Annotated in this window: 43 protein-coding genes (2 of these 43 running past the window's edge); 23 read left to right on the top strand and 20 right to left on the bottom strand. The window is 45.0% G+C overall.

The annotated features are described in order from the left end of the window. The 5 genes from EP13_RS06650 to asd all read right to left on the bottom strand — a co-directional run. Positions 1-233, bottom strand: partial view of a patatin-like phospholipase family protein gene (locus EP13_RS06650; RefSeq protein WP_081869461.1) — the 5' end (the start) only. Its footprint begins 826 nt before the window's first position; only the first 233 of its 1,059 coding nucleotides appear in the window; the start codon lies at positions 231-233; its stop codon lies off the left edge, out of view. 143 nt (positions 234-376) lie between these two features. Next, positions 377-3,262, bottom strand: a complete 2,886-nt coding sequence (locus tag EP13_RS06655) for a M16 family metallopeptidase (RefSeq protein WP_044056622.1) — start codon at positions 3,260-3,262, stop codon at positions 377-379. A 151-nt stretch (positions 3,263-3,413) separates the two neighbouring features. After that, on the bottom strand, positions 3,414-5,948 hold the full coding sequence (locus EP13_RS06660; RefSeq protein WP_231497934.1) for an ATP-binding protein: 2,535 nt from the start codon (positions 5,946-5,948) through the stop codon (positions 3,414-3,416). A gap of 195 nt (positions 5,949-6,143) precedes the next feature. Continuing rightward, positions 6,144-7,883, bottom strand: a complete 1,740-nt coding sequence (locus EP13_RS06665; protein WP_044056623.1) for a COG3904 family protein — start codon at positions 7,881-7,883, stop codon at positions 6,144-6,146. An 86-nt stretch (positions 7,884-7,969) separates the two neighbouring features. Beyond that, positions 7,970-9,091 carry an aspartate-semialdehyde dehydrogenase gene (gene asd, locus EP13_RS06670; RefSeq protein ID WP_044056624.1) on the bottom strand — a complete coding sequence of 374 codons (1,122 nt, stop codon included), beginning with the start codon at positions 9,089-9,091 and terminating at the stop codon, positions 7,970-7,972. A gap of 304 nt (positions 9,092-9,395) precedes the next feature. On the opposite strand from asd, the gene EP13_RS06675 reads away from it, so the two are divergent. From EP13_RS06675 to EP13_RS06690, 4 genes are all read left to right on the top strand, one after another. Then, a complete protein-coding gene (locus EP13_RS06675; protein ID WP_052364313.1) occupies positions 9,396-10,412 on the top strand; it encodes an LLM class oxidoreductase in 1,017 nt (338 codons plus the stop codon). After that, a complete protein-coding gene (locus EP13_RS06680) occupies positions 10,409-11,251 on the top strand; it encodes an SDR family NAD(P)-dependent oxidoreductase (protein ID WP_044056625.1) in 843 nt (280 codons plus the stop codon). The genes EP13_RS06675 and EP13_RS06680 overlap by 4 nt, the downstream gene beginning before the upstream one ends. Positions 11,252-11,543: 292 nt before the next feature. Next, a complete protein-coding gene (locus tag EP13_RS06685; protein WP_044056626.1) occupies positions 11,544-13,610 on the top strand; it encodes a catalase in 2,067 nt (688 codons plus the stop codon). A gap of 225 nt (positions 13,611-13,835) precedes the next feature. Continuing rightward, the gene (locus tag EP13_RS06690) at positions 13,836-14,396 is read left to right on the top strand and encodes a cytochrome b (protein WP_044056627.1); all 561 of its coding nucleotides are present in this window, start codon (positions 13,836-13,838) and stop codon (positions 14,394-14,396) included. 98 nt (positions 14,397-14,494) lie between these two features. On the opposite strand, the gene EP13_RS06695 is transcribed toward EP13_RS06690, so the two are convergent. Next, positions 14,495-15,400: a LysR family transcriptional regulator gene (locus EP13_RS06695; RefSeq protein ID WP_044056628.1), complete on the bottom strand. Its 906-nt coding sequence runs from the start codon at positions 15,398-15,400 to the stop codon at positions 14,495-14,497. A 108-nt stretch (positions 15,401-15,508) separates the two neighbouring features. Here EP13_RS06695 and EP13_RS06700 point away from each other — a divergent pair, with 108 nt between their 5' ends. Further along, entirely contained in the window at positions 15,509-16,498 is a 990-nt protein-coding gene (locus tag EP13_RS06700) for a zinc-dependent alcohol dehydrogenase family protein (RefSeq protein ID WP_044056629.1), read from the top strand. 164 nt (positions 16,499-16,662) lie between these two features. Continuing rightward, entirely contained in the window at positions 16,663-17,085 is a 423-nt protein-coding gene (locus EP13_RS06705) for a CBS domain-containing protein (protein WP_044056630.1), read from the top strand. Positions 17,086-17,110: 25 nt separating this feature from the next. On the opposite strand, the gene EP13_RS06710 is transcribed toward EP13_RS06705, so the two are convergent. Together EP13_RS06710 and EP13_RS06715 are read right to left on the bottom strand one after the other, a co-directional pair. Next, on the bottom strand, positions 17,111-20,152 hold the full coding sequence (locus EP13_RS06710; RefSeq protein ID WP_044056631.1) for an efflux RND transporter permease subunit: 3,042 nt from the start codon (positions 20,150-20,152) through the stop codon (positions 17,111-17,113). A gap of 3 nt (positions 20,153-20,155) precedes the next feature. Next, on the bottom strand, positions 20,156-21,229 hold the full coding sequence (locus EP13_RS06715) for an efflux RND transporter periplasmic adaptor subunit (protein ID WP_044056632.1): 1,074 nt from the start codon (positions 21,227-21,229) through the stop codon (positions 20,156-20,158). 155 nt (positions 21,230-21,384) lie between these two features. Here EP13_RS06715 and EP13_RS06720 point away from each other — a divergent pair, with 155 nt between their 5' ends. Further along, complete coding sequence (locus tag EP13_RS06720; RefSeq protein WP_231497935.1) at positions 21,385-22,002, top strand: TetR/AcrR family transcriptional regulator; 618 nt, start codon at positions 21,385-21,387, stop codon at positions 22,000-22,002. Between the two features lie 119 nt (positions 22,003-22,121). Here the strand turns inward: EP13_RS06720 and EP13_RS06725 are convergent, their stop codons facing one another. From EP13_RS06725 to EP13_RS06750, 6 genes are all read right to left on the bottom strand, one after another. Beyond that, complete coding sequence (locus tag EP13_RS06725) at positions 22,122-25,280, bottom strand: efflux RND transporter permease subunit (RefSeq protein ID WP_044056634.1); 3,159 nt, start codon at positions 25,278-25,280, stop codon at positions 22,122-22,124. Between the two features lie 10 nt (positions 25,281-25,290). Then, the gene (locus EP13_RS06730) at positions 25,291-26,445 is read right to left on the bottom strand and encodes an efflux RND transporter periplasmic adaptor subunit (protein ID WP_044056635.1); all 1,155 of its coding nucleotides are present in this window, start codon (positions 26,443-26,445) and stop codon (positions 25,291-25,293) included. A 131-nt stretch (positions 26,446-26,576) separates the two neighbouring features. Continuing rightward, a complete protein-coding gene (locus EP13_RS06735; RefSeq protein ID WP_044056636.1) occupies positions 26,577-27,668 on the bottom strand; it encodes a GGDEF domain-containing protein in 1,092 nt (363 codons plus the stop codon). Between the two features lie 7 nt (positions 27,669-27,675). After that, a complete protein-coding gene (locus EP13_RS06740) occupies positions 27,676-28,290 on the bottom strand; it encodes a PqiC family protein (RefSeq protein WP_156026737.1) in 615 nt (204 codons plus the stop codon). A gap of 12 nt (positions 28,291-28,302) precedes the next feature. Beyond that, a complete protein-coding gene (gene pqiB / locus EP13_RS06745) occupies positions 28,303-29,937 on the bottom strand; it encodes an intermembrane transport protein PqiB (protein WP_044056637.1) in 1,635 nt (544 codons plus the stop codon). Then, positions 29,934-31,076 (bottom strand): paraquat-inducible protein A, encoded by a 1,143-nt coding sequence (locus tag EP13_RS06750; protein ID WP_156026738.1) that lies wholly within the window; start codon positions 31,074-31,076, stop codon positions 29,934-29,936. The genes pqiB and EP13_RS06750 overlap by 4 nt, the downstream gene beginning before the upstream one ends. Positions 31,077-31,221: 145 nt before the next feature. Here EP13_RS06750 and EP13_RS06755 point away from each other — a divergent pair, with 145 nt between their 5' ends. From EP13_RS06755 to EP13_RS06770, 4 genes are all read left to right on the top strand, one after another. After that, a complete protein-coding gene (locus EP13_RS06755) occupies positions 31,222-32,340 on the top strand; it encodes a hypothetical protein (protein WP_044056638.1) in 1,119 nt (372 codons plus the stop codon). A gap of 115 nt (positions 32,341-32,455) precedes the next feature. Beyond that, entirely contained in the window at positions 32,456-36,910 is a 4,455-nt protein-coding gene (locus EP13_RS06760; protein ID WP_044056639.1) for a Calx-beta domain-containing protein, read from the top strand. Positions 36,911-37,333: 423 nt separating this feature from the next. Next, positions 37,334-37,612, top strand: a complete 279-nt coding sequence (locus EP13_RS06765; protein ID WP_044056640.1) for a type II toxin-antitoxin system RelE/ParE family toxin — start codon at positions 37,334-37,336, stop codon at positions 37,610-37,612. Further along, positions 37,612-37,908, top strand: coding sequence for a HigA family addiction module antitoxin (locus tag EP13_RS06770; protein ID WP_044056641.1), 297 nt, complete (start codon positions 37,612-37,614; stop codon positions 37,906-37,908). Before EP13_RS06765 ends, EP13_RS06770 begins: the two co-directional genes overlap by 1 nt. A 316-nt stretch (positions 37,909-38,224) precedes the next feature. Here the strand turns inward: EP13_RS06770 and cadR are convergent, their stop codons facing one another. Further along, positions 38,225-38,647 carry a Cd(II)/Pb(II)-responsive transcriptional regulator gene (gene cadR, locus EP13_RS06775; protein ID WP_014951210.1) on the bottom strand — a complete coding sequence of 141 codons (423 nt, stop codon included), beginning with the start codon at positions 38,645-38,647 and terminating at the stop codon, positions 38,225-38,227. 79 nt (positions 38,648-38,726) lie between these two features. On the opposite strand from cadR, the gene EP13_RS06780 reads away from it, so the two are divergent. The 7 genes from EP13_RS06780 (at position 38,727) to EP13_RS06810 (ending at position 46,558) form a co-directional block, all read left to right on the top strand. After that, positions 38,727-39,353: a cation transporter gene (locus tag EP13_RS06780; RefSeq protein WP_044056642.1), complete on the top strand. Its 627-nt coding sequence runs from the start codon at positions 38,727-38,729 to the stop codon at positions 39,351-39,353. Next, on the top strand, positions 39,350-39,715 hold the full coding sequence (locus tag EP13_RS06785; protein ID WP_044056643.1) for a DUF3703 domain-containing protein: 366 nt from the start codon (positions 39,350-39,352) through the stop codon (positions 39,713-39,715). Before EP13_RS06780 ends, EP13_RS06785 begins: the two co-directional genes overlap by 4 nt. Further along, positions 39,702-40,601 (top strand): cation diffusion facilitator family transporter, encoded by a 900-nt coding sequence (locus tag EP13_RS06790; RefSeq protein ID WP_044056644.1) that lies wholly within the window; start codon positions 39,702-39,704, stop codon positions 40,599-40,601. Before EP13_RS06785 ends, EP13_RS06790 begins: the two co-directional genes overlap by 14 nt. 19 nt (positions 40,602-40,620) lie before the next feature. Continuing rightward, positions 40,621-40,998: a hypothetical protein gene (locus EP13_RS06795; RefSeq protein ID WP_044056645.1), complete on the top strand. Its 378-nt coding sequence runs from the start codon at positions 40,621-40,623 to the stop codon at positions 40,996-40,998. A 72-nt stretch (positions 40,999-41,070) separates the two neighbouring features. Next, a complete protein-coding gene (locus tag EP13_RS06800; RefSeq protein ID WP_044056646.1) occupies positions 41,071-42,468 on the top strand; it encodes a TolC family protein in 1,398 nt (465 codons plus the stop codon). Continuing rightward, complete coding sequence (locus EP13_RS06805; protein WP_044058805.1) at positions 42,461-43,390, top strand: efflux RND transporter periplasmic adaptor subunit; 930 nt, start codon at positions 42,461-42,463, stop codon at positions 43,388-43,390. Before EP13_RS06800 ends, EP13_RS06805 begins: the two co-directional genes overlap by 8 nt. Before the next feature lie 60 nt (positions 43,391-43,450). Next, entirely contained in the window at positions 43,451-46,558 is a 3,108-nt protein-coding gene (locus EP13_RS06810; protein WP_044058806.1) for an efflux RND transporter permease subunit, read from the top strand. A 485-nt stretch (positions 46,559-47,043) separates the two neighbouring features. Here the strand turns inward: EP13_RS06810 and asnS are convergent, their stop codons facing one another. Further along, positions 47,044-48,441 (bottom strand): asparagine--tRNA ligase, encoded by a 1,398-nt coding sequence (asnS, locus tag EP13_RS06815; protein WP_044056647.1) that lies wholly within the window; start codon positions 48,439-48,441, stop codon positions 47,044-47,046. Positions 48,442-48,721: 280 nt separating this feature from the next. On the opposite strand from asnS, the gene EP13_RS06820 reads away from it, so the two are divergent. Next, positions 48,722-49,117, top strand: a complete 396-nt coding sequence (locus tag EP13_RS06820; RefSeq protein WP_044056648.1) for a hypothetical protein — start codon at positions 48,722-48,724, stop codon at positions 49,115-49,117. Here the strand turns inward: EP13_RS06820 and EP13_RS06825 are convergent. Next, complete coding sequence (locus EP13_RS06825; protein ID WP_044056649.1) at positions 49,110-50,078, bottom strand: calcium/sodium antiporter; 969 nt, start codon at positions 50,076-50,078, stop codon at positions 49,110-49,112. The two genes, EP13_RS06820 and EP13_RS06825, sit on opposite strands and share 8 nt — an antisense overlap. Positions 50,079-50,283: 205 nt before the next feature. Between EP13_RS06825 and EP13_RS06830 the strand changes: the two genes are divergently transcribed. Both EP13_RS06830 and EP13_RS06835 read left to right on the top strand, forming a co-directional pair. Continuing rightward, positions 50,284-51,768: a RimK family protein gene (locus EP13_RS06830; protein ID WP_044056650.1), complete on the top strand. Its 1,485-nt coding sequence runs from the start codon at positions 50,284-50,286 to the stop codon at positions 51,766-51,768. Beyond that, on the top strand, positions 51,765-52,937 hold the full coding sequence (locus EP13_RS06835) for a GNAT family N-acetyltransferase/peptidase C39 family protein (RefSeq protein ID WP_081869462.1): 1,173 nt from the start codon (positions 51,765-51,767) through the stop codon (positions 52,935-52,937). Before EP13_RS06830 ends, EP13_RS06835 begins: the two co-directional genes overlap by 4 nt. 59 nt (positions 52,938-52,996) lie before the next feature. Here the strand turns inward: EP13_RS06835 and EP13_RS06840 are convergent, their stop codons facing one another. The 3 genes from EP13_RS06840 to bioA all read right to left on the bottom strand — a co-directional run bounded on the left by EP13_RS06840 (position 52,997) and on the right by bioA (position 55,319). Further along, entirely contained in the window at positions 52,997-53,278 is a 282-nt protein-coding gene (locus tag EP13_RS06840) for a hypothetical protein (protein ID WP_044056651.1), read from the bottom strand. Positions 53,279-53,447: 169 nt separating this feature from the next. Next, positions 53,448-53,963 (bottom strand): DUF2937 family protein, encoded by a 516-nt coding sequence (locus EP13_RS06845; RefSeq protein ID WP_044056652.1) that lies wholly within the window; start codon positions 53,961-53,963, stop codon positions 53,448-53,450. Positions 53,964-54,050: 87 nt separating this feature from the next. Further along, entirely contained in the window at positions 54,051-55,319 is a 1,269-nt protein-coding gene (gene bioA / locus EP13_RS06850; protein WP_044058808.1) for an adenosylmethionine--8-amino-7-oxononanoate transaminase, read from the bottom strand. Positions 55,320-55,417: 98 nt separating this feature from the next. Here bioA and bioB point away from each other — a divergent pair, with 98 nt between their 5' ends. Both bioB and EP13_RS06860 read left to right on the top strand, forming a co-directional pair. Further along, positions 55,418-56,527, top strand: coding sequence for a biotin synthase BioB (bioB, locus tag EP13_RS06855; RefSeq protein WP_044056653.1), 1,110 nt, complete (start codon positions 55,418-55,420; stop codon positions 56,525-56,527). After that, positions 56,527-57,671, top strand: partial view of an aminotransferase class I/II-fold pyridoxal phosphate-dependent enzyme gene (locus EP13_RS06860; protein WP_044056654.1) — the 5' portion only. The gene runs 85 nt beyond the window's last position; only the first 1,145 of its 1,230 coding nucleotides appear in the window; the start codon lies at positions 56,527-56,529; its stop codon lies off the right edge, out of view. Before bioB ends, EP13_RS06860 begins: the two co-directional genes overlap by 1 nt.

The raw sequence follows: 57,671 nt of genomic DNA on the forward strand, positions 1-57,671 counted from the left end.
TTAGCGTAGCCTTTCTGACGTGACAAAAAGCTGGTTAGGTTTTGAGAACCGGCCGATGTACCTATAAGTATGTCAAAAGGGTCGTATTGATGAGACAACCATGCATCTAATACGCCTGCTGTGAAAATACCGCGCTGACCACCCCCTTCTGCAATGAGCGCGGTTTTGACTGTATTTTCATTGGCGGCTATCTGTGTTGAAAGCTGCCTTGTAGACGTAGATGTTAACTGCACGAATTTTGCCTCATCGAACGTTCATGTGAATACGACAAGTATATAGAGCAGTGAATAGTGGGAAAAATTGAAAGAATGAATCGGTGTGATAGGGAAATGCAAACAGCGGAAAGTGGACTTTCCGCTGTTTGTCAGAAGGGTTTCTATTCTTTTGAGGACGACATGCTAGCGTTATCTGCATTCAAGAGGATAGGCTCGCCGAAGCCCAGTTTTGCTAGCCTGGGAAGCTGTGTTTTAGCATCGCCAACCACTAACCAAATCATCTTGTCAGGGTTTGCGTAAGTGGTCGCTAACTGCTGAATGTCTTCTATAGTTATGTCTTGTACAATATTTTGGCGGGTTTGAACAATATCTGCCTGCCAACCATAGCGGCTCATTTTCTGTAGTAGTGACAACTTCGCATTGGCAGTTTCAAACTGTCTGGCTGCACTTTTCAGGAAGAAACTTTTCGTATTGACTAAATCTTCTTCACTGAAGGTGTCAGGGTAGAGCGTCAAAATGTCTTTTACTAGGGCCGCAGACTCGAAGGTGACGTTGGTGCGTACGCTACTTCCAATGATAAAGGGGCCAGGGATATCCGAACCACTAAACGCCGAGCGAATACCGTAAGTGTAACCTTTACCTTCGCGTAACGACTGGGTCAAACGTGACGCAAAACCACCGCCTCCCAATTTGTAGTTCATTACTGTGGCAGGGTAGAAGTCTTCGTCGGTTTCGGCCATGGCGAGGTAGCCAAAACGCAGCACCGATTGTTTCGCGCCAGGCACATCATAAAAGTACACTTTGGATGTTTCAGGGGTATTAGCGACCTTAAGCTCAGGTAGGCTTACGGCTTTCTTAGGCCAGCCTTCTACCCAACCTTTCATTGTCTCTATCACCGTTTCTGAAGATACTGCGCCCACAACATGGACGTGGGTAAGGTTTGGAGCAATATATTTAGCGTAATAGGCTTTAAGGTCGTCCATGGTAATGTTCGATAACGTGCTTTCATTACCCATTGGGTTCAAAGAGAAGATATGATCTTTACCATAGAGCAAGGCTGCAAATGCGTTATCCGCTATATTGTTAGGGTTAGCTTTTTGTTGGGCTATGGTGCTTAGCGTGCTTTGCTTTGCCAGCGTAAACTCTTTTTCGTCCCATCTAGGGGAAAGCAACATTTCTTTGACGAGTGCAAGCGTAGATTGGTAGTTTTTAGACAAGGTATTGCCGTAAACCACAATAGATTCACGATTGGCTGAAATATCAATACTCGCGCCCAACATAGCCAGTGCGCTTTCTAACTCTTCAGGGGTTTTTGTCGCAGTACCTTTTTCTAGCACCATGGCAAGCAAGTTAGCCACACCGGCGGTTTCCATGCTTTCCGCACTTAAGCCACCGTCAATCTGCAGCGTAAATTCCACCAGTGGCAGTTCGTCATTTTCAATGCCATACAAGGTTAACCCGTTACTTAACTCGGTGTGCCATACTTCAGGAACAGGTGGGGTGGGCGTTTCACCATACGCTGGCTCTATACTGCGGTCAAAACTTGACGGGGTTTTGACATACTCTGTGTCTGCGGGCAGTTCAAAGGTTTCCCCCTCTGCATTTGCAACAATCGCTTCTTCTACCACGTTCGCCGGCGAAGCCCCCTCTAAAGCAAGTTCACCCTGTCCTTTGGGAACAAAGCTAGTAGAGACAAATGCCTTGTCTTTAATATACTGGCGGTAAACACGCATAACGTCGTCTTTGCTCACTGCAAGAAACTTCTTAATTTCTTCGTTCACGTAGCCTGGGTCGTCTGCAAAGATATTATACTGTGCTAAGTGGAAGGCCTTTCCTAACACGCTAGATAAGCGATTGTAAAACGAAGCTTCTATACCGGCTTTGATACGGGCTAAGTCTTCATCACTGATGCCGTTTTCTTCAAATTCAGTGAATGCCTCTTCAATGGCCAGCTTTACGTCATCAAGATCAGTACCTGGATAGGCGCGCGTAATAATGGAAATTTCGCCAGCAATTTCAGAGTTACTGCTGTACATGGAAATATTGGAGGTAAGGGCTTTATCATCTATTAATATTTTGTTTAATGGCGCTACTTTACCCTCAGAAAGATACTGGCTAAGAACATCCAACGCATAGGCGTCATTATGAAAAAGGTCGACGCCTGGCCAAACCATTCGTAATTCAGGCAGTTGCGCGAAGTTGTCCTCGTACATACGAAGCTTGCTGTCGGTAAGCACCGCGGGCTTGTCGACAAGTGGCTTGATTTCCTCACCGCGGGGAATCTCATCAAAATACTTATGTACCCAGGCTTTCGCTTGTTCTGCGTCAAAGTCGCCTGCGATAACTAAGGTCGCATTGTTCGGCACATACCACTTTTTATAAAAGTCTTTCACATCTTGAAGTGTGGCATTTTGTAAGTCTTCTAACGAGCCTATGACTTGCCAGTTATAGGGGTGATCCTCCGGGTACAAGTTTTTATCAACAACATAATTTGCATGGCCATAAGGGCGGTTGTCATAACTTTGGCGTTTTTCATTTTTGACCACTTGCTTTTCTTTCGATAAAACAGCGTCTGTCACGGTATTGATGAAAAAGCCGAGCTTGTCTGCTTCAGCCCAAATCATTTTTTCTAACGCGTCGTTTGGCACGGTTTGGAAGTAGTTGGTACGGTCTCTACTCGTAGAGCCGTTAGCGCCAGAACCGCCAATGCGTGAGCTCATTTTATCTAAGCCACCTTTACCCAAGTTTTCTGATTCTAAAAACAGCAAATGTTCGAATAAATGCGCAAAGCCTGTGCGCCCTTCTATTTCCCGAGCAGAACCAACATGAAACGTGAGCGCCACGGCCGTTACCGGGTCTGATTTGTCTTGGTGCAAAACCACTTCTAACCCGTTATCAAGGGTAATCTTTTCATAATTTAGAACAAATTCTTGTGCGGACTGTTCTGTAGAGTTGTTCGCGGATGGTTGTTCAGGTTTTGTGCAAGCACCGAGTAAGCTTGCGCCTATCAGTAAGGTTGAAAATTTTAATAGCGAAGATGTCGTCATTGTTGTCTTTATTAGATTGTCCCTATTGTTCAATATAACAGCGAGGAATAAAGATGCCTAGTTGCAATGTTGCACTTTGGTCTATAGCCGCATAGAGGTTTGTTACAAAGTGTAAAATAGAGAGGGAAATGCTCACATACACGGGCTGTGGTTATTGCAAAAAGCGCTGTAGCACGGTCATTAAATTTTCTTTTTGGATAGGTTTGCTTATGTGGGCATCCATACCTGCACTAAAACACGCGTCTATGTCTTGTTGCATGGCATTGGCGGTTAACGCCACTATCGGGTGCGTAACGCCCATTTGTTGTCGTAAAACCCGTGTAGCCTCGTAACCATCCATTTCGGGCATTTGAATATCCATCAAAATAATGTCAAACCCCTTGTCGGCGAAGGCATGAATAGCTTGGTTGCCATCTTTTACACGGGTTATTTGTAAGTTGGTTGCCGCTAACATAGCCTGGATAACTTCAACGTTAATATCGTTATCTTCAGCTAATAATACGTGGGTTTTCGAAAATTCGAGAACAGGAGCAGGCTTATCCACAGGTAAAGGTGTGTGTTGATTCGCTGTAAGTAAGGTAAGAGTGAAAGAGAAGCGCGAGCCCTTTCCAATATCACTTTCAACGGCTATTTGTGAATTCATGAGTTGCAACAGTTTGTTGCTTATATTCAGTCCTAGCCCTGAACCGCCATATTTTCTGGCGGTAGAGCTTTCTGCTTGTATAAACGGCTGAAACAGGTTTTCCTTTTGTGTTTCGCTAATGCCTATACCCTGGTCCTTAACCCAAATTTCCAACGTGCAGTCTTGCTCAGTTAACCTAATAACGTGTACGCCAATTTCAATATGGCCCTGGGTTGAAAACTTTATTGCGTTGCTAATTAAATTAGCAAGCACCTGTTTAACGCGTAGTTCATCGTAAATCAGTTGTTTAGGTAACGCTTTGTCAATATTGAAAACAATCGCTAACCCTTTGTTCGCAGCCTGAGCATGAAAAATGTCAGCGAGTTTTTTCAAGCTATGCCGTAGGTTATAGGGGCCGTAATCTAATGCCAATTTGCCCGCTTCAATTTTTGAAAAATCGAGCAAATCGTTAATCAATTGAAGCAGCATCTCAGATGAATTAACAATTTGGTTGGTGAGTTTTTTCGTGTCTTTATCTTGAAGTTTTTCGGTTAAGACCTGACCAAACCCAATGATGGCATTTAACGGGGTACGAATTTCATGGCTTATGTTTGAAATGAATTCGGTTTTTAAGCGATTATGAAGCTCTGCCTTTTCTTTGGCTAATGCGGTGAGTGCATTGCTTTGTTTGGCTTTTTTGAAAAGCACCAATATGGTCGCTAACGTCAGCAGGGTTAATACCACAAAAACAATGAGCCAGCGGGTATAGAGCTTTTGGGTTTGCTGTGCGGCTTCTTTGGCTTCAAGCATCGACAAGTAGGCTTGGTTTTGAGCTTCCAATTGCAGTGCGCGTTCTTTTTGCTGCGCAATTTGGTTAATTAAATCGGCACTTTCCAGTAATTCTAGCTCTTCATACTTTTTGGCTTCAACGTAGTCGTTGTGAAACTGAATGTATTCATAATAAGCCGTTTGAAAATCACCTTCTTTAGCGGTGATTTCAGCGGCTAACTTTTCTAAATCGGCACGCCATGTTGTTTTCTCATCGGTGCGATAATCGTTGTACATAGCCCGAGACATATCAAGGGCTTCTCTGGCTTCTTTTAATCGGTCTACTTTCAATAATGCCTTTGCTTTAAGTCGGTATATCTCGCTGTCGTAAAATGAGGCCGTTAGTGGGTGGGAGGTCACTTTATCTGCCATGGCGAGTGCTTTGTCGATATCGTCAGTTCTAAAGTAGGTAGACGCCATGCCGTACAAAGCGAGGTACTCTGAGTAACTCATGTCTATGTTCTTGTCGTTTTCGATGGTTTTTTCGAAGTAACTAATGGCTTTTTCGTACTGGCCTTGGTTTCTAAAAAGAATGCCAATAACGTACAAATTATCGCTGATCAACACCCAAAAGTGATGCTCTTGCGCAAGTGCCAGCGATTTTTTGTAGTAGTTATAGGCAATGTCATAAGATTGAATAGAATGGTTGTAATCAGCCAGCATATAATAATAAAGCGCGGTAAGTTTTGGCGAGGCAAGTTCTCGACTTAGCTCTTCTAAGGTATTAAGCAACTCCGCGCTGGAGGCAAAAACTTGTGCCTCATTGTAAGTTAAAATGAGATAAGCAAGGGCGTACGCTTTGGTTTCTTTGTCATTAAAATCGGCGTTAATTAATTCCCCAAAGTAGGTATAAGCACTGTCGTATTTGGCATTAATCCCATCTATTCGAGCCAAACCGAGTTTAATTTTCATGCCCGAGGGGGAGTTATCCGCTAGGCTGGAAAGTAAATCATAAATGGGTTTTGAAGGGGTGTGATGTAAACGTAATTTTAATGCGGTATACAGTGCTCCGAGGTGGCGTTTTTCCTCTAGAGAATAATCACTGGCATTTAGCTTTGCCTCGAGGGTTTCGGTAATTTCCCCAATGGGCATTGGGCGCTCATTCGATAATCGAGCCTCAAATTGCGCGAGTTCAGCGTGTACATTGGTTTTATCTGAGGCGTTAGCCTGGATAGGTAGTGCACAAAAATAGAATGATATTGTCAGTGTAAATAGTAAAACCCGATACATAGTCATGCGCTCATGATTCTTATTATATAAAGCGTTAAGTTAACGTTGATGTCTCACTAGGCCATATGAAAAGCTTAATAACACGGGTGTTTCTGTGTTCGTACGCCAGCAATGTTTTTGCTTACGTTTGATTATACGTCTTATATAACGAATAACCTATACACTCATTGCGCTTACCATAGCGCAAAACGTTAACTTAACCTAGAGCGTATTAATGGTTCTTAGCAGAGCGCTGCTCACTTCTGGCTTAAACGCCACAAAATGCTTGTTTAATGAAATCGACGCTAAGCACAATATTTCAGGATCTGCCAAATAATCAGCAGGCGCTTGAATAACCTCAAAATAGTCTGCATTTTCTTGCTTCATATTTTTCACCACCCGGTTAATGTAATTTTGTTTGTCTTCATCACTTAACAGCGCAGGTTTAGGAGAGAAGCTCCCTATTAAATCAGCCATTGCGTCGAGTTCTTGTTCTATAAGCGCCGAAGGTAGGGTGCCTTCGTTTCCATAGTGGTGTTGCAATGGAATGTCGCTGGGAAAGGCAAACGAGGCACAGGCAAGAGGGGAGTGAGTACGTAAGGCTACCATTTGTGCAATGATAGTCTGCCAGTAGTACAACACCGCTTCGTCACTTGCGTGAGCAAGGTAATGATTAATGCGCGTTTGTAGAAGTTGATTAATGGCAACAGACACCCTATTCATTGTGCCGCCTTCTCTCATTACTTGCCTATTAATAGCAATGACTTTTTCGTAAGTCTCAGAGTCAAATTTTTTCATGGCTTTCATGTAGCTGTGGGTAAGCAGCCCTTGCTCTATCGCTTCTTCTGAAATGTTTTCGTCGCTGCCAAAGCCACTAAATCCATACTCTGCACTGTTCACAACTTGGGTAATGATTTTCGCTTTACGTAAGTCGTTATGGTCAGGGATCCATAAATCTTCATTCGGTGTTGCCAACACTTTTTCTAAAAACCATTGGGGTACGCCAGCATTGATATATTGTGTTTTAAGCGAACTGCTAAGGGCTTCGTTGTTGTGGGTAGAAGTGCCACCTATACCAGCAGCGTGAAAGGCCAACTCGCCATTTTCGCCAATGAGGCGGTTCACACCTGCTAAGTAAACTACGGTACAGGCGGATGAACAGCGTTCTTTAACGTAGGTATCAAGTTTTCGTTGTTTAACAATACCCGCAAGCCTTATTGCACCTAGCATACGCCCCCCAATGCTGTGCAAGTGCAGAAGCTTAATATTAGGGTGGGCATCTAATTGTGCTTCAAGTTGCTTTTCACTGCCTACCTCAATGCCCCCGTATAACTCAAGCTCAGTTTCATTATTAAGTAACCTGAAATGAAGTTCTGGGTATTCTTGATGTTGGGTGATGAGGGAATATGACTCTTTGAGAACGGGGATACCCGTTGTCGATATATTGATGATATAACCAATAGTGCTGATGATGATTATGGCTTTGGCTACATTCGCCCACAACATAGAGCCGCCGCGGTATGGATGCCTGTTAGCTGAGCGATAAATGCCCACGGTTTGCCACGTGATTAACGGCAGTATCACGGCGTAAAGTGATAGCATAAATACACCCAAGCTTAACCGGCTGTTTGCGTGTTCTATTCTATTTTCTACCAATGCGCCAAAGGCTAAAATGAAAAGGTTGATAGCAATACCCACCAGCCAATAGCTTATCGGTAACGAAAACTGTCCCTTCCAATATTTGGCAATCCAGTTTGACGCTTGCTTCTCATCTTGATAGGGGGAGGGGGTGATAACGTGTGGTTCAATAGAGGTGTGTAACTGCTGCGAATATGCGCTTTGCTGTCGCTTTTTAATATTGTCTTGAATCCGTTTCTCGCGCTCAGGATAGGCGGCTTTATCTATGTGTGATAGGGCATCGTACAGTTCATCAAGGCTATATTTTTCGTAGTTGGGCTCCATGTTTGGAAAACATCCTTATTTATATACGCTATTTACCGCACGCGAAAACATGAAAAAGGCTCCAACTGGAGCCTTTATAAGAACAACTATTTACCAAGTATAATGCGTAGCATCCGGCGAAGAGGCTCGGCAGCACCCCATAACAGCTGATCGCCAACGGTAAAGGCAGAAATGTATTCCGGGCCCATCGTTAATTTACGAATACGCCCTACGGGAATGGACAAGGTCCCCGTGACTTTCGCTGGCGTTAGCTCTTCCATGGTGGCATTTCTATCGTTAGGTATGACTTTCACCCATTCGTTGTGTTCAGCAAGTAAGGTTTCAATTTCTTCAACCGAAAGGTCTTGCTTTAATTTCAAGGTAATGGCCTGACTATGACAACGCATGGCGCCTACACGCACACAAATACCGTCGATAGGTACGGGGCTCTCAGTTACGCCTAAAATTTTGTTTGCTTCCGCCTGTGCCTTCCATTCCTCACGACTTTGCCCAGAAGGTAACTGGGTATCAATATACGGAATAAGACTGCCGGCTAAAGGAACGCCAAACTGATCGCTTGGGTAGTCGTCGCTGCGAATAAATTCGGCAACTTGCTGGTCTATATCCAATATCGCCGTGGCAGGGTCATCGACTTTATCTTTTACAGCTGAGTGAATGGCACCCATTTGGCTGATGAGTTCACGCATATGCTTAGCACCTGAGCCAGAAGCCGCTTGGTAGGTCATGGGTGACGCCCATTCAACCAAGTCTTTTTCAAATAAGCCACCTAGCGCCATAAGCATAAGTGAAACCGTGCAATTGCCTCCAACAAAAGTGCGCACACCTTGTTCTATGCCATGCTTAATTTCGTTACCGTTAACAGGGTCAAGGACAATAATCGCATCATCAGCCATGCGCAGTGCCGACGCTGCATCAATCCAATAGCCCTTCCAACCAGCATCACGCAGTTTTGCGTAAACGGCTTTAGTGTAGTCACCACCTTGACAGGTAATAATAATATCTTGCTGACTAAGTGCTGCAATATCAAAGGCGTCTTCTAATACACCTGCCTGGGCTCCGGCAATATCAGGTGCAGGTAACCCTTTTTGCGAGGTGGTGAAAAATGTGGGTTCAATGTGGGCAAAATCTTGCTCTTCTTGCATTCGTTGCATTAACACAGAGCCAACCATACCGCGCCAGCCCACTAAACCTACTTTTTGTTGAGACATTAACTTAGAAACCTTCTTTCAACGTAAACCTATGTATGTTGGTGCAAACCTGAGAATCAAAAAAAGCGCACCAACGCTATGCCTGTCGCATTATTTTTATGCATGCAGTCTATAAATAAATTAATACGCTGGCTAGACGCTTTTTATAAATATTCCTTTGAGGATATAAGTGAATGTGAAAGTTGCTTGGATTATAAAGTATTCGTTGAAACTGCTTCTTTAATACGTCTTATTATGTTCCATTTAGTGTGTTGATAAACTGCTGGCATTGGTTCTTTGACAACAAACATGGTTTCTCTTGCCTATGACTTCATCTACAAACACAACAGGGTTCGCTGCATTTAATCGTGGGTTTTCTACTACATTTAATGAAAACGCGATGACATTAGGCTTAGTTGTGCCTATTGAGTCTTATCCGTATGGGCCAGTGCCTACCATGCAAGAGCACATTGAAAGGGTGCAGTTGGCAGAACAACTAGGGTTTAAAGCCGTTTGGTTGCGAGACGTGTTATTTAATGTGCCTTCATTTGGGGATGCAGGGCAGGTATTTGACCCCTTTGTTTATCTCGGTGCGTTGTCCGTTGCCAGTAAAGACATTGCGTTGGGGGTTGCCTCATTAGTCTTGCCCCAGCGCCACGCTGCACAGGTAGCGAAAGCCGCAGCAAGCGTTGATGTGTTAAGTGACGGACGCTTGTTACTAGGCGTTGCCTCTGGCGACAGGCCAGAAGAATATCCTGCAATTAATCGGGGTTTCGACGACAGGGGCGAGCGCTTTCGCGACAGCATTGAATATATTCGTCTGGCGTTAAAAGGGGTCGGACAGATTGAGAATAGCTTTGGTAAACTCGATGGTTCGCTAGATCTTCTACCGAAGCCCACAAAAGGGGGATTTCCCATGTTAATTACCGGTGGGTCTCAGCAAACTCCGAATTGGGGAGCCAAACATCTAGATGGCTTAATTACTTACCCGCGAAGCCCCAAAATTCAAGGGCACGTTATTGAAAGCTTCAGAAGCCGAGTGAGTGAGGTGTGTCGTTACAATAAGCCTGTAATGCAACCTTTGTACATTGACATAGAAGCACAGGATGACGCCCCCATTTCACCTATACATTTAGGTGTGAGATGTGGCGTGAACGCCCTTCTTTCTTATCTTAAATCACTGGAGGCCTGTGGCGTAAATCATGTGGCGTTTAACTTAAGGTTTAATCGAGCAAACGTTGAGGACACACTGGCGAAACTCGCCGAAGTTGTGTTGCCTCATTTTACTATTCACACTGAGTCAGGCCAGGCATTAACCAGTTGCCAAGGAGCAAACGCATGAAAACAATTTTAATCACAGGGGCAACCGATGGTATAGGCCTTGAAACTGCCAAGATGCTTGCACAAAAAGGGCACCATATTCTGTTGCATGGTCGAAGTGCTGACAAGCTACACAAGGTGAAGCAGATGCTAATGGATGAGTATGCTAAGCCCGAACAAGAAGGCCAGCTGGGTTCATTAAATGTGTCAACGCTGTGTGCGGATTTAAGTCGCTTCGCCGACTTGCGGGGACTCGTTAATGAGATAAAAAGTAGTGTGTCGCAGCTAGATGTTATTATCAATAACGCTGGGGTATTTGTCACGTCAAACCCCACCACAGGTGAGGGGTTAGATGTACGTTTCATGGTGAATACGCTGTCTCCTTATGTGCTTTCCACTGAGCTTCTCTCTTTAATGCCTGAAGATGGGCGTGTGATTAATGTATCGTCGGCTGCTCAAGCGCCAGTAGACGTTAACCTTGTGGGCGCACCGCCAAGCTTAAGCGATGGTTTAGCTTATGCCCAAAGTAAGCTAGCCCTTACCATGTTCACCCAATTTTTAGGTGAAAAATACAGTGAAACTGGGCCTAGCTTTATTAGCGTGAACCCTAAATCCTTACTAGGCAGTAAAATGGTAAAAGAAGCGTACGGCATTGCAGGTGGCAACCTTAAAGAGGGCGCTGAAATATTTGTCAAAGCCGCATTGCACGATGATTTTGCCAAGGTAAAAGGCGCTTATTTTGATAATGATGCGGGTCGGTTCGCTGCGCCTCACGTGTTTGGACGAAGCAAAGAAAATCAGGCTGCATTGATATCGAGTCTTCACGCCGTGTTAGATAAACACTACGTGGAAGCCACTTAACACAGAGTGTGATTGTTGTTGCTTATTTGTAGGGAAAAGGGCGTGCACAGGCACGCGTTTTTTCCGAAGGTCCTCTTATCCTGTCTGTTCTTATCGACTAACCTTGATAAAATCTCCGACTGTAAAATTTTCCGTTATATTGTAATTCTGCTATTCATACAATCTTTACACTTGAATAAGTTAATGATTTAAATGGTTTTTTAATGTGGAATTGTCCTTGCTGATATGTTGCAAACATAACATTCATTCATTGCGTTATGTGTGTTCTATTTTTGACCAACAAGGATTTATCATGGCTGAATCATTTAAGTACAATGGAAATAAAGGACAAGGCGGCGAGCTTCATCAAAAGGCGGGAGATGACTACCCTACAATGACGACGGCGCAAGGATGCCCGGTTCACGACGATCAAAATTCATTGAAGGCGGGCACTCGAGGTCCCACAACGATGGAAGATCACGTTATGCGAGAAAAGATCTTTCATTTCGACCATGAAAGAATTCCTGAACGGGTAGTGCATGCCAGAGGTTATGGGGCACATGGCTATTTCGAAACCTACGAGTCACTGTCTGACATTACTTGTGCTGATATTTTCCAAACCAAAGGTAAAAAAACACCGGTATTTACACGATTCTCCACGGTAGCAGGTAACCAAGGTTCACCAGATTTAGCCCGTGACGTGCGAGGCTTTGCGGTAAAATTTTATACGCAAGAAGGTAATTGGGATCTTGTCGGTAATAATATCCCGGTTTTCTTTATTCAAGACGCCATCAAATTTCCCGACCTTATTCATTCAGCCAAACAAGAACCTGACCGCGGCTTCCCGCAGGCACAAACCGCTCACGACAATTTTTGGGATTTCTGCAGCCTAAGCCCAGAGTCAACGCATATGTTGATGTGGGCAATGTCAGACCGCGCTATCCCACGTTCTTTCCGCTTTATGGAAGGATTCGGTGTGCACACCTTTAAGTTAATCAATGCCAAAGGCGAAATGAAGTACGTGAAGTTTCATTGGAAGCCAAAACAAGGTTTACAATCGGTAGTGTGGAATGAGGCACTGAAAATAAACGGTGCAGATCCTGATTTTCACCGCCGAGATTTGTGGAATGCTATTCTTGCAGGTGATTTCCCTGAGTGGGAATTGGGCATGCAGGTATTCGATCAAGAATTTGCAGATAACTTTGAGTTTGATGTGCTTGATGCCACCAAACTGATACCCGAAGAGCAAGTCCCCGTAAAAATCGTGGGTAAAATGGTACTTAACAAGGTGGTAGATAATTTCTTTGCAGAAACGGAGCAAGTGGCATTTTGTACCCAAAATATAGTGCCAGGCATTGATTTTACTAACGACCCATTACTGCAGGGGCGGAATTTTTCTTACCTGGACACCCAACTTAAGCGCTTAGGTAGTACTAACTTTACGCACTTGCCTATTAATGCGCCTAAATGCCCTATGCGACATTTCCAGCAAGATGGTCACATGGCTATGCATAATCCAAAGGGGCGAGCGAATTACGAGCCCAACTCTTGGGCAGGGGATGAAAATAACCCTCGAGCGTGCCCTGAACACGGTTTTAAATCTCATCATGAAGAGGTTATGGGTGAAAAGGTACGTCATCGTTCAGAAACCTTTGCTGATCACTATAGCCAGGCGCGCCAGTTCTACATTAGTCAAACGGAGACGGAGCAAATGCATATGCGTGATGCTTTCGCATTCGAGTTGTCGAAAGTCGAGCATTTGCCTATTCGTGAGCGTATGGTGTCCCACTTGTTAAATGTGGACAAATCACTGGCAGAAGGCGTTGCCGAAGCCCTTGGCTTAGCTGAAATGCCCGAACCTGCTGAAGCAGCGATGTCTACCCGTGACGACCTACCAGCTTCTGATGCGTTAAGTATTTTAAAAAATGCGCCTCAAACCTTTAAAGGCAGAAAATTAGGTATCTTAGTCAGTGACGATTTAGACGGCAGTATTTTGGAAAATGTCACCGCGGCATTAGACAGTGAAGGTGCCATGTATGAAGTTGTGGCGCCGCAAATTGGTGGTGTCACCTGTGATAAAGGTAAGAAGGTTGACGCGCAGCAAAAAGTGGATGGTGGCCCATCGGTACTTTATGACGCCGTCCTTCTGCTCGTCTCTGAAAAGGGTGCCAATATGCTTGCTGAAAAGCCTGAAGCAAAAGATTTCGTTTCGGACGCTTTTGCCCATAACAAGTTCATTGGCTACACCCAGTCGGCGCTGCCATTAATTAAAGCCACAGGGCTTGAGAGTAAAATGGACGATGGCTTTATTAATCTTGAAAACGTCAGCGCTGATGAGTTTGTCGGTTCATTGCGTAATATTCGTTTCTGGCAACGATGAGTCATCCGCCAGTAAACCCTTATTAGCTAGGGTTTACTGCCATCAGTGAGACAAGGAGCGCACTTTTTGTGCGCTCCTTTTAGTATGAGTAGAGCAGCAATCAACTGACGTAATTCAGTATAGAATGCGTAAAGATGTCAGTGACGAAAACTTATTGCTCACCTCATTGGTTAAAAGGCTATACTATTTACTCCTGTTTTAGGTTGTTAATAATCAGAGGGATACATGCAGTACGATTCAGCAACAAAGTTTTCACCCGTGACGCTTCTACTTCATTGGGTGGTTGGGTTAACCATAATAGGTATGCTCGCAACCGGCATTTATATGGCCGAAGAGGGCGTGTATTCGCTATTCCCTATTCATAAAGCAACGGGCTTTATTTTGCTGTTCGTGGCATTAGCACGTGTAGTCTGGCGTATGAAAAATGGTTGGCCTACACCGGCAGGTCAATATGCCAGTTGGGAGCACACTTTGGCGACGGTGGTGCACTGGGTATTGATTGTAAGTACCTTACTTATGCCCATTTCCGGATTAATGGGGTCCGTGCTTGGCGGCCATGGGTTGGACGTATTTGGTTTGGAAATTTTTGCGCCTAATTTTAGTGTCGAAGATCCTGAGAAAACCTTACCCATAAACTACGCGCTGTCTAAGCTAGGTTCGGCTATTCACTTTTATTTAGGTTATACCCTTATTGCAGCGTTAGTGCTGCATATTGCCGGTGCGCTTAAACATCACTTGGTGGACAAAGACGGTACGTTAAAGCGCATGCTAGGTAAGCAAATTTAGCCAGCGTGTGATAAATTTATCCAATGTATGAAAGGGTAAGTAAGGGGTAAAATGGGGCTTCATCCAGTTCTATTGATACCCCTTAATGTCTCCCCACTTCAGTCAAGAAGTGCCTTATCCCAATAAGGTGTGCCTTTAAATCGCTCAATAAGAAAGTCGATAAACAAGCGTACTTTAGGCGCAAGTAGACGATTACTAGGATAGACTGCCCAAAGCGCACTTTGGGAGGCTAAAGGGGTATCTTTTAGCACCTGAATTAATCGCCCATCTTTCAGGTAAGGGTAACTGCACCAGGTGGCGGTTAATGTTAGCCCGTTTCCCGCAATACATGCGTCTCGAACCGCTTCTCCATTGTCCATTCTCAAACGGTTCTTCGGCTTAATGCCTACTACGCCTTGGGGCGTTTTAAATTCCCAGGTTTCAAGCCCCGTTAAATTGACCGCAGCATGATTTTTAAGTTCGTGAATACTGCTAGGCTCGCCGTATTTTTTGATATAATCAGGTGAGGCTGCAATTACCCGTTTATCCTCGGCCAGTTTTCTGGCGTGCAGATTCGAGTCTTTAAGTTCAGCATTTCGAATGGCGACATCAAAACCGCCTTCAACCACATCTAAAATACTGTCGCTAAACCGAAAATCTATATTTAAGTCGGGGTAGCGCGATAAAAACTCGTCCATGGCGGGGACTAAATGCATACGTCCAAAAGATGCCGGCGCGGTCACCCTTAAGGTACCCTGTGGTGTATCTGCCCCCACACCCACCGCCGCCTGCGCAACTTCAATGCTGGTAAGCACCTCTTCCGCGTGGGGCAGGAAGACCTTTCCTTCGTCGGTTAATGAAACCTTGCGGGTGGTTCTATGGATAAGTCGCACGCCCAATGTCTCTTCTAATTTGTTGATATGCGCGCTAGCAACGGCGGGAGAAATATTCAGCTCACGACCCGCCACACTAATGTTGTGGGTGTTAGCAATGCGAGCAAATAACTTGAGATGGTCGATATTCATGTCAATTATCAATAAAACCTATAAACAGAATGTGTTTATACCCTAATTATCATGTGGCTGGCTAGTGTCTATGATAGTACCTGAACTTACTTCAACGAGGCGAACCCTATGAAAGCGACAATTATTGAAGATTTTGGCGGCACAGACGTATTTACATCCGCAGAACTTGAAAAACCGAATGTTAAGCCTGGGCATGTAGTGGTAAAGGTTGCAGCCACTAGTGTTAATACAATAGATATGATGATTCGACAAATGGGCACAGACTTACCTTTTGCACCTGCTTTACCAGGTGTGCTGGGCATGGATTTCGCCGGTGTTATTGACCAAGTTGGAGAAGGCGTAACACGCTTTAAGGTTGGCGATGAAGTATACGGTTGCGCCGGTGGCCTTGGTGACTTGCAGGGCGCGATGGCAGAATACATGCTAGCAGATGCACAGCTTATTGCTCACAAGCCTACGTCTCTTTCTATGCGTGAAGCGGCCGCCATTCCTTTAGTAGGGATTACAGCCTACGAAGGTTTAACCAGAGCACAGGCATCAGAAGGGCAATCAGTGCTGGTGCATGGTGGCGCGGGTGGCGTTGGGCATCTCGCGATTCAAATAGCGCGGTCTTTCGGTGCAAATGTTTATGCCACTGGAGGTTCTGAGGCACAGGCGGCGCTTATTGAAAAATTAGGCGCCACGTATATCGATTACCGAAATGAAGAAGTGTCAGACTACGTACAAGCCCATACACAAGGTAAAGGCTTTGATGTGGTATACGACACCGTGGGTGGGCCGAACTTACAAAACTCTTTTGCTGCCGCAAAGTTAAATGGCCAAGTATCTACCACGGTTTCCTTGCTAGAGACGGACTTATCCCCGGTTCATTTCAGTGGATTAAGTTTGCATGTTATCTTCATGCTTATTCCAATGATTCATAACCATAACCGCAGTGCCCACGGCGAAATACTCACTACACTTGCCCAGATGGCAGATGCAGGGAAATTAGCACCCGTGCTTGATAGTCAAGCATTTTCATTGTCAGAAGCGAGCCAAGCCCACGACCGCCTCGCTAGCGGTCAGGTAATGGGTAAGGTTGTTATTAGCGTACCATAACGGTTTCTTTCCCGTCGCGCAGCCCTTGTTGGCCAACGCGCCCTTCGCCTGCTTACTTAATGGTAAGCAGGCATTTTTGCGTGTGAAGACGATTCTTGCTAATTTTAATACGCGGTCACACGCATGAATCATTTATTTAGGTGCTTAAAGCAAAAGGAAGCTTCATGAGCTTAGCTGAAATTATGTCTACCCGCGTGGTGAGTGTTCACTTAGACGATAGTATTCAATCGCTAAGGGAGCTGTTCGATGCTACGGGGTTTCACCATTTATTAGTGGTGCAAAACAACCGTGTTGAAGGCATTATTTCAGACCGTGATCTGCTTAAAAATATCAGCCCGTTTGTAGATACTATCAGCGAAAAGCAAAGAGATAGAGCTACGTTAGATAGAAGGGCGCATCAAATCATGACGCGTGAAGTCATCACCTTGTCGCCACAGCATAAAATAGTGGATGCGATTCATCTGTTCAACAATCACAAAATATCTTGTATTCCTGTTGTTAATGCCGAAAAGCAGCCAGTAGGAATGGTGTCTTGGCGGGATGTTATGGCATTTATGGAACAGCGGGTGCAGGCGAAAAAAGCCTAACACACCGCGGTTCGTCATTCTTCTTTTAGGCCTTTCGGTAACTTACCTTAAACAATATGCTATATAGCACGGGTACCGCAATTAGCGTGAGTATTGTGGCAAACGTCAGGCCGCCCATGATGGTTACAGCCATATCGGCGAAAAACGCATCGAAGAGTAATGGCGCCATACCCAAAATGGTGGTAACAGCCGCAAGGGAAACCGGCCGCAAACGACTGAGCGTTGCTTCCACAATTGCCTTACGAATTTCTCGCCCTTCTTCAATTTGAAGGTCAATTTCTTCAATGAGTACTATGGCATTTTTAATTAACATGCCGAACAGGCTTAAGAAGCCGAGCAATGACATAAAGCCAAATGGCATATCTGTGGCGAGTAACCCTGCAACCACACCCACAATGGCCATGGGCACCACCAGCCAAATGATGAGTGGTTGACGAGCGTGACCAAACAACAACACAGAAATAATGAACATGACTAAGAAGCCTGCGGGTAATCCTGCGCCCAATGCTTTTTGCGCATCTGAAGAACTTTCAAATTCTCCTCCCCATTCCAGCGAATAGCCGGGTGGTAACTCGATGTCTTCAATAACGGGGCGAATTCGCGCAAAGGCTTTTGCAGCGGTCTCATTGTCGCCGGGTTCAGCTTCCACTGTAATTGTTCTTACTCTGTCTTTACGGTGTATACGTAACTCCTCGGTAATCACTTCTAGCCCGCTAGACACCTGCGCGAAAGGAACATATTGTCGCTGTTGAGACGACCAAACCTGGCTTTCTCTAATGGCTTGTAAATCAGCATCATCAGGTTGAGCCATTTTTGCGACAATGCTGTAGGCATAGTCGCCATCTTGTACGGTACCCAGGGATAAACCGTTACTGGCGTATTGTACTGTTTGGCTGAAGTCAGAGTGTGACACCCCCGCAATCCCTGCGTTGTAATTGTCATAATGGGTGTTAATCGCCACCCCTTTTTCACGCCAATTGTGACGTATGTCTTTAATCGCGCCATCGGCCATCATCAGGCCTTTCGTTTGCTCAGCGAGTTCGCGTAATACTTCGGTATCAGGACCAGAGAAACGCGCTTCTAATTTCGCGCCAGAGCCTGGACCAAACTGCATGCGTTCAAAGTAGAAGTTGGCGTCTAAATCAATATCATTGAGCGCATTTTGTAAATTGGACACAACCCCAGCAACGTTTTCTAACGCATTGACGCGTACCATAAAGAAGCCATAGTTTTCGTTGGCACTTTTGGGAGCATAGGTTAGCGTAAATCTATCTGCACCTTGCCCTATAAACGTGGTTACTGCGGTGACATTCTCTTGGTTGAGCAGCCGTTGCTCTGCCAACTTCGCCTTCGCTTCTGTGGCGCGAATATCTCTATCTTGCGGCCCCCAGTAGTGAACGAAGAAAATAGGAGCATTGGAAGGCGGGAAGAAACCTTGCTTAACCATACCGAAGCTACCATAGGCCACCACGGTAATTAGAGTGAGTACGGCAATGGTTACCCAGCGAAGCCTTAGTGCTTGTGTTAGTACGCCCGTAAACCAGCGTTGCATGGTGGTAGGTTTATCGTCGCCAACCTGTTGCATGCCTTTACGATAGAAGTAGGCGCCTAAAACCGGCACCAGCGTTACGGCTAGCACCCAACTCATTAAGAGTGACACCATGACCACGGCAAACAATGAATAGAGGAATTCACCCGTGGCATCATCAGACAAGCCTATGCCAGAAAACGCGGCGATACCAATAACGGTGGCTCCCAACAATGGCCACTGTGTTCGCTTTACAATAAAGCTTGCTGCCGACTTTGCGGTTCCGCCGGTGGCCATTCGAATCATCATGCCTTCAGCCACTACAATGGCATTGTCCACAAGCATACCCATGGCAATGACCATAGCACCTAGTGAAATCCGCTGTAGCTGAATATTCATTAACCACATGATTAAAATCGTGCCCATAACCGTGACCAGTAGCACCATGCCTACCACTACACCAGAGCGCCAGCCCATAAATAGGCACAGTGTTAGCGTAACCACCACCACCGACATTACGAGGTTACTAATAAATCCATCTACCGATTCATCCACCACAGAGGCTTGATCGTAAATCGGCGTAAGAGTGATACCCACGGGTAGGGTTTTCAAAAGGTGCTCAACCTTGGCATTCACCTGATTTCCAACATCCACAATATTGACGTCGTTTAACGCCGACACCGCTAAAGTGAGCGCGTCTTCTCCGTTGTAACGGATATACACAGGTTGAATATCTGCAGGCTCAAGTTTTAAGGTTGCCACATCGGCCACGCGAATTGAGCGGTTTGTCCCCGGGATCACCAACGATAAATTTGAAATTTCTTCAAGTTTGTCGGGCGCTCGCTCAACGATTAAACGTACATTTTTTTCGTCGACTTTAACTCGACCGCCGTTAAAGGGGCGTAAGTTATCGGCAAAAAGTGAGGTTAAATCAGGAAAGGAAATGCCAAGCCCGGCTAGTTGATAAGGGTCGATATAGGCAACAATTTGTTCAGTTTGTACCCCGGTTACCGTGACCTTTGCGACGCCCTCTGTGGTGAGTAGTTCACGGCGGATAATACGCGCAAACTCACGAAGTTCCCGCGTACTAAAATCTGGCGCGCTGAGCGCGTAATACAGCCCATATACATCGCCAAAATCATCGTACACCACAGGGTCTTGTGCGCCTGTGGGTAGCGCGCTAGAGGCATCTCTCAGTCGCTTGCGTAATTCGTCCCAAATTTGGGGCAGTTCATGACTGTCGAAGTTACTTTCAACCTCAACGGTAATTTCAGATAGGCCGGGAGAAGAAACGGAATTTAGCTTTTTTAATTGCGACATTTGCTGAATAGCAATTTCTAATGGTTCGGTAATCTCCCGCTCCACTTTTTCAGCGCCCGCGCCAGGGTAAGATGTGTATACTTTGACTTGCTTAATGGTAAAAGCAGGGTCTTCAAGCCGACCGATATTCGCCATAGCGATTAAACCGCCAAGCAATAATATGACCACCATAAGCCAAATATTTACTGGCTTATCAATAGAATAACGTGCGATATCCATAAATTACAGCTCTCCCTCGTAAGGTCGAACTTTCATGTTATTTCGCATTTGTGATGCGCCAGCTGCCACCACACTTTGACCTGCCGATAAGTCGCTGCTTATCACCGCCAAGGCATCTTCAATATGGTTTACCGTTACAGGGGTTTTACTGACTGTTCCTGTCTTTTCGTCGTACACCCAAACGCCAAACTGATTTGCTTCATCCTCTACCAAAGATTTTACCGGAACCACCAGGCTGTCGGGATAAGGCGTGCCTTCTAAACTCACTTTCACCACCGCACGAGCCCCTGGGGTCAGCGGGAGATCGTTACGAGGCTCCATGGAAAATACCACTTCGTACGTTTGGGAAACAGGGTCTGGCTGCGTACTGTGTTCTACGTAATTAATGGGGTACCACTGACTTGTGTCGGTGGCTAAGGTGGCACTGGCTTGCTTAATGCCTCTGCCGAGGTTGGCAGTAAGTAACCGTTCTGACACATTGATATTAAAGTAAATTTTTGAAACATCTTGCAGGCGGGCTATCGGCGTGCCGGCAGCAACAAAACTGTTGTTTTCCACCAAGCGCTGAGACACTTTAGCGTCGAAAGGGGCATACAAACGGGTATAACTGAGATCTTGCTCTGCATTTTTAAGATCGATAACCGCCAACTCGTAAGAGGTTTTCGCTGAATCTAATGCGCTTTGCGATACCAAGCTTTGCGAAAACATTTTCTCGATACGATCTAATTCTCGCTTCGATTGTGCTAAACGCGTGCGTTGCTCATCTACGCGGCGCTCAAAAGGTTGTCTGTCGATGGTCGCCAGCAGTTTTCCTTTTTTAATGTCGCTACCTGTCACCAAGTCCATTTGTACAAGGCGTCCAGACACCTCAAAACTTAAATCCACCGTTTTCACTGCTGACACAACGGCGGGGAAGGTAAATTCGTCAAATGCAGGCGCATGGCTCACTTTTGCCAACTTAACGAAGCGTGGCGCTTCTATTTTATCTTCTACTTCTTGCTCGGAAGTGCAGGCGGAAAGTGAAAACACTGTCAGAGTGGCCAGTGCTAAAATATGTCGGTGGCGCAAAAAAGGCATAATAATGGTAATCCGTAGCAGAGGTGAACCAAGTATAGACTAGTTCACACACGAAAACTTTAAAGTAAACTAAGCGGTGCATTTTAGGGTTAATACGTTGAAAAGTAAACTGTGGAGTGTAGAATGAAACTATACTTTTTCTATATTTATGAATTATGACGACCACACGAACGCGTAGCGATAAAAAACGCGAAGCGATTATCTCCGCCGCCAGACAGGCGTTTCAGGAATTCGGTGTAATAGGAACCAGTATGGACAAGCTGGCTGAAATGGCGAGTGTGTCTAAGCGAACGGTTTATAACCATTTCTCAGCCAAAGAAGAATTGGTTATGCACATCGTCAAAGAGCAGTTTCAAAATGCGCTGGTCGATATTGATGTAGCCTACGACACGCAGACTTCGTTACAAAGTCAGCTTGAATCATTAATCATGGAAGAAATTAACTTTGTCAGTGCGGATGAGCATTTAGATCTTGCCCGTGTGGTCGTAGGGCATTTCTTCTACGAGCCCGAAAAGTTGAAAGATGAGGTTGTACATCTACGGGCTCAAGAAACCGCCATGCACAGATGGCTTAAAGCTGCCCACCAAGATAACCGCATGGCCTTCGACGATTTGCAGCAAGTGGTTAATGAATTAGACAGTTTAATCAAAGGGCAGTGTTTTTGGCCTCAAGTGACCAAAATTGAACCAGCACTGAGTGCTCAGGAAAAAGACAAAATAGCCCAAAGTGCCGCCGCGTTAATATTAAGTCGATACGAAATTCGTCAGACCTAACCGAAGATATTGTATGTCAATGCATGAATGAAAAAGGCCAGTACTGAAGTCGCTGGCCTTTTTTGATGGTAGGAATTAAGTCACACCTAGGTGTGACTTAATTTCGCAGTTTTGTCGTGTTAGTGAGCTTCTGCTTCAGAGGGTGGTGCTGCATGCCCTTCTTCATTGCCGGTTCGGCGCGTTATCCGCTTTTTAATCCAAGAAAATGGTTTACCTAAATCCAGTAGGATGAGATACAGGCAGGGAACTAAAATAAGCGTAACCACGGTGGCATAAAGCACGGCAAAGCCTAGCGCTGCGGCCATGGGAATGACGAAGGCAGCCTGTAAGCTGGTTTCGAACATTATAGGCAATACACCAGCAAATGTAGTAATTGAGGTAAGGGTGATAGCCCTAAACCTAGCGCTTCCCGCTTCGGTGACCGCATCTTTTATGCTATAGCCTTGTGCACGACGCTGGTTAACAAAGTCGGTCATCACCAGTGAGTCGTTAATGACCACCCCCGCCGCTGCGATTAAGCCAAATGTCGACATCATGCTTAAATCTAAACCTAGGAAATAGTGCCCCCAAATTGCGCCGGTTAAACTGAAAGGAATCACCGACATAATAATTAACGGTTGGCCGTAGCTTTTTAGCGGAACGGCTAAAAGTATGTACACCATAATCATTGCCGCTAAGAAAAATAGCAATTGCTCATTCTGCTGGGCTTGCTGCTCTTCAATATCACCGCCCAGTTCCGTCATAACAGAAGGAAAGGCTTTTTGCATTTCAGGCAATAAGTTTTCTTTTATTTCTTCGATAATTTCATTGGGTTCAACCACTTCTTCATCAATGTTGCCCCATACATACACACTTCTGTAGCCGGCTTCTCGTCGAATATAACTAATACCCGGTTTTTCGTTAAGCTCTACTACGTCACCTAGCAACACATCTTGGCCACCCGGTGTTTTAATCACGGTGTATTTCAGGTCTGAAAAGCGTTCGCGGGTAAATTCTGGATAGCGAACCATCACTCTCACTTCTTCACCGTTTCGAATCACTCGTTGGGCTTCGCCGCCGTAGAAGCCGGCACCCACTTGCCCCGCGATATCAGACAAACTAAGCCCTAAATCGTAGGCCACAGGCAGTAACGTCATTTGCATTTCTTTACTGGGTGGATCAATGGTTGAGCTAATATCAAAAAGCCCCTCTTGCTGTTGAAGCATCTCAATAAATTTCAAGCCAGCAGCATTCAAGGTATTAATATCAGGGCCGTAAAGCAAATAGCCAAATTCACCGTCATCACCGTTACCGTTAACATCGTCAACCACAGTGAATGATTTCATACCCGGGATTTCAGGTATGGCTTCGCGCCAACGGCGGGCCAATTCAAATGTGTCGATAGGGCGGTCATCTTCATACACTAGGGGGGTAATCACTTCCCCTTCGGTGCGTTGGTTATTAAAGACCAAGCGATCTCGTATCATGCCAGTACCAAACTCATCCACAATTTGCTTATCAATATCAAGAACGGTTTGTTCAACTATTTTAAGTGCATCGATGGTGGCGCTATCCGACACATTTTCGTTCATTTCAATACGGATGCTAGGGAAGTCGTGTGGCACTTTGGGATTGGGTACCATTCTCACGTAGTTGGCATTAATTAGCCCTAAGCTCACCATAAACAAGGCGATGAATATCATCAATACTGCCCAGCGCCATTCAATCGCTTTGGTAAGCGTGCGCTTGTAAGGGCCGTTCACAAAGCCAAAAAAGCCTTTGTTAAACTTGGCGCGCCAGCTTTTGGGGTGAATAGGTTTAAAGTTAGTGTGCGCTAAGTGAGCTGGGAGTATTAGTTTAGACTCAATTAATGAGAAGGCTAAACAGAGTATGACCACCACAGCAATGTTGTAAAAGAAAGCGCCTTCTGGCCCGCTACTTAACGTAAAGGGGGCAAAAACCGCGATGGTGGTTAATACACCGAAGGTGGCAGGCGTTGCCACACGCTTAGCGCCTCGAATGACATTGTCAACGCCACCGCCCTTGCTTTCAATTTCCGAGTAGGCGCTTTCTCCAATAACAATAGCGTCGTCAACCACAATGCCCAGTACCATGATAAAGGCAAACAACGACAGAATATTAATGCTTATTCCAAACACAGGCATAAGCATAACCGCACCTAAAAAGCACACAGGTAAACCTATCATTACCCATAGCGCTAATCTAAAGCGAAGGAAAAGACTCAGCATGAATGCGACTAATATTGAACCTTGTAATAGATTTGACAGCATCATGTCTAAGCGTGCATTTAGGTAGTAAGTCATATCCACTAGAATTTCCAAACTCACGCCTTGTGGAAAGGTTTGGTTTTTCTTTTCGATATAGGCTTTGACCGTTTCGGCCACCGGGATCGTATTTTGCGTTTTGGTGGCTTTAACTGACATCCAAATGGCGTTAACACCGTTGTATTTAAAGTAGCGCTCGCCTTCAGTAAAGCCATCCTTAATATCGGCGACATCACCAAGGGTCACTTTTGCGCCTGCATTGCCGATAATGACGGGAATTGTCGAAAATTCATCGCCACGGTAATATTGGTTCTCGACCCGAACAGAAATAATCCCAGACTCTGTGCGTAATTGCCCAGCCGAGATGTTGGCGGAGTAGTTACTGATAGCACGGCTAACATCTGCAATGGTTAAGTTATATTTGCGTAATGCATCAGGCTTTATTTCAATGGCAATTTCATCGTCTGGTGCAGACATATCTACCAATGACACCGTGCCCAATTGTAATAACTCATCTTCAACTTCTCGAGCGATGGTTTTGAGTTCATCAAGGGGAATGTCGCCGGTTAAGGGCATTTCAATCACATCTTGGCGAAATTCGATTTGCGAAACTTGAACCGGTTCCATGCCCGCTGGGAAGGTAGCAATGCCGTCGATGCGAAGTTTAACTTTATCGAGTACTTCACTTAAATCTTCGTCGGGATCAATTTCCAATGTGACTGCGCCGCTGCCTCTAAACGCGCGGGATACGGTGCGCTTTATTTCAGTGATATCTTTAAGCGACTCTTCTATTTTGATGAAGATACTTTCTTCAATTTCCTGCGGTGAAGCGCCCGGGTATGACGCTTCAACGGTAATATAGTTAATTTCGATGTTAGGAAACATTTGACGCTGTATGGTCATGAAGCTAGCAATACCCATTACAATAATGAATATCATCAATAAGTTAGCAGCGACTGAATTTCGGGCAAACCAAGAGATTATACCGCTATTAGGATCGAAGCGATTTTCCATGAGGAGGCCCTTATTTTTCTACGTGGTGAGAAACAAGTAATTGATCATTACTTGCAATAACCTTAACGGGCATGCCCTCTTGGGGATACTCAGGCAATGACATCACCACACTCTTGGCGTTGAAGTTACCCCGTATAAGGAAGTCGGTGCCATCTTCTCTTATCACTTCGACGGGTTGCGCCACAAGGTTGTTGTCTTCATCAAGGGTCCAAATTTTTCGACTCGTGATCAAGGTTTGTGGAATTCGGTACACATTTTCTAACGCTTTCCCTTTGAACACTACTGTGCCGTAGGAGCCGAATTTAACCACCGTTTTATCGCCGTTTAACGCGTAGGGGTCGTCAATTCGCGCCACAAAGTGCGTCATTCGCGTAGTGCTATCAATAATGCCTGTATCTCTATGAATAGTGGCGGTAATGTGTGTTTTTAACGGGGCGTCTAATTCTAAGGTAGCGGAGCTGCCAATGATGTCGGCACCTACAAACTGGCGATCGAAACCTGCAACAGGGAAAGTTACCTCAGCAAACTCAACATTGTTGATAACGGCAGTTTTCATGCCCTGAGTGACATAATCGCCTTTACTGATGTCACGAGAAACAATCAGAGCATCATAAGGCGCGCGAACTTCACAATTGTCTAAATCTCTGGCGGCAATTTTAAGCTGGGCTTCTGCTGATTTAACAGCCGCTTGTGCACTCATTACCTGGGGCTTTCTTAAATAAAGGTCGGTGACGCGAGCATCGGGCATGGTTTTCGCCTCGAGTCGAGCCACTTCCGCTTGCGCTTCTTCTTGAATAAGCTGTGCTTTGGCGCTGCTTAAATTAGCTTCGGCTAACAAGAGTGCAGCTTCATAGGCGTCTTTTTCTATGGTGAATAGGACGTCGCCCCGTCTGACGATACCGCCGGCTACAAAATTGGGGTTCCAGGACTCGACTTCTCCGGCAACTTGCGCGGCTAGGTTAGTGCTTTCTAATGGACTAACTTCACCATAAGACGATAACGTCACCGCGATGGTCTCTGGTGTTAGCGACAAAACGGTTACAGTTGGACGGGTGTCTATTGGTGCGTCGGCTTCAACATCTGCAGCAGATACTTCTATGCCTTTCATGACAAGATATCCTGCAACCAAAATACCAGCTGGGAGTACGAACTTCATCAATTTCATAATAGTCGACTTAGGTTTAGGGGTTTGTTATAGGGTATAGTCTACGACCTAAATGTTGCGTAAAAATGTGCTAATTGTAACCAAACGTAAGTCAACAAATTGTAAAGGTGCAAATGAGGCGGTACGCCCTGTTAGAGCGAGGAGGCCGCAATTACTTGGTTTCGTCCGCTGTCTTTTGCTTTATATAGCGCCTTATCTGCTTTAATTAGGGCATCGCTCAAGGAGGTGGATGGTGTTAATTCTGTTACACCTATGCTTATGGTTACATTACGGGTTTGGCCGTTGATGACCACGGGAGATTCATCGAGCAACTTACGCACTTGCTCGGCGGCAGACATTGCATTGGCTTCATCGGTTTCAGGGTAGATAAAGAGAAACTCTTCGCCGCCCCAACGAGATAACACGTCTTGACCACGTAGCCGACTATTTAGCTTGCCAGCTACACGTTTTAACACTTCATCACCCACTTCGTGACCTAATGCATCGTTAATAGATTTAAATCTGTCAATGTCAGCGAGGGCAATGGCAAAAGGTTTTTTGCTTCTTTGTAATCGGCTGTATTCCTGTTCAAGCTGCTGTTGACCGCCGCGGCGATTAAGCAGGTGTGTCAGGGAGTCATGTAGGGCCTGCTTTTCAAACTTTTCACTTAAAAATACGGCGGTATCGTAACTTTTTTGACGGCTATATTCATAAAATGCAGATAAAAAAGACACCGTTAAAAATGAATAAAGTAAGCGAGTTTTAAATTCATAGGTATAGGTGGTTAGTAAGAGCGCATCATTTGGCGAGAACAGTAACGCCACTATAATGGCGGTAAAACCTGAAAGCGTGAAAAGTCCACGTCTAAACCCCGCGAAAAACATCGTCACTGGAGGCACAGTATAAATCCAAAGTGGGCCTGTGGAGGCATTTCCGCCGGTGATGATTAATGTAGCCATTAGCATCATTAAGCAGGTGATGAGCAAAGTGACAGAGATGATTCTGCCTTTTGCCGTGCCTGAACTCACTTGCACAGCTTGAGAAAGCGCAAATAGAATGCTGGCAATAAAGAGGGTAAACGCCAAGGTGTGGTCTTGCGAGAATAACGCTCTAATGCCTAATACGAACGTAATTGAAGTGCCAACAGCAGAAAACAGATTGATTACAATGATGCGTCGATTTGTTTCATCATCGTAGTGGCGTTTCGTCCCTCTACTGACAAAGTGGTTAATGGCGTTTAGCATACAGGTTTTAACTTCTATCCATATTTGCCGCTATCTCAACCGCCAACTGGCCTATAGCGTGCCGCATTGTTTTAACGCTCGCTTCAAATCCATCACTGCTAAGTGGCAACGTAATATAAAAATGGTCGCTGACGTTGGTTTCATCGATGAATTTTATAAAAAACTCACCTCGCAGAATAATATCGCCATTGTAGGTGGCAATGAAATCATCAATTCGTAGTGTTATGTAGCCGTTCACGTCTTCGGCCCCCATCGCATGGGTAATGAGATCCACATTTTGATTACGCAGCGCGTCACGCAATGACTTAGTAAGGCCTTCCTCTACAGGCTCTGCCCAAAAGTGTTCACTGGCAATGTGAATACCGGTTTCTGAGGTTTGTACTACCAAGCCACGTTGTTTCAAATAATCGGGTAGCACTATTTTATTTAGTATAGCCACTGAGGGCGTCGAAGTTGTGGCCGGGGGCGTCGTCGAGGTATCGTGCAATAAATAATACGATAAGGGCTGACTAGAGGAAGAACAGCCTACAAAGAATAAAGAAACAAACGCCAGCCCAAGTAGTCGAAAAGCGGTGCTTCGCGTGTTAGCAATAAATACACTGTTTATGTGTTTTGACGTCATGTTTATACTCACTTAGCGCTTCGCTTTAGGCTCAATGTCACTGCTGTTCGAATCGGTAAAAATAAGGCTGTTAGGCGATTGATTTAACTTTTGAAGAACGGGTTGCAAGTTTCGCATCGTGTCTTGCATGGCATCTACCGTTTCTTTTATTTCGGTTTTACTCAGGCCACCGTCGCTGTAATTTTTCAGTAAACTGTCAAGACTGACCAGTACTTGATTCAAGTTATTGTTGAGCTGTTTGGCATCAATGTCGGCAATAAGTAAATCGAAGTCGTCACTCGCAGTTTCTACGGATTGTGCGGCAAGTTTCATATCCTCTACGGCAACCAATACATTATCGACCATATCACCAAGTGGAAGCTGATTTATCTTATCTAAAATAGCATCTGCTTTTTGGGTTAGCTGGGTAAATTCATTCGACACCGTGGGAATCACTTCATAGCCGTTAATTCTTGTTATTTCCGTGCTTCCCGTTGGCTTGGCTACGTGTTGTAAGTCCACATAGAGACCGCCTGTAAGTACATTGCCCATTCTTAGTGTGGCACGTAAATCTTTCCTCAGCCAATTTCGCATCGTTTCCTGAATTGCGTACAAGCCTTCTTGGGTATCAGGTTGACGAACCTTTCCTGGGTAAATATTAATGAGGACAGGAATAGGATAGTCGCGCTCTAAAATATTGCCTTCAACGGCAGGAAATGAGTTGATGGCGGTGACATTGCCAATTTCAATGCCACGATATTCTACCGGCGCGCCCACGGTCAGCCCGCGTACACTTTCATCAATGAGTAACAAGTATTCAGCGGCTAACTTATAGCGGGCATTAGACGCTGAGGCGGCATCTTCATATACAGTAAAAAATGCATTATCTACCACTCTTTCTCCCGTGGGAACGCCTTCGGGAATGCCAAAGGTAATACCATTTGCCAATAGCGTTTCTAAACTACCGGTTTGCATCTTAACGCCGCTAGATTCAAGCAGAAGCTTCACGCCACTCACATCCCAAAAGCGGGTATTTTCGGTAATCAGTTTATGATACGGCGCTTCAATAAAGGCATCGTAATACACTACACGTTCTTCAATATTAAATACCGCGTCTTCAAACTCGCCCACTTTAAAACCTTTGTAAATGATGGGGTCGCCGGGCTTATAGGCAAACTCATCATCGCTTTTTAAAATAAGATGAAGTCCAGGGGTGCCTGGTGGGGTAACCGGGGGGCGCTCTAATGCAACAAAGTGCAGTTTTTCTTTGCCTGTATCATCGGCCGACATCGCAATATAACTGCCTGATAAAAGTGTATTGAGCCCAGACACTTCTGAAAAGCTAATGCGAGGGGCAACAACCCAAAATTCAGTATTTTCAGTGAGCAGATGTGCGGCATTTGCATCAATTCTCGCCGTCACTAAAACCCCTTCGAGATCGGGCTTAAGCGTGATCTTCTTCACTTGGCCAATTTCGAGGTCTTTCACCTTTATGGGGGTTTTATTAACCTCAATGCCCGTTGCAGATTGCACCTCTAACGTAATAAGAGGGCCTTGATTCTTCCATTGGTAATACACCATCCAGCCACCGATGAGCACCACCAAAATAGGGATGATCCAAATCCGTGAAATGGAAGTGGTAGATTTAACCTTAGCGTCTTGGGTCATTGTTGTTTTTTCCAGGGCTGCCAGATTAACCGCGAGTCAAATGTCATGGCGGCTATCATTGTTACAAATACCACAGCACAAAAGGCTAGCGCAGCTTGGCCAGGGTATATAGAGAGGGTGTTTCCCATTTGTATTAGCGCGACAAGCACCGCAACCACAAAAACGTCAATCATAGACCAACGACCGATCGCTTCTGTTGCGCGATAGTATCGAACACGTAGTAATTGAGAGTTTGTTTTTTGTCGTTGCACTGAATAATTAAGCCAGGCCAAAATGATAATTTTTGCCACGGGCACGATGACACTGGCAATCAGAATAATCAGTGCCACAGGGTAAGACCCTGACTCCCATAGAGAAATGACACCGCCTATAATGGTATTAGGTGTTTCCTGCCCAAAAAGTTCAGTATACATGATTGGCAGTACATTGGCTGGAATGTAAAGCAAGCAGGCCGTAAACAGGAGTGCCCAGGTTCGCTGGATGCTGGCGTTTGCTTGTGCTTGACTTAAAGGTTTGGGGGAGGGCGCTTCACCTTGACGAAGCCAAAGTGCAAATCGGGTGGTATCAAATTGAGCAATACTGATTGCAGTAAAGGCACTAAAACCAATAAAGGCATAGAACGACATACCAATGGACACATCCGCCAATTCTGTAATTTTAATTAAGCTAACGAGCGTACCCACCAAAAATATTTCGGCCATGCTCCAAGGTAAAAGGGCTTTGACTAGCTGAAACACGCGCGGTAGATAAAAGGGCTTATGATTGTTAAGTTGCGCTAGCGCTAGCACGATTAAACCTATGAGTACGGCGCCGGGTAGCAGTACGGTCGCTAAGCTGGTAATAATAGCTAAAGACAGATAATCGTGTTCTATTAACACGGTAATCCCCGAGGGTAAGTCGATGCTGTGTTTTTGCCCACTGGCCTTAAAGGTGAGAAAATTAAACGGTAACGACAATAGCAAAAACATTAAGGCGCTGAACGCAAACGCTAACACCTTCTCTGTACCGTTATGCTTATAAGCAATGAGCGTGTGATGACAAACAGGGCACACTGCGCGCTGTTTATGCTCCAAAGATGGAATCTTTACTTCGGTATGGCACTGTTCACAGACCAATGCTAAAGAATCATGATTTTTCATAGTATTAATTTACTATGTCCGGCAAATAATATATCAAAGGTATAACACACTGATTTTTAGTGTTTACAGAATAGCGTATTGTGCGTCGGTCGGGAAGTACACGCACTAGCTTGTTGCAAGGCAACATCATAATAAGAATATAAAAATGAAAAATACGGAAACGATACAGCACTTTATTAAACAAAAGAGAAGGCAAGGGGAGCGTTTTGTTACCAAGCGAAATCTTGGTTTAGTGCGCTTTTGGCGCAGCCTCCTATTCCCGCAGCGGTGCTATTTCATTGCGACTGCCATGTTTTTGGCTTTGTTTTTATTTGATTTAGATAGCTTCCTTTATCAGTTTGTTATGTTTAGTTTTGTGCTGGTGGGGTTGGCGAAGGAAGTGTGGCCCAGATTTATGTTGGCGTGGCACAGCTTACCAGGGAAAGCCTTCGTGCTGTTTATCTATGCGGTGATTGCAAATTTTGCACTGGCATCTGCAGGAGGGTTGGTGAATGAGATTACGGGTATCTCGGCCAACGCATTGCCCTATAGTCACAACCTAGCACTGATATTAATGTTGCCCAGCTGGTTTTTTATCACCACGGTAATCGCACTTTTGATGATTACCTTGCTAACGCCCGTTTATTTGTTTTTACTGTTACTGTTGAAACCGATGGGGTTGCATAAACTTTGGCACGCGCCCAATTATCGATTTGTGTTTACCACGGCGTTAGTGCGGTATTTGTGGACGGCGGCACTTTTTTTCAAAGCCATTCTTATTGCTACGCAATTTGGCGTGTTCGGCCAATTCTCATGCATAGACGATCACAGTGTCGTGATAGGAAGTGAGTGTGAACCCGCTAATGAAGTGGTGCTTGTCGGCGATCCCGCTACCGCAGAAACCTCGGCTCCCCTTCAACTGCCCCTTCAGCCTGGCGTGGAAGAAAAAGACCCTAAACACCCTTCGCTTAGTATGGAAAAGATAATCAGTGAGCTGAATGACTCAGAAGATGTTTCTGACGTCGAGCTTGGTGAGCTAATTGTCAATGCAACAAAACGTGCGCAAGCGTTTCGACAAGGACAGTTACTATTATTAGCTGCGTTTATTTACCGCTACGAGGCTGACACCCGCTCGCGCTGCGCACATGTTGAAAACAGTCGAGTTATTGAAATAAATGACTATGAAATTTTGCAAATTACGACAACAGAATCTGAATTAGGCTATGAATACAAAGTTATTCCGTGTGATTCAGCGGCAATAGGGAAAGGTAAAGTCGAAGGGTAGGGGCGTAGACACAACACCCCCTAAATTCACTGGCTGGTTAATTTTGTTATTGATTTTTCGCGTTTTTTGCTCTAGCTTCACCCTATCAAAGGGACTCAATTAAAAGGAATTAAACGTGAAATACGTGTATTTTGCGCTCGTCTTCGCGATGTGGGTGATACAACCTGTCGCAGCTAAAACTCAATTGTTTACGTCGTACTCAAATCAGCTAGACGAAAAAAGCGTGTCTAGCTTTTCTCATATTTCTGTTCACACTAAGCACCTCTTTTCAGCAGCTACCCTCGACGTTGATGCACTCAAAAGATTGCAGAAAGGCGATGCCCTGTTAATGAACCTGCCAGACGAGGCAGTTGAAAGTCAGGTGGTTAATATTGTAAAAGGCGCGAGCGGTTCGCGTCATATTATCCTTCGCTCTTATGTAGGTGGTTTACCGGTATCATCGGTGATCACGCTAGGTGAAAGCGCCATCCGTTTAGAGTTGGTGACCTCACATGGCCTCTTGTCGGGTTTGGGGTCTGAAGCTGGTGTTGTATTGAGCAACCCAAGCGAAGTCTTTCATGCAAAAGGGTTTACTCAAGATGATTTTATCGTAGCGCCTACTATTCAGAATGGTAAAAACACCGTTTTATCCCAAGGTGTTATGTCTGCACAACAAGAACACTCAGCTATAGATGAATCGCTCCAACGTCATGCTTCACAGGACGACGAAGCAATCATGAAAGCCGTCTCAACTGAGACGGGCGAAATTGCTTATATTGATGTGTTATTTGTTTACTCTAACAATGTCACTGACGTCATTGATGATATTCACACTACCATCGACCATTTTATTGCCTATACCAATCAAGCGTTTGAAGATTCAGGTATTTTTGCGAAAGTCAGGTTTAAAGGTTCGGTAGCAGTGGACTATGATTATGCAAATGGCTCTGATGCCTTAGATGACCTTTCTCAAGGTAACCCCCCATTCGAGGAAATTGATGTACACCGCTATCAATTCGGGGCAGATGCGGTGGCGCTGCTCACACCGAATTTAACCGGTGATTCTTCAGCCGGTATCGCATTCCAAAACGGTCATATCAAATATTCCGGTGCAAATAGCATGTACAGCCAGTCTGATGTTGATTCATCGGCGTCTACGTTTGCACATGAACTTGGGCATAACCTTGGTTTAGGGCACTCTCGCCCTCAAGGGGAGACAGGATCAGACTTTGATTACGGTGTTGGGTATCGCATTCCCATCCCAGATGGCGTTGGCTTCAGTACTATCATGTCTTATTGGATTGGCAATACCAGTGAAGTTCCTTATTTCTCAAACCCAGCAAAGCTGTGTGGGGAACTCCCGTGTGGGGTATCTAAAACAGATGCCAACTATGGCGCGGATGCGGTAGCAGCGGTTAATGCAGTGCGCCATATTGTTTCTGCTTACGTAGATGAAAATACGGTTCGCACTCCCTTTGCTGATGCGTTAAGTAATGTCTCAGACAGTAATTTACGACAATGTTTAGAAAGCATGAATCATGAGGGGTACGGTTTCGCTGAACAGCTCACTTCGTTGTGGTGTTATGACCCAGTCACGTCCTTATCGGGGCTAGAGAGTTTTACCAACCTTGATTATATTTCTATTAACCAATTGCAAGCCACTGACCTATCTGCACTCGCCAGCCTTACTAAGCTGACTAACTTGGCCCTTTATGACGTCATCGCCACCGATTTTTCGTCGCTCTCTTCTCTTACTGGGTTAAAACAATTGCGTATTGGTGGGAACAATTTTGACAACGATGCCGCTACCATCTTACAAGACCTACCTCAATTAGAAGAACTGCTTTTAGATAGCGAAAATCTGACTTCACTACCCGATACTTTTGGGTCGGCAACCTTATCAGATGTCACCATTAATGCGCCTATTACTTCGTTAGGCGGCCTATCGAAGGCAAAGGCGTTGCATTACCTTAAAATTGAAAGTGACGGGCTTGGCAGTCTTCCGTCTACCCTTGATTGGCCTATGTTGGAAACGTTAAGGTTATTTGATATCTCCATCGACGATGTGTCTTTTGTTCAAGGTTTTCCCAATCTTACTTCTTTAGAGATTGCGCGCTCAACACTTTCTTCTATTGACGCAATAGCGCAGCTTCATGGGCTAACATCACTTTCCCTTTATGACAACAATATAGACGATATTGGCGCGCTAGCGTCTTTGACAAGCCTGGTTAAGTTGAATATTGCCTTTAACCCAATAACCGACTTTTCAGCTATTGCAGGGCTAGTAAACTTAAAGGAACTAGATGCGGGTACATACTTTGCGGGTAACATTCATAGTTGGGCCGAGTTAAAAGAAATAACCACATTAGAGTCACTTACACTTTACGGTGTTAGTGCCAGTGCCATTCCTTATATCAGTGCGAGCAACTCAACACTCACTTCACTGTCACTATACGACGTGAATGCTGTGGATCTATCTCGTTTTTTTAGCGCGTTTCGATTAAGAAGCCTTTCTTTGTATTCGGCTTCAGATGCTACGTTTTATTGCTGGCAAATTAATTACCTTCGTACACTTCTCTCAGGCAATGCCTATTTAGATTTTGATTGTTCAACAGACGATGACAGCAACGATTTTGACCAAGACGGTATCAGTAACATTGATGAATTATCTGCGGGCACCAACCCTACTGAAAATGATCTGAACCCTTCGGTGATCCAGTTTGATGTATCAAGCCTGACATTTTTTGAGGTGAAAAATACGACATCCTACACGGGTGTGGTAAGACGTACGGGCAACTCTGCATTAACTGCAAGTGTCGACATTGCAACATCAGGTGGCACGGCAACCTTTTACAATGACTATTATGGACCCAACGAAACACTCGAATTTTCAAAGGGCGAGAATGCACTGCAGTTTAGCCTAAACATCTACGATGACGTTAAAATTGAAGGTGAAGAAACCTTTCAAATAACGCTAACAGATGCGGTAGATGCTCAACTAGGTGAGTTGGACACTATCGATGTGAGCATAAACGATAATAAAGATGGAAGTGACTTTGAAGTTGATAGTGGCGATAGTGGTACGCCATCTATCGGTTGGGATACCTTATTTGAGTCGGCCTTTAATCAGAACGGTGCTATTGAAATTGTGCTCAACCGCCCGGTAGGACTTGAGGGGGCATTTTCTGTGGAAATTTCACCCTTAGCGCTTACAGACGCCTCTGAAGATACCTTCACATTAGCGCAAACCAAAATTGAATTTGCAGGTTCAGATTCATTTAGAACGGTTACGTTAAATTATGATGTATTGGAGGATGAATTTGAAAACCGCTATATCGTCTTGCGCTTGGTTAACCCTGAAGGTGTGCTGGTTAACCCAGCAAACGGTGCGTTAACCGTTGAGATAAACAACGAAGAATCTATTCAACGTCAAATTAATTTTGAAAAAGGCTATCAACTGACTTTTGAAAATGACGGAGAATTACAACTAAAACTGGTGAGAAACGCCACCGATAGCGAGTCTCGTACCGTCACAATAGTGACTAATAATGGCACGGCATCGGAAAATGATGACTTTAGTTTGCCTGAGAGCACGGTGACATTTGCGCCGAACGATACCGAAAAATTAGTGACTTTCACCATTCATGATGACGATGAGGCGGAAGAAAATGAATATGTAACATTAAGGTTAGATGGCTTACCTTCAAATTTGTACGGTGATTTTCGAATGACAGTCATTGAAATAACAGATAACGATTCAGAAACTGGTGTGGTGTCTTTTGATACTGCGGCCTCAACAGTAAACGAAGCTGATGGCACTTTTACTATCAATGTGTATCGTGAGGGGAGCATTGCCGGACCTCTTGCGATTGATGTTCGAACGCAAGTAGGGTCAGCTTCAGGCGACGATTTCACCGCCATTGAGCAAGTTGTTTATTTTGAAGAGAATCAGACTATCGCAGAAATACAGGTAGCCATTATTGATGATGCTATCGAAGAAGAAGATGAATCGTTAAGTATTGTTATCGATGCGGATGATAAGCACTTGGGAAGCATAACGACACATACAGTGACTATCGAAGACAACGATGAGGTAACGGGGGTTATCGGGTTCAGTGAAAGTGAGATTGAGGTAGATGAGTCTGCCGGTGAGGTAAGCATAGCATTGACCCGCACTGGCGGTGATTCAGGTGTGAGAGTGGTTACTGTGTATGCCTACGAAAATAATGCCAATTTGAGTGACTTTGCGTTTACCACACAAGAAGTGGAGTTTGCCGATGGTGAAACATCAAAATCTGTGATGGTGTCGATTTCTGAAGACACATTAGAAGAAGGCGCGGAAAACTTTATGCTTGAGATAACCAGCGCTAGTCCAGACGTAGTATCAGCACCGGGCCGAATTATTATTACTATCATAGATAATGATACGACCAGTGATGGCGGTGATGATGATGGCGGCAACGACTATGGCGGTGATTTCAGCGGAGGTAACGATGCCGTTAGCGGCGGCTCAGGTGGCGGCAGCACTAGCTACGGGTTGATCATGCTGATGTTGGTCGTGCTTGTTAGGCAAAGACGTGTAAAAACCTAACTGAATAGGCCGCAACTTTCTCTGCCAGGTTCGATTAACCGAATTCAATCGAATCCTGGCAGTTGCCTAGGTACGTAAACCGGAAGTTGGTTATCTATTACTTAAAGGACCCCATGAGCTAGTTTCTGCCCAAAATATTGTCATTGTTGAGAGTTAGATGCCTGTCTACGTATACGGTTGTAGCTGCCTTTCCCCTGTATTCAGGAAAACGACCCAATCGCGCGTTTTTGTCCTTTGCGTAATTAGCCCTTATTAAGCGTAACCTCTGTACTCTTTGACTTTCAGTAAACTCTGAATGATGGCACTATGGATAAAAACGAGCACATGCTCGGAAGAAAAACGCGCAATTTGCGCACTATTAAATTGTTATGCGCTCAGAAAATTACGCTAGCAATTTGTAACCCTTAAGGTTACAATAAAATCATGATTAAGAGTTTTATACATAAAGGCCTTCAGAAGTTTTACGCTAAAGGAACCACTTCAGGAATTCAGAAAAAGCACGAAAAAAAGCTTCGTCTTATTCTGTCGAATCTCGATCAAGCCGAAACACCTGATGACATGGATTTACCCGGCCTTTATATGCACAAACTCAAAGGTAACAGAAATGATATTTGGTCTGTTCAGGTAAGTGGAAACTGGAGAGTTACATACCGCTTTGTTGGACGAGATGTTGAAATCGTTAATTACGAGGATTATCACTAATGAATATGCATAACCCTGCGCATCCCGGTGAGATACTCAAAGATCTTGTTATTGATGCTCTAGAACTGACTATTACTGATGTAGCGCAACATTTAGATGTGAGCCGTAAAACATTATCGAAAGTTCTTAATGGCAAAGGGGCTATTACCCCAGAGATGGCTCTTCGTCTTGAACTCGTTTTCGGTAAGCCTTCTGCGGCCCATTGGCTTCGTTTGCAAAATGCATTTGATTTGTGGCAAACAAGACAATATCAAAGCTCTTTACATGTCTCACCGTATAATTTGGCTACGGTATAAAACGCGCATAACAAAAAAATCAAGTTCGCCCGCTGCGCGGGCTGGGACTCAAACATGAGGGCTGACTCGCTTCGCTCGGATTTTAGCCCACATGTCCGCGCCCCTTATTTAGAAGTTATTGAATGTCCGTTCATTGTCTTTTGGTGCCAGCCAAAGCTTATTGTAGGTCAACTGTGTACGTGAAGCAGACCTTGGCTCATTAAGATTTTAATGACACGAATGAGGTAATCAACGGTCATGCTACTAATAAAAATTGAATGGCTGCTTTAGCCGAATACCTATGACAAAGCTCCAACATAAAACTGATAATTCGAGACTAATTCTCCGTACTAGAAGAACACACTTCTGCAATGCTATCTAATTGATGCAATACCCCGCACTCTTTAACCTTCTTATCATGATCGCAAGCAGAACGAATTGAAATCAGTGTTTCTTGTAGTACTTTTAATTCAGCTATCCGATGTTCGATATCGTCAACATGCTTATCTATTGTAGTATTAACGTTTTCGCAGCTATTCTCTGGGTTTGCTCGGGTTTCCAGTACTAATTTAATTTCCTCGATTGTCATATCTAATGCGCGACATTGCTTTATAAACAATAACTGCTTCAGTGCATCTTCAGAGTAGCTTCGATAATTCGATGCCGTTCGCTCAGGTGCAGCCAATAGTGATTTACGCTCATAAAAACGAATTGTCTGAATACTTAACCCTGTCTTAGCTGCCAGAAGCCCAATTTTCATTTTAACTTGCCTAAAGCTTGACTCTATACCAAGTATAGAGTTTACACTCGCGTTATAGGTGAGTAAAGCGAGTGTTTTTATGAGTGGTTGTGGGTGCGAAATTGAGATAAAAGACCAAGAACAAAAGGCAGTTCTCTACTGGCTATTGGGCATCAATGCTGTGATGTTTATCATTGAAATGAGTGTAGGGTTACTCGCTGACTCAACGGCACTTATTGCAGACTCCCTTGATATGTTGGCTGACGCAGTCGTTTACGGTGTTGGTATATATGCAGTAGGGAAAACAATTATTCACAAAGCCAATGCTGCAAAGGTAAGTGGATATTTTCAATTGGCATTAGGCCTATTAATTTTGTTTGACATAGCTCGTCGCGCAACCTTTGGAAGTGAGCCTGAATCTATGCTTATGATGAGCATGGGCTGTGTTGCACTTATCGCCAACGTTATATGTTTGGCGATAATCAGAAAACAAAAAAATGGCGAGGTGCATATGCGAGCAAGTTGGATATTCTCTGCAAACGACGTCATTGCAAACATGGGAGTGATATTAGCGGGTTCGATGGTTTATCAATTTGATACTCGTTGGCCTGATTTGGTCATAGGTTTTATTGTTTCTATCGTTGTGTTACGCGGCGCAGTCTTAATTCTAAAAGATGCCAGACAGGAATTCCGTGAAAACAGCTCGACGAATGGAGAGATCGTATGAATTTCACTCAAGCAGCAAAACCTTACATACTTCAAAAACTGAGCGCCGCGCATAAATCCCTTTCGAACAATGACAATAAAGCAGGATTTAAGGCCTTAGAGGATGCTCATGTTATCGGTCAGTACTCAACATACCACCACACACGAGTGCATTATGAAATGCTTAAATTTGGAATAAAACGCCGCGACCTTAAAGAGGTATCTGGGCAAATTTTTAGAATGCTAGGTGCGCTGACTAAAACAGCAATTGGCTTGTTGCCTGAGGGCAATACTGGTGGGGCAAATGTGAGTCCATTCAAGCCAATGCCAATTTCATCTGAAAACAAAGCCATACTGGAAAAGATTAGAAATGCACAGTCATAACCATTCACACTCGCAAGAGAATTCAACCGACGCGTCTAAACGTATTGGATGGGCGTTTTTCTTAAATGTGGTGTTCACTGTTATTGAATTCATTGGTGGATGGCTTACCAACAGCACCGCTATTATGGCTGACGCAGTGCACGATTTGGGTGATAGTCTTTCCATTGGTACAGCGTGGGGATTAAACAAGCTTAGCGATAAAGATTCTAATCAAACATTCTCATACGGCTACAAACGGTTTTCCTTACTCGGTGCATTGATTAACGGTATTGTGCTGACGGTAGGCTCCATTTGGATATTGCTTGAAGCGATACCTCGTTTGGCTGAGCCTGAAATGCCCCAAGTTGAAGGGATGGTTTTATTGTCTATCTTTGGGATGGCAGTAAACGGCTTTGCGGCTTATAAACTGAGTGAGGGAGACTCATTAAATGAGCGAGTCCTCAACTGGCATTTGCTGGAAGACGTGCTTGGTTGGGTAGCAGTATTTATCGTGTCCATCGTCTTAATGTTTAAGCCTTGGCCTGTTTTAGATCCAATCTTATCCATTGGCTTTACTTTGTTCATCCTTTTCAATGTGTTCCGCAATCTCAAAGAAACCCTAATGCTGTTTTTGCAAGCAACGCCCGATGAAGAACAGCTTTCAAAGATTCGAAGCGATTTACTGGCAAACGATAAGGTAAGTGATCTTCACCATTTTCATATTTGGTCTCTAGACGGTGAGCGTAACGTAATGACGGTCCATCTTGTTCTTGATGAAGATGTCAGTCTTGAGCACCTCCAATCACTCAAAGAAAACATACACAGTTCGTTAGAAAAGTATAAATTTGAACATACGACAGTTGAGCTGGAGTTTGCTAATGAACAATGTCGTGACGAAGTGAATTAGGCTTGGTAAACTTTCATACATGAAAAATCTAAAACGCATAAGTTACATCGTGATCTCGCTGATACTCTTTCAGTCGTTTTCTGCTGTGGCGAATTCGTTAGATTTTCATGCAATAGACATTCAGCACTTGCAACACGAGCATAAGCATTCAGAACACAAGCAAGAACAGTCTGAGCTGTCTACCAATGAAACCAGTGATAAAGTAAGTGCAGAGCACCACAATCCTGCTGATTGTCACCATTGCGGCCACTGCCATGGCACACATGCACAATGGGTCAGTCAGAGTCATATCAACAGTCTGAAAACAGTGGTTTCAGTCCACAATTTCAACTATTTAGATGCGGTAATTGACGCACCTATTAACCGATTACTTCGCCCCCCCAAAATTACTTCCTAGTACGTTTTTTCGATAGCACCGCGCTGATAACACTCGCGATGCTAAACATTGATAAATTATTAGGATATTCCAATGAAAATGTTTCCTATTTTCGGGCATGCATCTGCCATTGTGTGCAGTTGCATACTGGGCTTATTACTCAGTCCACCGACCGCTCATGCGGCGAAAACTAACAGATTTGTAGACAAAAGTGTCCAAGCGCCCATACGAGAAACGCTGACTCTTGAGGACGCTATTAGACTAACACTTGCCAACAATCCAAGTTTGTATGAATTTGAATTTAAACAACGTGTTATAGACGGAGAGTCAAAAACGGCAGCGCTTAAACCCGCATTGAATGCAGGGGTTGAATTAGAGAACTTTTTGGGAACCGGCGAGGTATCAGGTCTCAAAGAGCTTGAAGTTACCTTGACATTATCCTCAGTGTTACAGCTCAATGATAAGCCAGCAGCAAGGTTGAATGTACTCTCTGAACGAAGAATACAGCAAGGTGTTGAAAAGCAAATACGCACCTTAGATATCCTCGGTGAGCTTAATCGTCGTTACATCAAAGTACTCGTATTGCAGGCGAACTTAGACGTCATAAAAGATGCAGAGGCACTTGCACTTTATACATTGAATGCCGTAACGAAACGCGTTGAAGCAGGCGCGTCCCCCTTGTTAGAACAAAAACGTGCCCAAGCTGCGCTGGCCCAAGCAAAGCTCGATGTTAATCTAGCTCAACAAGACCATCGATTTGGCCTGCGCAGTTTATCCATCATGTGGGGGGAGCAGGCACCGAGCTTTAAGCGTGTGGAAGGCGATCTTTTTGCTTTTAACAAAGTTGCGTCGTTTGATGCGCTGGCAGTCGCAATCCAAAATAGCCCTCACATTGACCTATACGCTAAACAAAGCCGTGTGCAAGCGGCGCAGCTTCGTTTAGTGCAAGCGAATAACCGCGCTGATATTGAGTGGTCAGCGGGGCTTCGCAAAATGCAAGGTATTGATGAAACCGCACTGGTTGCCGGCGTAAGCGTTCCATTGTTTCAAAAAGAACGAAACCTTGGTGAATATGAAGCAAACAGGGCACGTCTTGACGCAATAGAGCAGCAAAGACAAAGCAACGTTCGCAGCCTATTACATTCAGTTAATCAAGCGTTAGGCGAACATACACGAGCATTGCTAGAGATTGACACACTTCAGCGCAAGGTAATTCCTCCGCTAAAGGGCGCGTTAGATTTAGTCGAGAACGCCTATTTGGAGGGCCGTTTCAGCTACTTGGAATGGGTAACTACTCGACAAGAATTTCTGGCAACCCGCCTGACATTAATAGAGGCGGCGTCTCAAGTGCATCTGAGCAAAACAGAAATTGAAACGCTCACAGGTCTCGCGCTGACGACTGATCATAGTGATGACTCAGTGCCCTCAAGCCACCAAAACAATTGGCAGCAGTCATCTAACATTTCGATAAGAAGTCATGATTATGAATAAATTCGCAATACAAAAAGTACTTATTTCTATCTTCACCCTTAGCCTTTATAGCCTAACCGCAATCGCAGAAGGTAAACACAGTGATGTAAGTTCCAGCGATCAAGACAATCACGCAGGTGAAGTCGTAAGAATGAGCAATGAAACAGCAATTCAGAATGGTATTTCTGCAACTCCCGTGCTCGCACGCGATATTGCGTTAACGAGTACGCTTTATGGGCGAATTAGTGCAGACCCCGCCTCACTTAGTCATATAAGAGCACGGTTTGACGGTGTTATTAAAGATGTAAAAGTCAACATTGGCGACTCCGTTAAGAAAGGTGATATTTTAGCGGTTGTTGAGTCCAATGAGAGTTTAAAAAGTTATTCCATCACGTCACCTTTTGATGGCAATGTGATTGCGCGACATGCGAATAATGGTGAGTTATCAAACGGGCAAGTACTTTTTTCGTTAGCTAACTATAAAAACGTATGGGCACAGCTGACCGTTTTTTCACAAATGCTTAGCAGCATCAAGGTTGGACAGTCAGTTGAACTAAGCCACGCAGGTTTCAACCAAACCTCCAAGATTGCTTACATTACGCCTTCAACTGATGGCAATCCACACTCTCTTGCCAATATAGCTGTCGACAATAGTACTGGATATTGGCCACTCGGTACGCTGGTCAAAGCACAAGTTAAGACGTCAACTAAGTCAGTAAGTCATTCGGTTCCTCTATCTTCTGTGCAAGAGTATGAAGCCAAACAAGTTGTTTTTGTGGTTGAGGGTGATGAGTATGCGCCCAGAGCGGTAGAGCTTGGTGTCTCAGATGGTCGCTATATCGAGGTCATCAGTGGCCTTGAAGCAGGCGAACGCGTCGTGGCTTCCAATAGTTACATGATCAAAGCAGATTTGGAAAAATCGGAGGCAGGCCATGATCATTAACGCCTCACCACATAAAATGTTTTCCTGCCAATTGGCGTGTAGTTTTAAGGGAGGCTTATGATGCTAGCTTCCATTATTCGCACCGCAATCGAAAAGCGCGGCATTTTTCTTATGCTTTGTTTTTTGATAATTGGCTTTGGCTTATTCAGCTATCAAAAGCTGCCTATTGATGCCGTACCCGATATCACTAATGTTCAGGTACAAATCAACACACAAGCTAAAGGCTATTCACCGCTTGAAACCGAACAGCGCATCACCTTTTTGGTAGAAAACGTCTTGGCAGGTTTACCAAACTTGGACTACACACGTTCACTATCGCGCTATGGTTTGTCTCAAGTGACAGCCGTCTTTGAAGAAGGCACGGATCTCTATTTTGCCAGAAATCTCATAAACGAACGGCTAGGCATTATCAAAAGCCAATTACCCGATGGTATTGAGCCTGAGATGGGGCCGATTGCCACAGGTTTGGGTGAAATCTACATGTACACGCTTAGCGCGAAGCCCGGCACAGTAACTGCCGATGGCAGAAAGTTTGACGCAATGGCGCTTCGTGAGCTGCACGATTGGGTGGTGAAACCTCAACTGGCCTTGGTGAAAGGGGTAACAGAGGTTAATGCTATTGGCGGTTTTACCAAACAATATCATGTGAAGCCTAACCCTCAACTTATGCTCAATTACGGCGTTAGTACTGACGATTTATTGCGGGCATTAGAGCGAAATAACGCTAATCAAGGTGCTGGGTACATTGAACGCAACGGCCAACAAATACTAGTACGTTCACAAGCGAGACTATCGAGCATTGGCGACATCGGTAACGTGGTGGTAACGCTTACAAACCAATCTCCCGTTACGGTAAATGACATTGCAGAGGTCGCCATCGGTAAGGAGCTTAGAACGGGCGCTGCAACACGAGAAGGTCAAGAGACGGTGTTGGGTACAGCGATGATGTTAATAGGCGAAAATAGTCGAGCTGTTGCGCTAGACGTGGCTGATAAAGTGGATGAAATCCAAACAAGTTTGCCAGAGGGCGTGGTTATTCAAAGTGTTTATGATCGCACTGCACTGGTAGATAAAGCCATCAACACAGTGCGAAAAAACCTGATTGAAGGCGCATTGCTGGTTATTGTCGTCCTATTTTTACTGCTGGGCAACATACGAGCTGCCATCATCACCGCTGCTGTCATCCCTCTTGCTATGCTTGCCACGATAACAGGTATGGTAAGAACGGGCGTAAGCGCGAATTTAATGAGCTTAGGCGCGTTAGATTTTGGACTGATTGTCGATGGTGCAGTTATTATTGTGGAGAACTGTATTAGGCGGTTAAGTGAATCGCAGCGGCGAACGGGTGCAATACTGCCTCTCAGAGAACGTCTGGAAGTCGTATTTGAGGCAACGAATGAAGTGATACGGCCGAGTCTTTTTGGCGTGATGATAATCACGATTGTGTACATTCCTATCTTTAGCTTAACAGGTGTCGAAGGGAAGATGTTTCACCCAATGGCGGCTACGGTAATATTGGCATTGTTAGCGGCAATGGTATTTTCAATCACCATTGTGCCCGCAGCCGTTGCTATGTTTATGTCAGGCAAAGTCAGTGAAAAAGAGAGTCCAATAATCACTGGGGCTAAATCAGTTTACCGCCCTGTATTGGAGTGGGCATTAAAATTACGATGGTTGGTAGTAGGTGCAGCAACATTGCTCGTAGTTATCAGTGTTTGGTTTGGGATGCGCCTAGGCTCTGAATTTGTGCCGCAACTTGATGAGGGTGACATCGCCCTTCACGCAATGAGAGTGCCCGGCACGGGAATTGAGCAAGCTGTCGATATGCAAAAACGGCTTGAACAAGTCATTATGCAGTACCCTCAGGTAAACACCGTGTTTGCAAAAACGGGTACTGCTGAGGTGGCTACTGATGCTATGCCACCCAACGTTACCGACACTTTTGTCATGTTAAAACCAGTTGATCAATGGCCAAACCCTGCATTATCGAAAGCGGAATTTGTCGAACAATTGGAGCGCGATCTTCAAAATGTACCCGGTAATAACTATGAGTTTACGCAACCCATACAGATGCGCTTTAACGAATTGATTAGTGGCGTAAGAGCAGATTTAGGGATCAAGATATATGGTGATGATCTGGATAAGCTGCGGGATTCAGCTAGTGATGTTTTAGCCGTATTACAATATATTCCGGGCGCTGCTGATGCACGAGTAGAGCAAGTAGATGAGATCCCCATCTTCACGGTGAACCCGAAACCTTATGCGCTGGCGCGTTACAACTTAGACGTAACTGACTTGCAAACGTGGTTAAGTGCATCCGTTGGCGGCAAAGAAGCTGGTTTGGTATTTGAAGGCGACAGACGCTTTGAGATTGTTGTTCGTTATCCTGAAGAGATTCGCAGTGATTTAGAAGCGCTGAGAAATATCCCAATCATGACCAATGATGGTGAGTATGTGCCAATCGCCGAGGTGGCTGAGCTTGAATATACCAATATACCCAGTCAGATAAGTCGAGAAAACGCAAAGCGCCGTATCGTCGTCACAGCAAATGTGAGAGATCGTGATTTAGGCTCTTTTGTAGATGATGCTAAAGAGCAGATCGCAGCCAATGTGGTACTGCCAAGTGGCTACTGGATAAGTTATGGCGGTACGTTTGAGCAATTGGAAAGCGCAAGTCAGCGACTGAGTTTGGTTGTGCCCGCAACGCTTTTTCTGATCCTTGCATTACTTGTGATTGCATTCGGCTCAGTCAAAGACGCCATGATAATTTTTACAGGCGTCCCTTTGGCATTAACTGGCGGCATCTTTGCACTTTGGATCAGAGATATGCCTCTTTCAATATCCGCAGGGATTGGTTTTATCGCGCTCTCTGGTATTGCTGTATTGAATGGACTGGTGATGCTGTCTTTTATCAGGCAGAGGATGGAAGAAACTGGCGAGTTAGTAAACTCGATTATTGATGGAGCAATGACTCGCTTGCGGCCAGTACTGATGACCGCGCTAGTGGCGAGCCTTGGTTTTGTGCCCATGGCGCTTAACGTAGGTACTGGCGCAGAGGTGCAGCGACCTCTGGCAACCGTGGTCATTGGTGGGATCATATCCTCGACCTTGTTAACTCTGGTTGTACTACCTGTACTCTATAGACTAGTTCACAATAAGGTGAATTAACAGCACTGGGGCATTTGGGTTTATAAATCAATGCCCCGGATTTACTTACCCCTTTGACGATCATTCGACTTCTTTTGACAAAATGCGGAGGTAGCTCGTAAATCGCTTTGTAATAAAAATTTGGAGTTGTAAGATTGGTTATCAATTGTAATATTTAACATTCGGCTTTTGGAGGCGTATTCTGTGGACTATTGTGGTCTGAACAACTTCTTTATGCCACTGAGGAATCAGTCAGAATAAAGCATATTAACTTCCGCTTATGGTAAATATCGAAATCAAGAGCAGAGAGCCCTGAACGTCCGCTTCTTGTCTAAAGCGGCCCACAGCAGCGCGATTGATTACGCTTATAGCTGTCTCCCAGATGAAGGTAAAATCGAATCGCCGAAGCGGTAAAATCAGATATTTACTACTGCCACTTAAAAGAAAAAGCTCGCTATAAAGATAGCGAGCTTTTTTGTATTTCAGGTGTACTTTTACTTCGCTTCTTAGAAGCTAGCGTTGCCCGGTGTGCGTGGGAACGGAATAACATCACGTACGTTTTGCATGCCAGTGACGTAAGCAACAAGGCGCTCAAAACCAAGACCAAAGCCTGAGTGAGGGACGGTGCCGTAACGACGCAGATCGCGATACCACGCATAGTCTTCTTTAGATAAGCCCATTTCATCTAGGCGCGCATCAAACACATCTAGGCGCTCTTCACGCTGTGAACCGCCAATGATTTCACCAATGCCGGGTGCCAATACGTCCATTGCAGCCACGGTTTTACCGTCGTCATTAATGCGCATATAGAAGGCTTTAATGTCTTTGGGGTAGTTCTGCATGATGATTGGCGCGCCAACGTGCTCTTCGGCTAGGTAACGCTCGTGTTCAGATGAAAGGTCGATGCCCCATTCAACCGGGAATTCAAATTCTTTTCCGCAGTTTTGAAGGATTTCGATAGCATCGGTGTAATCCATACGAACAAAGTCTGAATTTACCAGTTTTTCTAAACGCTCTACGGCGTCTTTCTTAATACGCTGGGCAAAGAATGCCATGTCGTCAGGCAGTTCTTCAAGTACGGCTTTACATACATATTTCAGCATGTCTTCAGCAAGTTGCGCCACATCTTTTAGTTCAGCGAACGCCACTTCAGGCTCAATCATCCAGAACTCAGCTAAGTGACGAGAAGTGTTTGAATTTTCTGCACGGAACGTTGGCCCAAAGGTATACACCTTAGACATCGCAGTACAGTAGGTTTCAACGTTGAGCTGACCTGATACTGTTAGGTAGGTTTCTTTACCGAAAAAGTCTTCGGAATAATCAACATTACCTTTGTCATCAAGAGGAAGGTTCATCATGTCGAGTGTCGACACTCGGAACATTTCACCTGCGCCTTCTGTGTCGCTCGCCGTTAAAATAGGCGTAGAGATCCAGTAGTAACCTTTTTCGTGGAAGAAACGGTGAATGGCCTGCGACAAACAGTTGCGTACACGGGTAACCGCGCCAATCACATTGGTACGAGGGCGCAGGTGTGCGTATTCACGCAGATATTCAATACTGTGGCGCTTAGCGGCCATAGGGTAGGTGTCTGGGTTCTCTACCCAACCCACAATCTCAACGTCGGTGGCATCAATTTCAAGGGCTTGGCCTTGTCCTTGAGACTCTTTTACCGTGCCTGTTACCGTTAATGAGCAGCCCGCAGTCAGGCGCTGAATATCGGCGTAATTAGACAGAGAATTCAGTGCAATGACTTGAACAGGATCAAAGCAGCTACCATCGTGAAGTGCTACAAATGATAACCCCGCTTTAGAGTCACGGCGTGTTCTTACCCAACCTTTTACGGTTACCGATTCGCCAACGGCGTACTTGCCTTTAAGTACGTCAACTACGGGCGCATGCGTCATGTTATTTTCTCCGTCTTACTGATTTTATGCTGTTATCTGTCATAGTGACATATCCAACAACAATGTGCCTAGGCACAAATTCTTCACTAAATAATCAATGTTTTAGATTTCTTTGCCGATAACTCGGCATAGCATAGTAATTAACTCGTCTGAACATGCGTTTTTGCAGTTAATATGATTAAGGTATGACCCCATACCCAGCTAACTGCATACAAACAACAATGTAACAGCACGCTAGTATACTCAACCTAACAACGGATGCCAGAGAACAGAGTGACAAATGGGAAATAAAAATACACCGCCAGGCTTTGTGGAAAGGCGTTCTACCCCTCGTACGCAAACCCCGCTTTTTAAAGTTATGCTAACACTGAATGTGATTGGTTGGGTTTCTCTGGTTGTGGCACTGATACTTTTTCATTTCGCCCGACCCGACTTTATCAGTGGCGTGCAAAGCTATTGGGGTGTGGAAGGGAAGAATAGTTGGTCGCCAGAATATGTAAGAGCCATGCTGGGCGTATTGCAACTTGGCTTAGGCGTTAGCTTGGTGAGCATTGTTATCCGCGCTCGCCGCAGCAGGCGGCGAGGGGATACGTTCGGTAGTAATCTTATCGTGCTGGCGGTGATTGCTGCGGTAAGCTTAATTACCATAGTCACCACCTTCGATGTGTTTAAATAAAAGCAGCGGTAATTAACCAATAAGTGTAGCCGGTGTAAGCGGCTACTAACACACCACCTTCCAGTCGATTCAGTCGCCCTTGGCGCTTAATACCAATACAAAACACAAACAGCGCCACTGTGGCGGCTAACATCACAATGACATCGCGATATAAAAAGTCTGCGCTAACGGCCATGGGCTGAATAGTGCCTGCAATACCCACCACAGCAAGGGTATTAAACATATTCGACCCTATTACATTGCCAAGCGCTAAGTCATGCTCACCTTTTTTCACTGCGATAAGTGATGACGCGAGTTCAGGTAACGAGGTGCCAATGGCAATGACTGTTAGCCCTATAATAGTGTCGCTCACACCGAAGAAACCGGCAACTTCCACCGCGCCCCATACCAACATACGCGAGCTCGCCACCAGTAAAAGCAACCCCGCAATAAGCCAGATTACGTGGGTTTTTACTGTCCCTTCAGTGGTGTTTAACTCTTCGCTGTACTCATCGGCCAGTGCATCTTTACTGCCTTGCATACCGTGCCAAATGCTCCACGATATTAGCAGTACAAATAACCCTAATAGAGAGAACGCATCGTCTTTGGAAACCTGTTGATCAAGTAACTGCCATGCGGCGAAAAAAGTAATACCCAATAGTACAGGCAGTTCTTTTTTGATGATTTCTGAACGTACCGCTATGGGGCTAATTAACGCGGTTAAGCCAAGAATTAACATAATATTGGCGATGTTCGACCCATAGGCATTTCCCAGTGCAATTCCTGAGTTACCCTGAATAGCAGCAAAAATGGAAACAATGATTTCTGGGGCAGAGGTACCAAAACCGATAATCAGCATCCCGATTAAAAGAGGGGAAACGCCGAAATGATTGGCGACAGCCGCTGCACCACCTACAAATTTACTGGCACTCCACAGCAACACCGGAAGGCCAATTAGAATGGCAAAACTCGCTAATAACATACGTTCTCCTACGTCTACAGCGTTATTACTTTCTGATGATATTTTGTTGTCATTACGATGAAAAAAAGCCGTGCTGAATCCACTTTGCAAAACTTAATTTCGGCGTAAACTTCGCGCCATTCATATGTGATGAATCGTCGTTCGCGTGTTCTATGACATCAGCCAACGATTGTAACTCAACTGGTCTCTTTTAGAAGCGAAATACATGCACAACACCCTGATAGTGGCCGAAGATACAGCGCCATTTCGCCATAGCCCGTTAACGGTACTCACCTTTAATGACTATTTAGCCGACTTTCCTAAATTGAATGAACCTAAGACGCGAGTGATTAACTTATGCGATACCAGTCGCTACTTAGGGGAAGGCTATTACTGTTCATTGTTAGCGCAAGCTCGTCAGCATTCGGTTTTACCTGCGGTCAATACGATCAATGACTTACGCCTTGCCGAGGCGCGACGGGTAGATAAAATTCCGTTTTCAGCTCCGTTAGTAAACGGTGACTTCAGCCTCCCTTCGGCACCTTTATTGGTACTTTTTGGTGAAGTTAAAGATCAGCGTTTTAAGCGACTAGCTCGGCAAGCGTTTGAAAAGTATCCATGCCCTATTTTGTTGCTCACCCTGAACGTGTCTCCTCTAGAGCAAGCAGGCATCGCGGGGAAACAAAGCCTTGTGGGTGTGGCTGATGTAGAGGCTTGTGCATTTGCAAAACTAAATGAAGCACAGCAACACGCATGCATTGCTGATATAGAAGCTTATACAAAAAAACAGTGGAAAGCGTCAAAGTCGAGCAAGCGTCCGCGCTGGGACATGGCGATATTAGTCAACCCAGAAGAGCCAACGCCGCCAAGTGACAATAAAGCCATTCGCCAATTTGTAAAGGCTGCTGAAAAACTAGGGTTTCAAGCTAACGTAGTCAGTGGATTATCACCTGAAGAATTAGGCCAGTACGATGCCTTGTTTATTCGCGAAACCACTGCCATCGACCACCATACGTATCGGCTAGCGCGAGCAGCAGAACGGGAAGGTGTGGTGGTCATGGATGATACTCAATCCATATTACGTTGTTGTAATAAAGTGTTTTTGCAAGACGCATTTACGTACCAAAAAGTGCCTGCCCCTAAAGCAACGTTTGTGTCAAAAGTAACGGATGAAGTGTGTGAAAGCCTGATTGAAAATTTTGGCTTACCTTTGGTGTTAAAACTGCCAGAAAGCGCGTTTTCTCGTGGCGTTTATAAAGCGCAAAATATTGACGAGCTCAAAACGCGGTTGGGTAGCATGCTGAATGAGTCAGCGTTGGTTTTGGTTCAAGAGTACATTTATACCGAGTTTGACTGGCGTATCGGTGTGTTAAATGGGAAAGCGATTTATGCGTGCCAGTACTTTATGGCCCGAAATCATTGGCAAATTTATCATCACCAAGGCGAACGTTTCTCGTCTGGCGGTTTTACCACCATGCCAACGTTTGAAGTGCCAAAACCTGTGATTAATGCAGCACTAAAAGCGGCCAAAGTGGTAGGTAACGGCTTGTATGGCGTCGATATTAAACAAACAGGCAACCAGGTTTACGTGATTGAAGTTAACGATAACCCAAGTATTGACGCGGGTATCGAAGATAAATATTTAGGAAGCGCACTGTATGAAATCATCATGCAGGCATTTGCGGATAGATTAGAGTTACGGGGCCGATGATTCCATTAAGCGAAAAGAACGGGCTAAAAAGCGCATCTACGACCTTAACGCCGTCTTTGAAAAGTGCGCCTGTAGGTGTTCGGCAAGCAACGCTTGCCGATGTGCCAGCGTTAGTGTTGCTGGAGCAGCAATGTTTCTCTACCGATAGATTAACGGCAAGACGGTTTAAGCACTATGTGACAAGCCAACAGGCGGTGCTCCTTGTAGTAACATCGGCGCCGCCGAGCATGTTAGTGGGCTATGCGCTACTTCTGTTGCGCCGGGGCACACAACTTACACGTTTGTATTCTATCGCCGTGTCGCCAGAAGCACGGGGCAGTGGTGTAGCGGCGCGCTTAATAACCGCATTAGAGGAGCAGGCGTTACAGCGGGGAAAGCCCTTTATGCGCCTTGAAGTGTCTATAGACAATAAGGGCGCCATTGCTCTGTATGACAGGCTGGGATTTAGTCCATTTGGTATGTATGAAGATTATTATGGTGACCATAGCGACGCGTTACGTATGCAAAAACGCTTAACGTCTGACATAAAAATTCGCCAAGATATTTACCCTTGGTATCAGCAAACCACGCCGTTTACCTGTGGGCCAGCATCTTTGATGATGGCGCTAAAACAGTTGCGTAAAAGCACAGAAATGAATCAGCGTATGGAACTTGATATATGGCGGGTTGCTACCACCATATACATGACCTCGGGTCATGGCGGTTGCCATCCTATCGGTTTAGGGTTAGCGGCGATACATCAGGGGTTTAACGCGAGAGTACTGATTAGCCACGCTTTGCCGTTGTTTGTCGACGGTGTACGAAGCGCGCACAAAAAAGCCGTTATCGCCCATGTAGAAGAAGACTTCTACCGCCAAGCACAGGATAAATCAATGCCGGTTGATATAGGGGCATGGCATCTTGATGACATTGATCATGCACTTACAGCGAACCGGGCAGTACTTTGTTTAATTAGTACCTATGCTTTCGATAAGAAAAAAGCACCACATTGGGTGGTTATTACAGGCGCTGATAGCCTCTGTTTCTACCTTCACGACCCAGACGCAGACACTCACAATAAAATGGAGTTTCAGCATATTCCTATTGCTAAAGAGGACTTTTTACGCCTTGCGACCTATGGCAGTAAAAAAATCAGTGCACTGGTTATCATTGATGCTAAACCTTTTTAACCCTTGCTCACGCAATACTGATAATTGTGCACTGTGCACTGTGCACTATGCACTGGCGCTTAGTGCGAAATTTGGGACACTGTCACTTCTTTATTTAATGAGTCTAAGCGCTTAACGAGGGTAGACAACTCTTTAATTGAGCCCGAGTAATCAATATGCTTGCTAAACCCTTTCCCTTTAACTGCATTTTCAAACATTGCTTCAGAATTAAAGCAGGCAGTTTGTTCATCAAGGGCGTGCCATTCGCTTTGCAGATCGCTGGGGATACAGTGGCGCTTAGCAGTAATTTTGTCTTTAATTTGCAACATTTTTCCAATGAGTAATTGTGCATCTGTAGGCATTGTTTCACCTTCCTTCTTTTCTTTTTTCAATTAAGTGTATGAAAAATAATAAAATTAAAACCTGACGTTCGTGTTTCCCTAATAGGCCACAGCCAATGTGCTGAGGAAACTCGGTTTACCTACAATAGAAATTGCATTAACAGTGCCAATTAGGCCAACTCAGGAATTTTTACCGATAGCTATGGTGAGCGTGTTTTACTTTTTTGACTTGGCAGTAGCAAAAATAGGGGCTCCACAACAAGAGGTTTAATAAGATAGCCGTCACTAAGCTAAATGCCAGACTTGATGGGGATAAGGGAATAGAGGGGGAATAGTTAGTTAACACTTTACCCAAGGTAGGGGTTTTCGACGGGGTAGCCATGTACCAAAGCTTTTCGAAATAATGGCCGTGAGCCAAAATACGAATACCATCTTCAATATCAGTAAGCTTGCTGAACATTACTGCTTTTCTTTGCGCATCCTCACGTACAACGGCTTCTGGATTTTGCTTTAAGGCCTCTAGCATGGCATTAGCAGAGGGGTAGCCATGCTTTTTGGCGAGAGTTGAAAGTGCGGTCACTTCTTCACGGGTGGCGTCATAGTAACCGCTTAAATATTGGCGATAATGGTCGGCTAATATGGGCACCTGAAGCGCCAGAATAAAAAGAATAGCAAAAATAAGCTTATCGAAAACCCGAACTAACATGAAAAATTATGCCTTAAACAAACCTAACAAGCGCACGCATCTTGATGTGCTTAGCGCCCCTGATTGGGCGCATATCACTGTGTTTTATTATCGGCTAAGGTACGAATATATTGCGTCTGTTAACCGAGATAGCTGAGATGCATTGATAACGTAAGGAGGCATAATGTATACCAGCTTACCGAAAGGGCGGATCCACACGCCGCTTTTTACAAAATGCCTTTGTATTTCAGCCACATTCACCGGTGTATAGGTCTCAACTACTCCGATAGCGCCCAAAACGCGAACATCGGCCACCGAAGGTAGGTCGGCACATTTTGCAAGCTCTGTCTGTAATTGTTTCTCAATCGCGGGAACTTGGGTTTGCCATTGGTTTTGATTAATTAAGGATAAGCTGGCGTTGGCCACTGCACAAGCTAGCGGGTTACCCATATAGGTAGGGCCGTGCATAAACACTCCTGGCTCTCCCTGACACACACCTTGTGCAACATCCTCAGTACATAAGGTGGCTGCTAACGTCATGTAGCCACCCGTAATGGCTTTACCCAAACACAAAATGTCTGGTGAAATACCAGCGTGTTCGCAGGCAAACAGTTTGCCCGTTCGACCAAATCCTGTTGCAATTTCATCGCATATCAATAGTACATCATAGGTATTACACAATTGCCGACAACGCTTTAAGTATTCTGGGTGGTACATTCTCATACCACCTGCCCCTTGAACAATGGGCTCGAGAATTAAAGCGGCAATTTCATGGTGGTGATTTTCAAATAGCTCTTCTAAAGGCAGAATATCATCTTCGCTAAAGGTGTGATCAAACCGTGTTTGCGGCGCCGGCGCAAACAGTTGCTTGCTAAGTACGTTTTCAAACAAGCTGTGCATACCATTAACCGGATCGCACACAGACATGGCAGCAAAGGTGTCGCCATGATAGCCATTTCGCGGCGAGACAATGCGACACTTTTCACTTCTACCCTGACATGCCCAATACTGTATGGCCATTTTTATGGCGACTTCTACTGATACCGAACCTGAGTCAGCCAAAAAGACACGGGCGAGACCATCGGGCACCATATCAAGCAGCGTTTTACATACATCAATAGCGGGTTGATGGGTAATGCCACCAAACATAACATGAGAAAAAGCCTCAATTTGCTGATGCGCAGCCGCATTAATGGCTGGGTGATTGTAACCATGTATGGCTGCCCACCAACTGGACATGCCGTCCACAAGTACTTCACCGCTGGCTAATGTGAGCTCAACCCCTTTTGCTCCTGTCACTTCATAGCAGGGAAGTGGCTGGGTAGCCGAGGTGTAAGGGTGCCAAATATGTTGCTTATCAAATTCTATATTGTTCAAAATATAACCGTTAGTAAACTTTATTAAATGGTCAGAGTTGACAACTTTGCTAGGGCGCATAGACTAAGCCAGCATTCTTAATTAGTAAAGGACAGTCAATGAGTCTGGCTTCAGCGCCAACCGCGCAATCACACACTATTCGTCAAGATTGGACAAAAGCCGAAGTAGAGGCGCTATACGCCCTTCCGTTTAACGACTTGCTTTTTCAGGCGCAGGTAGTCCATCGCCAACACTTTGATCCTAATGAAGTTCAAGTCAGCACCTTATTGTCGATTAAAACCGGTGCGTGTCCAGAAGACTGTAAATATTGCCCGCAAAGTGCACGTTATGACACTGGGCTAGAAAAAGAGCGTCTGCTTGAGATTGAAAAAGTAATAGAGCGAGCGAAAGAAGCGAAGCAAGTTGGGTCTACCCGTTTCTGTATGGGCGCCGCGTGGCGTAACCCTAGAGACAGAGACATGCCCTATATTGTCAAAATGGTAGAAGAGGTGAAGGCACTTGGCCTCGAAACCTGTATGACACTTGGCATGTTAACCCGCGATCAAGCCGTGGCACTTAAGCAAGCTGGGCTGGATTATTACAATCATAACCTTGATACCTCGCCAGAATACTACGGCGATATCATTACTACTCGTACTTATCAAGATAGGCTAAATACCCTTGAAAACGTGCGCGCCGCGGGCATGAATGTATGTTCGGGCGGCATTGTAGGCATGGGAGAAACGCTTGGAGATAGGGCAAGCATGCTAGTGCAATTGGCTAATTTGCCTGAGCAGCCACAAAGCGTTCCGATTAATATGTTGGTAAAAGTAAAAGGCACGCCGCTAGATAATGTGGAAGATTTAGATTATTTCGAGTTTATTCGTACTATTGCTGTGGCACGTATCATGATGCCGAAGTCTCATGTTCGCTTATCTGCCGGGCGAGAGGCCATGAACGAACAAATGCAAGCACTATGCTTTATGGCAGGAGCGAATTCCATTTTCTATGGTTGTAAGCTATTAACCACCTCGAATCCAGACACCCATGAAGACGTTTTGCTGTTTAAAAAGCTAGGCATTAACACTGAACGAACCCGAGATTTTTCTGACGAAGCTCACCAGCAGGTGTTAGAAGAAGAAATTGCTCAGCAAAATGAGTCGGACAAGAGTGAGTTGTTTTACGATGCCACCGCGGCCAAGCCGCAGCCGGCTGTAGCGGAGGCATAATGGCCTTTGATTGGCTTGAGCCTGCGCTTCAAGCGCGGGCAGAGCAAGGGTATTTACGGCAACGTCATTGTCAGCAATACGAGAAAGACAATATTGTTTGCATAAACAACAAGCATTATTTGAATTTTGCCAGCAATGACTACCTTGGCATGCGACATCACGACGGGGTGTTGCAAAACTGGGTGGAAGGGCTAGCACAGTTTGGTGCTGGCAGTGGGGCTTCTGCGCTGGTTACCGGGCATAGTCAGGCCCACTTGGCCCTTGAAGCCTACCTGGCAGAAGGGCTAAATCGTGAGGCAGCGTTGCTGTTCAATTCGGGCTATGCGGCTAATCAAGCGTTATGTTTTGCACTTGCTAATGCGTCTACAGAAGGCGTATCAATATTTGCTGACCGTCTAATGCATGCATCATTTTTAGAAGCGGCCAATGAAAGTAAGGCCATGCTTAGGCGATTTGCTCATAATGATAAAACCCATTTACAAACGCTGCTGAAAAAGCCTGTATCAGGCGATAAGCTCATTGTGACTGAAGGCATCTTCAGTATGGATGGAGACAGTGCGCCAACACACGATTTGGTGGCGATAGCGAAGGCCCATGACGCCTGGCTTATGCTTGATGATGCCCATGGCATGGGCGTATTGGGTGAGCGAGGTTTAGGCACCGTTGAAGCTGCAGGGCTTACTCAAGACCACGTGCCCATAGTGATGGGCACATTTGGCAAAGCAATAGGCACCGCGGGCGCCTTTATTGCAGGTAGCCAAGCGCTTATCGATTTTTTGGTCAATTTTGCAAAACATTACATTTACTCTACCGCCATGCCGTCGGGGCAAGCAGTAGCAACCCTTGCTTCATTAACCTATATTGCCTCTGATTCATCTAGACGCGATACGCTTTACGACAACATTTCCCACTTTAGAAAAGGCATTGAGCGCGCCTTTGGCCAGAATGCAGGCCTAGATGAAGGTAGCGCGCTTATGACGCAGTCTACCCCTATTACCCTGAAAGCCAGCAACAGCGCCATTCAGCCGTTAATCGTGGGAAGCCCGCAAAAAGCGCTAGCGCTCAGTGAAGGCCTTAAAGCTCGGGGAATTTGGGTGCCTGCTATTCGGTATCCTACGGTTCCGAAAGGCGAAGACCGATTACG

It is taken from the genome of Alteromonas australica, assembly GCF_000730385.1.
GTDB lineage: Bacteria > Pseudomonadota > Gammaproteobacteria > Enterobacterales > Alteromonadaceae > Alteromonas > Alteromonas australica.

Excerpts from the sequence above, each read along its gene's own strand:
- EP13_RS06655 (WP_044056622.1), bottom strand. The coding sequence starts at position 3,262 with ATGACGACATCTTCGCTATTAAAATTTTCAACCTTACTGATAGGCGCA.
- EP13_RS06660 (WP_231497934.1), bottom strand. The coding sequence starts at position 5,948 with ATGACTATGTATCGGGTTTTACTATTTACACTGACAATATCATTCTAT.
- EP13_RS06665 (WP_044056623.1), bottom strand. The coding sequence starts at position 7,883 with ATGGAGCCCAACTACGAAAAATATAGCCTTGATGAACTGTACGATGCC.
- asd (WP_044056624.1), bottom strand. The coding sequence starts at position 9,091 with ATGTCTCAACAAAAAGTAGGTTTAGTGGGCTGGCGCGGTATGGTTGGC.
- EP13_RS06675 (WP_052364313.1), top strand. The coding sequence starts at position 9,396 with ATGACTTCATCTACAAACACAACAGGGTTCGCTGCATTTAATCGTGGG.
- EP13_RS06680 (WP_044056625.1), top strand. The coding sequence starts at position 10,409 with ATGAAAACAATTTTAATCACAGGGGCAACCGATGGTATAGGCCTTGAA.
- EP13_RS06685 (WP_044056626.1), top strand. The coding sequence starts at position 11,544 with ATGGCTGAATCATTTAAGTACAATGGAAATAAAGGACAAGGCGGCGAG.
- EP13_RS06690 (WP_044056627.1), top strand. The coding sequence starts at position 13,836 with ATGCAGTACGATTCAGCAACAAAGTTTTCACCCGTGACGCTTCTACTT.
- EP13_RS06695 (WP_044056628.1), bottom strand. The coding sequence starts at position 15,400 with ATGAATATCGACCATCTCAAGTTATTTGCTCGCATTGCTAACACCCAC.
- EP13_RS06700 (WP_044056629.1), top strand. The coding sequence starts at position 15,509 with ATGAAAGCGACAATTATTGAAGATTTTGGCGGCACAGACGTATTTACA.
- EP13_RS06705 (WP_044056630.1), top strand. The coding sequence starts at position 16,663 with ATGAGCTTAGCTGAAATTATGTCTACCCGCGTGGTGAGTGTTCACTTA.
- EP13_RS06710 (WP_044056631.1), bottom strand. The coding sequence starts at position 20,152 with ATGGATATCGCACGTTATTCTATTGATAAGCCAGTAAATATTTGGCTT.
- EP13_RS06715 (WP_044056632.1), bottom strand. The coding sequence starts at position 21,229 with ATGCCTTTTTTGCGCCACCGACATATTTTAGCACTGGCCACTCTGACA.
- EP13_RS06720 (WP_231497935.1), top strand. The coding sequence starts at position 21,385 with ATGACGACCACACGAACGCGTAGCGATAAAAAACGCGAAGCGATTATC.
- EP13_RS06725 (WP_044056634.1), bottom strand. The coding sequence starts at position 25,280 with ATGGAAAATCGCTTCGATCCTAATAGCGGTATAATCTCTTGGTTTGCC.
- EP13_RS06730 (WP_044056635.1), bottom strand. The coding sequence starts at position 26,445 with ATGAAATTGATGAAGTTCGTACTCCCAGCTGGTATTTTGGTTGCAGGA.
- EP13_RS06735 (WP_044056636.1), bottom strand. The coding sequence starts at position 27,668 with ATGCTAAACGCCATTAACCACTTTGTCAGTAGAGGGACGAAACGCCAC.
- EP13_RS06740 (WP_156026737.1), bottom strand. The coding sequence starts at position 28,290 with ATGACGTCAAAACACATAAACAGTGTATTTATTGCTAACACGCGAAGC.
- pqiB (WP_044056637.1), bottom strand. The coding sequence starts at position 29,937 with ATGACCCAAGACGCTAAGGTTAAATCTACCACTTCCATTTCACGGATT.
- EP13_RS06750 (WP_156026738.1), bottom strand. The coding sequence starts at position 31,076 with ATGAAAAATCATGATTCTTTAGCATTGGTCTGTGAACAGTGCCATACC.
- EP13_RS06755 (WP_044056638.1), top strand. The coding sequence starts at position 31,222 with ATGAAAAATACGGAAACGATACAGCACTTTATTAAACAAAAGAGAAGG.
- EP13_RS06765 (WP_044056640.1), top strand. The coding sequence starts at position 37,334 with ATGATTAAGAGTTTTATACATAAAGGCCTTCAGAAGTTTTACGCTAAA.
- EP13_RS06770 (WP_044056641.1), top strand. The coding sequence starts at position 37,612 with ATGAATATGCATAACCCTGCGCATCCCGGTGAGATACTCAAAGATCTT.
- cadR (WP_014951210.1), bottom strand. The coding sequence starts at position 38,647 with ATGAAAATTGGGCTTCTGGCAGCTAAGACAGGGTTAAGTATTCAGACA.
- EP13_RS06780 (WP_044056642.1), top strand. The coding sequence starts at position 38,727 with ATGAGTGGTTGTGGGTGCGAAATTGAGATAAAAGACCAAGAACAAAAG.
- EP13_RS06785 (WP_044056643.1), top strand. The coding sequence starts at position 39,350 with ATGAATTTCACTCAAGCAGCAAAACCTTACATACTTCAAAAACTGAGC.
- EP13_RS06790 (WP_044056644.1), top strand. The coding sequence starts at position 39,702 with ATGCACAGTCATAACCATTCACACTCGCAAGAGAATTCAACCGACGCG.
- EP13_RS06795 (WP_044056645.1), top strand. The coding sequence starts at position 40,621 with ATGAAAAATCTAAAACGCATAAGTTACATCGTGATCTCGCTGATACTC.
- EP13_RS06800 (WP_044056646.1), top strand. The coding sequence starts at position 41,071 with ATGAAAATGTTTCCTATTTTCGGGCATGCATCTGCCATTGTGTGCAGT.
- EP13_RS06805 (WP_044058805.1), top strand. The coding sequence starts at position 42,461 with ATGAATAAATTCGCAATACAAAAAGTACTTATTTCTATCTTCACCCTT.
- EP13_RS06810 (WP_044058806.1), top strand. The coding sequence starts at position 43,451 with ATGCTAGCTTCCATTATTCGCACCGCAATCGAAAAGCGCGGCATTTTT.
- asnS (WP_044056647.1), bottom strand. The coding sequence starts at position 48,441 with ATGACGCATGCGCCCGTAGTTGACGTACTTAAAGGCAAGTACGCCGTT.
- EP13_RS06820 (WP_044056648.1), top strand. The coding sequence starts at position 48,722 with ATGGGAAATAAAAATACACCGCCAGGCTTTGTGGAAAGGCGTTCTACC.
- EP13_RS06825 (WP_044056649.1), bottom strand. The coding sequence starts at position 50,078 with ATGTTATTAGCGAGTTTTGCCATTCTAATTGGCCTTCCGGTGTTGCTG.
- EP13_RS06830 (WP_044056650.1), top strand. The coding sequence starts at position 50,284 with ATGCACAACACCCTGATAGTGGCCGAAGATACAGCGCCATTTCGCCAT.
- EP13_RS06835 (WP_081869462.1), top strand. The coding sequence starts at position 51,765 with ATGATTCCATTAAGCGAAAAGAACGGGCTAAAAAGCGCATCTACGACC.
- EP13_RS06840 (WP_044056651.1), bottom strand. The coding sequence starts at position 53,278 with ATGCCTACAGATGCACAATTACTCATTGGAAAAATGTTGCAAATTAAA.
- EP13_RS06845 (WP_044056652.1), bottom strand. The coding sequence starts at position 53,963 with ATGTTAGTTCGGGTTTTCGATAAGCTTATTTTTGCTATTCTTTTTATT.
- bioB (WP_044056653.1), top strand. The coding sequence starts at position 55,418 with ATGAGTCTGGCTTCAGCGCCAACCGCGCAATCACACACTATTCGTCAA.